This window comes from Haladaptatus marinus (genome assembly GCF_051194195.1).
In genome coordinates, this window is sequence record NZ_JBLZNK010000003.1 from 1251024 (window position 1) to 1306733 (window position 55710).

The 55710-nt window shown below is 58.4% G+C and carries 57 protein-coding genes (2 of these 57 running past the window's edge); 25 read left to right on the top strand and 32 right to left on the bottom strand.

Annotation, left to right across the window (positions count from 1 at the left end; genetic code table 11):
• Nucleotides 1-951, bottom strand: the 5' portion of a protein-coding gene (locus ACN2TU_RS12735) for a hemolysin family protein (protein ID WP_435155775.1). It extends 441 nt beyond the left edge of the window; the window shows 951 of its 1392 coding nt (coding positions 1-951); the start codon lies at nt 949-951; its stop codon lies beyond the left edge, outside the window.
• Nucleotides 952-1068: 117 nt separating this feature from the next.
• On the opposite strand from ACN2TU_RS12735, the gene ACN2TU_RS12740 reads away from it, so the two are divergent.
• The 4 genes from ACN2TU_RS12740 (at nt 1069) to ACN2TU_RS12755 (ending at nt 2831) form a co-directional block, all read left to right on the top strand.
• Entirely contained in the window at nt 1069-1338 is a 270-nt protein-coding gene (locus ACN2TU_RS12740; protein ID WP_435155776.1) for a glutathione S-transferase N-terminal domain-containing protein, read from the top strand.
• Nucleotides 1338-1850 (top strand): redoxin domain-containing protein, encoded by a 513-nt coding sequence (locus ACN2TU_RS12745; RefSeq protein ID WP_435155777.1) that lies wholly within the window; start codon nt 1338-1340, stop codon nt 1848-1850. The genes ACN2TU_RS12740 and ACN2TU_RS12745 overlap by 1 nt, the downstream gene beginning before the upstream one ends.
• A 58-nt stretch (nt 1851-1908) precedes the next feature.
• A complete protein-coding gene (locus tag ACN2TU_RS12750; protein ID WP_435155779.1) occupies nt 1909-2148 on the top strand; it encodes a M23 family metallopeptidase in 240 nt (79 codons plus the stop codon).
• A 92-nt stretch (nt 2149-2240) separates the two neighbouring features.
• Nucleotides 2241-2831, top strand: coding sequence for an L-threonylcarbamoyladenylate synthase (locus ACN2TU_RS12755; RefSeq protein ID WP_435155781.1), 591 nt, complete (start codon nt 2241-2243; stop codon nt 2829-2831).
• On the opposite strand, the gene ACN2TU_RS12760 is transcribed toward ACN2TU_RS12755, so the two are convergent.
• A complete protein-coding gene (locus ACN2TU_RS12760) occupies nt 2814-3464 on the bottom strand; it encodes a CRISPR-associated protein Cas4 (protein ID WP_435155783.1) in 651 nt (216 codons plus the stop codon). The genes ACN2TU_RS12755 and ACN2TU_RS12760 overlap by 18 nt on opposite strands.
• 116 nt (nt 3465-3580) lie before the next feature.
• On the opposite strand from ACN2TU_RS12760, the gene ACN2TU_RS12765 reads away from it, so the two are divergent.
• Together ACN2TU_RS12765 and ACN2TU_RS12770 are read left to right on the top strand one after the other, a co-directional pair.
• Entirely contained in the window at nt 3581-4198 is a 618-nt protein-coding gene (locus ACN2TU_RS12765) for an Sjogren's syndrome/scleroderma autoantigen 1 family protein (RefSeq protein ID WP_435155785.1), read from the top strand.
• Between the two features lie 85 nt (nt 4199-4283).
• The gene (locus tag ACN2TU_RS12770) at nt 4284-4676 is read left to right on the top strand and encodes a universal stress protein (RefSeq protein WP_435155786.1); all 393 of its coding nucleotides are present in this window, start codon (nt 4284-4286) and stop codon (nt 4674-4676) included.
• Here ACN2TU_RS12770 and ACN2TU_RS12775 read toward each other — a convergent pair.
• The 12 genes from ACN2TU_RS12775 to ACN2TU_RS12830 form a co-directional block, all read right to left on the bottom strand.
• A complete protein-coding gene (locus ACN2TU_RS12775) occupies nt 4663-4914 on the bottom strand; it encodes a hypothetical protein (RefSeq protein ID WP_435155788.1) in 252 nt (83 codons plus the stop codon). The two genes, ACN2TU_RS12770 and ACN2TU_RS12775, sit on opposite strands and share 14 nt — an antisense overlap.
• A 176-nt stretch (nt 4915-5090) precedes the next feature.
• Entirely contained in the window at nt 5091-7460 is a 2370-nt protein-coding gene (locus tag ACN2TU_RS12780; protein WP_435155790.1) for a DEAD/DEAH box helicase, read from the bottom strand.
• Nucleotides 7461-7582: 122 nt separating this feature from the next.
• Entirely contained in the window at nt 7583-8158 is a 576-nt protein-coding gene (locus ACN2TU_RS12785; RefSeq protein WP_435155791.1) for a dolichol kinase, read from the bottom strand.
• A 2-nt stretch (nt 8159-8160) separates the two neighbouring features.
• Nucleotides 8161-9891 (bottom strand): glycine--tRNA ligase, encoded by a 1731-nt coding sequence (gene glyS, locus ACN2TU_RS12790; protein WP_435155793.1) that lies wholly within the window; start codon nt 9889-9891, stop codon nt 8161-8163.
• Entirely contained in the window at nt 9888-10736 is an 849-nt protein-coding gene (locus ACN2TU_RS12795) for a CBS domain-containing protein (RefSeq protein ID WP_435155794.1), read from the bottom strand. Before ACN2TU_RS12795 ends, glyS begins: the two co-directional genes overlap by 4 nt.
• Before the next feature lie 136 nt (nt 10737-10872).
• The gene (locus ACN2TU_RS12800) at nt 10873-11448 is read right to left on the bottom strand and encodes a DUF7529 family protein (protein WP_435155795.1); all 576 of its coding nucleotides are present in this window, start codon (nt 11446-11448) and stop codon (nt 10873-10875) included.
• Nucleotides 11449-11506: 58 nt separating this feature from the next.
• Nucleotides 11507-11959: a DUF7555 family protein gene (locus ACN2TU_RS12805; RefSeq protein WP_435155797.1), complete on the bottom strand. Its 453-nt coding sequence runs from the start codon at nt 11957-11959 to the stop codon at nt 11507-11509.
• Complete coding sequence (locus ACN2TU_RS12810; protein WP_435155799.1) at nt 11959-13296, bottom strand: ABC transporter ATP-binding protein; 1338 nt, start codon at nt 13294-13296, stop codon at nt 11959-11961. The genes ACN2TU_RS12805 and ACN2TU_RS12810 overlap by 1 nt, the downstream gene beginning before the upstream one ends.
• Nucleotides 13293-14369 carry an ABC transporter ATP-binding protein gene (locus ACN2TU_RS12815; RefSeq protein WP_435155801.1) on the bottom strand — a complete coding sequence of 359 codons (1077 nt, stop codon included), beginning with the start codon at nt 14367-14369 and terminating at the stop codon, nt 13293-13295. The genes ACN2TU_RS12810 and ACN2TU_RS12815 overlap by 4 nt, the downstream gene beginning before the upstream one ends.
• Nucleotides 14369-15835, bottom strand: coding sequence for an ABC transporter permease (locus tag ACN2TU_RS12820; RefSeq protein ID WP_435155803.1), 1467 nt, complete (start codon nt 15833-15835; stop codon nt 14369-14371). Before ACN2TU_RS12820 ends, ACN2TU_RS12815 begins: the two co-directional genes overlap by 1 nt.
• Nucleotide 15836: 1 nt before the next feature.
• Nucleotides 15837-16853 (bottom strand): ABC transporter permease, encoded by a 1017-nt coding sequence (locus ACN2TU_RS12825; protein WP_435155805.1) that lies wholly within the window; start codon nt 16851-16853, stop codon nt 15837-15839.
• A 198-nt stretch (nt 16854-17051) separates the two neighbouring features.
• On the bottom strand, nt 17052-18893 hold the full coding sequence (locus ACN2TU_RS12830; protein ID WP_435155807.1) for an ABC transporter substrate-binding protein: 1842 nt from the start codon (nt 18891-18893) through the stop codon (nt 17052-17054).
• A gap of 319 nt (nt 18894-19212) precedes the next feature.
• On the opposite strand from ACN2TU_RS12830, the gene ACN2TU_RS12835 reads away from it, so the two are divergent.
• From ACN2TU_RS12835 to ACN2TU_RS12845, 3 genes are all read left to right on the top strand, one after another.
• A complete protein-coding gene (locus ACN2TU_RS12835; protein ID WP_435155809.1) occupies nt 19213-19386 on the top strand; it encodes a DUF7556 family protein in 174 nt (57 codons plus the stop codon).
• 203 nt (nt 19387-19589) lie between these two features.
• On the top strand, nt 19590-20009 hold the full coding sequence (locus tag ACN2TU_RS12840; protein WP_435155811.1) for a PPC domain-containing DNA-binding protein: 420 nt from the start codon (nt 19590-19592) through the stop codon (nt 20007-20009).
• 1 nt (nt 20010) lies between these two features.
• Entirely contained in the window at nt 20011-25014 is a 5004-nt protein-coding gene (locus ACN2TU_RS12845) for a DNA polymerase II large subunit (protein WP_435155812.1), read from the top strand.
• Nucleotides 25015-25059: 45 nt separating this feature from the next.
• Here the strand turns inward: ACN2TU_RS12845 and ACN2TU_RS12850 are convergent, their stop codons facing one another.
• Nucleotides 25060-26160 carry a DUF373 family protein gene (locus ACN2TU_RS12850; protein WP_435155813.1) on the bottom strand — a complete coding sequence of 367 codons (1101 nt, stop codon included), beginning with the start codon at nt 26158-26160 and terminating at the stop codon, nt 25060-25062.
• 259 nt (nt 26161-26419) lie between these two features.
• On the opposite strand from ACN2TU_RS12850, the gene ACN2TU_RS12855 reads away from it, so the two are divergent.
• The 6 genes from ACN2TU_RS12855 to ACN2TU_RS12880 all read left to right on the top strand — a co-directional run bounded on the left by ACN2TU_RS12855 (nt 26420) and on the right by ACN2TU_RS12880 (nt 31552).
• Nucleotides 26420-27280: an alpha/beta hydrolase gene (locus ACN2TU_RS12855; protein ID WP_435155814.1), complete on the top strand. Its 861-nt coding sequence runs from the start codon at nt 26420-26422 to the stop codon at nt 27278-27280.
• 48 nt (nt 27281-27328) lie between these two features.
• A complete protein-coding gene (locus tag ACN2TU_RS12860; protein WP_435155815.1) occupies nt 27329-28324 on the top strand; it encodes a radical SAM protein in 996 nt (331 codons plus the stop codon).
• 728 nt (nt 28325-29052) lie between these two features.
• Complete coding sequence (locus tag ACN2TU_RS12865) at nt 29053-29526, top strand: TRAM domain-containing protein (RefSeq protein WP_435155816.1); 474 nt, start codon at nt 29053-29055, stop codon at nt 29524-29526.
• A gap of 64 nt (nt 29527-29590) precedes the next feature.
• Complete coding sequence (locus ACN2TU_RS12870; RefSeq protein WP_435155817.1) at nt 29591-30067, top strand: Tfx family DNA-binding protein; 477 nt, start codon at nt 29591-29593, stop codon at nt 30065-30067.
• Between the two features lie 22 nt (nt 30068-30089).
• The gene (locus ACN2TU_RS12875) at nt 30090-30875 is read left to right on the top strand and encodes an SDR family oxidoreductase (RefSeq protein WP_435155818.1); all 786 of its coding nucleotides are present in this window, start codon (nt 30090-30092) and stop codon (nt 30873-30875) included.
• On the top strand, nt 30875-31552 hold the full coding sequence (locus tag ACN2TU_RS12880) for a Dph6-related ATP pyrophosphatase (RefSeq protein ID WP_435155819.1): 678 nt from the start codon (nt 30875-30877) through the stop codon (nt 31550-31552). The genes ACN2TU_RS12875 and ACN2TU_RS12880 overlap by 1 nt, the downstream gene beginning before the upstream one ends.
• Before the next feature lie 41 nt (nt 31553-31593).
• Here the strand turns inward: ACN2TU_RS12880 and ACN2TU_RS12885 are convergent, their stop codons facing one another.
• The 4 genes from ACN2TU_RS12885 to ACN2TU_RS12900 all read right to left on the bottom strand — a co-directional run bounded on the left by ACN2TU_RS12885 (nt 31594) and on the right by ACN2TU_RS12900 (nt 34208).
• Complete coding sequence (locus ACN2TU_RS12885) at nt 31594-31863, bottom strand: hypothetical protein (RefSeq protein ID WP_435155820.1); 270 nt, start codon at nt 31861-31863, stop codon at nt 31594-31596.
• Nucleotides 31864-31917: 54 nt separating this feature from the next.
• On the bottom strand, nt 31918-32907 hold the full coding sequence (locus tag ACN2TU_RS12890) for a mannose-1-phosphate guanylyltransferase (RefSeq protein ID WP_435155821.1): 990 nt from the start codon (nt 32905-32907) through the stop codon (nt 31918-31920).
• Nucleotides 32908-33013: 106 nt separating this feature from the next.
• Complete coding sequence (locus ACN2TU_RS12895) at nt 33014-33544, bottom strand: HdeD family acid-resistance protein (protein WP_435155822.1); 531 nt, start codon at nt 33542-33544, stop codon at nt 33014-33016.
• 352 nt (nt 33545-33896) lie between these two features.
• On the bottom strand, nt 33897-34208 hold the full coding sequence (locus tag ACN2TU_RS12900; RefSeq protein WP_435155823.1) for a DUF7091 family protein: 312 nt from the start codon (nt 34206-34208) through the stop codon (nt 33897-33899).
• Between the two features lie 219 nt (nt 34209-34427).
• Here ACN2TU_RS12900 and ACN2TU_RS12905 point away from each other — a divergent pair, with 219 nt between their 5' ends.
• From ACN2TU_RS12905 to ACN2TU_RS12915, 3 genes are all read left to right on the top strand, one after another.
• Nucleotides 34428-35357 carry a replication factor A gene (locus tag ACN2TU_RS12905; RefSeq protein WP_435155825.1) on the top strand — a complete coding sequence of 310 codons (930 nt, stop codon included), beginning with the start codon at nt 34428-34430 and terminating at the stop codon, nt 35355-35357.
• Between the two features lies 1 nt (nt 35358).
• On the top strand, nt 35359-36018 hold the full coding sequence (locus ACN2TU_RS12910) for an RPA family protein (protein WP_435155826.1): 660 nt from the start codon (nt 35359-35361) through the stop codon (nt 36016-36018).
• Nucleotides 36019-36134: 116 nt separating this feature from the next.
• Nucleotides 36135-36362 (top strand): hypothetical protein, encoded by a 228-nt coding sequence (locus ACN2TU_RS12915; protein WP_435155828.1) that lies wholly within the window; start codon nt 36135-36137, stop codon nt 36360-36362.
• Here ACN2TU_RS12915 and hutH read toward each other — a convergent pair.
• The 4 genes from hutH to hutU all read right to left on the bottom strand — a co-directional run bounded on the left by hutH (nt 36359) and on the right by hutU (nt 42392).
• On the bottom strand, nt 36359-37930 hold the full coding sequence (gene hutH, locus ACN2TU_RS12920) for a histidine ammonia-lyase (protein ID WP_435155830.1): 1572 nt from the start codon (nt 37928-37930) through the stop codon (nt 36359-36361). The genes ACN2TU_RS12915 and hutH overlap by 4 nt on opposite strands.
• Before the next feature lie 543 nt (nt 37931-38473).
• Entirely contained in the window at nt 38474-39709 is a 1236-nt protein-coding gene (gene hutI / locus ACN2TU_RS12925; protein ID WP_435155831.1) for an imidazolonepropionase, read from the bottom strand.
• Nucleotides 39706-40650, bottom strand: coding sequence for a formimidoylglutamase (gene hutG, locus ACN2TU_RS12930; protein ID WP_435155832.1), 945 nt, complete (start codon nt 40648-40650; stop codon nt 39706-39708). The genes hutI and hutG overlap by 4 nt, the downstream gene beginning before the upstream one ends.
• Nucleotides 40647-42392, bottom strand: a complete 1746-nt coding sequence (gene hutU, locus ACN2TU_RS12935; protein WP_435155834.1) for a urocanate hydratase — start codon at nt 42390-42392, stop codon at nt 40647-40649. The genes hutG and hutU overlap by 4 nt, the downstream gene beginning before the upstream one ends.
• An 86-nt stretch (nt 42393-42478) precedes the next feature.
• Between hutU and ACN2TU_RS12940 the strand changes: the two genes are divergently transcribed.
• The gene (locus ACN2TU_RS12940; protein WP_435155835.1) at nt 42479-43123 is read left to right on the top strand and encodes a helix-turn-helix domain-containing protein; all 645 of its coding nucleotides are present in this window, start codon (nt 42479-42481) and stop codon (nt 43121-43123) included.
• Here the strand turns inward: ACN2TU_RS12940 and ACN2TU_RS12945 are convergent.
• The gene (locus tag ACN2TU_RS12945) at nt 43120-44541 is read right to left on the bottom strand and encodes a YjiH family protein (RefSeq protein ID WP_435155836.1); all 1422 of its coding nucleotides are present in this window, start codon (nt 44539-44541) and stop codon (nt 43120-43122) included. The genes ACN2TU_RS12940 and ACN2TU_RS12945 overlap by 4 nt on opposite strands.
• A gap of 126 nt (nt 44542-44667) precedes the next feature.
• On the opposite strand from ACN2TU_RS12945, the gene ACN2TU_RS12950 reads away from it, so the two are divergent.
• Complete coding sequence (locus tag ACN2TU_RS12950; RefSeq protein ID WP_435155837.1) at nt 44668-45072, top strand: DUF8146 domain-containing protein; 405 nt, start codon at nt 44668-44670, stop codon at nt 45070-45072.
• A 24-nt stretch (nt 45073-45096) separates the two neighbouring features.
• On the opposite strand, the gene ACN2TU_RS12955 is transcribed toward ACN2TU_RS12950, so the two are convergent.
• From ACN2TU_RS12955 to ACN2TU_RS12985, 7 genes are all read right to left on the bottom strand, one after another.
• Nucleotides 45097-45552 carry a DUF5814 domain-containing protein gene (locus ACN2TU_RS12955; RefSeq protein ID WP_435155838.1) on the bottom strand — a complete coding sequence of 152 codons (456 nt, stop codon included), beginning with the start codon at nt 45550-45552 and terminating at the stop codon, nt 45097-45099.
• 73 nt (nt 45553-45625) lie between these two features.
• A complete protein-coding gene (locus ACN2TU_RS12960) occupies nt 45626-46189 on the bottom strand; it encodes a cupin domain-containing protein (RefSeq protein WP_435155839.1) in 564 nt (187 codons plus the stop codon).
• A gap of 134 nt (nt 46190-46323) precedes the next feature.
• Nucleotides 46324-47166 (bottom strand): polyprenyl synthetase family protein, encoded by an 843-nt coding sequence (locus tag ACN2TU_RS12965; protein ID WP_435155840.1) that lies wholly within the window; start codon nt 47164-47166, stop codon nt 46324-46326.
• Between the two features lie 42 nt (nt 47167-47208).
• Entirely contained in the window at nt 47209-47931 is a 723-nt protein-coding gene (locus ACN2TU_RS12970) for a class I SAM-dependent methyltransferase (protein WP_435155841.1), read from the bottom strand.
• An 86-nt stretch (nt 47932-48017) separates the two neighbouring features.
• A complete protein-coding gene (locus ACN2TU_RS12975; RefSeq protein ID WP_435155842.1) occupies nt 48018-48971 on the bottom strand; it encodes an electron transfer flavoprotein subunit alpha/FixB family protein in 954 nt (317 codons plus the stop codon).
• Nucleotides 48968-49759, bottom strand: a complete 792-nt coding sequence (locus tag ACN2TU_RS12980) for an electron transfer flavoprotein subunit beta/FixA family protein (protein ID WP_435155843.1) — start codon at nt 49757-49759, stop codon at nt 48968-48970. The genes ACN2TU_RS12975 and ACN2TU_RS12980 overlap by 4 nt, the downstream gene beginning before the upstream one ends.
• Before the next feature lie 93 nt (nt 49760-49852).
• Nucleotides 49853-50977, bottom strand: a complete 1125-nt coding sequence (locus ACN2TU_RS12985) for a helix-turn-helix transcriptional regulator (RefSeq protein WP_435155844.1) — start codon at nt 50975-50977, stop codon at nt 49853-49855.
• Between the two features lie 154 nt (nt 50978-51131).
• On the opposite strand from ACN2TU_RS12985, the gene ACN2TU_RS12990 reads away from it, so the two are divergent.
• Together ACN2TU_RS12990 and ACN2TU_RS12995 are read left to right on the top strand one after the other, a co-directional pair.
• On the top strand, nt 51132-52406 hold the full coding sequence (locus ACN2TU_RS12990) for a DUF7094 domain-containing protein (RefSeq protein ID WP_435155846.1): 1275 nt from the start codon (nt 51132-51134) through the stop codon (nt 52404-52406).
• A 19-nt stretch (nt 52407-52425) separates the two neighbouring features.
• Nucleotides 52426-52617 (top strand): archaellin/type IV pilin N-terminal domain-containing protein, encoded by a 192-nt coding sequence (locus ACN2TU_RS12995; RefSeq protein WP_435155847.1) that lies wholly within the window; start codon nt 52426-52428, stop codon nt 52615-52617.
• Nucleotides 52618-52891: 274 nt separating this feature from the next.
• Here the strand turns inward: ACN2TU_RS12995 and ACN2TU_RS13000 are convergent, their stop codons facing one another.
• Entirely contained in the window at nt 52892-53515 is a 624-nt protein-coding gene (locus tag ACN2TU_RS13000; protein ID WP_435155848.1) for a methyltransferase domain-containing protein, read from the bottom strand.
• 162 nt (nt 53516-53677) lie between these two features.
• Between ACN2TU_RS13000 and ahaH the strand changes: the two genes are divergently transcribed.
• The 3 genes from ahaH to ACN2TU_RS13015 form a co-directional block, all read left to right on the top strand.
• A complete protein-coding gene (ahaH, locus tag ACN2TU_RS13005; protein WP_435155850.1) occupies nt 53678-54010 on the top strand; it encodes an ATP synthase archaeal subunit H in 333 nt (110 codons plus the stop codon).
• A gap of 372 nt (nt 54011-54382) precedes the next feature.
• Complete coding sequence (locus tag ACN2TU_RS13010; RefSeq protein ID WP_435155852.1) at nt 54383-54964, top strand: V-type ATP synthase subunit E; 582 nt, start codon at nt 54383-54385, stop codon at nt 54962-54964.
• On the top strand, nt 54961-55710 hold the 5' portion of the coding sequence (locus tag ACN2TU_RS13015; protein ID WP_435155854.1) for a V-type ATP synthase subunit C. Its footprint extends 306 nt past the window's final position; only the first 750 of its 1056 coding nucleotides appear in the window; its start codon is at nt 54961-54963; the stop codon falls past the right edge of the window. The genes ACN2TU_RS13010 and ACN2TU_RS13015 overlap by 4 nt, the downstream gene beginning before the upstream one ends.

The following is a 55710-nucleotide window of genomic DNA, read 5'->3' on the forward strand; positions in this document are numbered from 1 at the left end:
TTCGTCCACGTTCTTGCTCTCGGGGACGTGAAGCGTCGGCTGAATCAGATTACTGAGTTTGAGGTTGTCGCCAGCCTCGCTGTAATCCTTCTCGCGCACGAGGTCACGAACCGTGACGATTCCGATGACGTTGTCCAAACTACCCTCGTACACCGGCACGCGCTCGTGACCTGCTTGAACGAGCGTCTCGATTGCCTCGTCGATTTCCGCGTCCTGTGGCACGGCAGTCATGTCCAGACGAGGGGTCATCACTTCCTTGGCGATGGTGTTGTTGAACCGGAAGATTCTGTCCAACATCTCGCGTTCGTCCTCCTCGATGACGCCTTCGCGCTCACCCGTTTGAATCATATCCTGGATTTCGTCGCGCGTGACGTACGACGTCTCGATTGCCGACCGTCCGCCGGTGACGCGGTTGATGGCCCGGGTGAGATAGTCGAACAGGACGACGAGCGGCAGGAGAAGATATTCGGAGTATTTGAGCGGTTTTGCGATTCTGAGCGCCCATGATTCAGTATTTTCGACCGCGTAGGATTTCGGCGCGCTCTCGCCGAACAGGAGCACGAGCGACGTGATGCCGAACGTCGAAACGAGGACGGCGATACCGGGATTGTCGAGGTACAGTCCGACGAGCGCCGTAGCGAGCGAGGACATCGCGATGTTGACGATGTTGTTTCCGACGAGAATCGTCACGAGCAGGCGGTGTGGGTCGTTCTTCAACGAATCGACCGTTTTCGCGCCATCCACACCGTCTTCCACGAGCGCTTCCACTCGATGCTTTGCGAGCGAAAACATCGCAATCTCCGACGAGGAGAAAAAGGCAGACAGGCCGAGTAGAACGATAATCGCGATGATTCCACCCCACTGGATGAACGCGTCGGAGATGATAATTCCAAACATACTATCGGGGGGAGCAGTCTGCGCAAGGATGACCAGTATCGGAGAGAGTGTCATTCAATAACCCACCTTGAGCGTCAGCGGGATTAACTCTTTATTCTTTTGCTGGGGGACATTACGGGTGAAACTGCCGCGAGCGAAGCCCTTACGGGAGTTTCGTTCCAATTCGTGTTCATGAGCACCGAGGCGACAGACCCGAACATCACGTTGTACCGATTGCAGGCGTGCCCATACTGCGAGCGCGTGGTTCGGAAATTACAGGAGTACGACCTCCCCTACCAGTCACGGTTCGTCGAACCGATGCACTCCGACCGGAACGTCGTCAAGCGTATCAGTGGAAAACGAACCGTCCCCGCCATCGTGGACGAGAATACGGGTGTGACGATGAGCGAGAGCGCGAACATCGTGGACTATCTCGAAGGAACATACGGGGAGGAAAGCTGATGGTCGATTTCGATGTCGTGGAACTCGGCGAGGCAGACAACCCGGAAGTTGGAGAGACGGCACCCGACTTCACGCGACCACTGGTCAACGAGGAGTTCTGGGAAAACGCATCCCTCTCGGACGTAACCGACGAGGGAGCAACTCTACTCGTCTTTTACACCATGGACGGTGGGTTCCCGGCGACTTATATCTGGAACGAACTGCGTGAGCGCGGGTGGGACGACGACAACGACCTGCGAATCGTCGGGCTGTCGATTTCGACGCCGTACGAACACAAAACACTCATCGAAGAGCGTGAGATGGCGTATCGACTCTTCAGCGACCCGGCAAACGAAGTGGCAGACGCGTACGGCATCAGCTACGACATGGATGGCATGGCCGGCATCAGCGAACCGCGGCCAGCCGTCTTCCTGCTGGACGAGGACAGAACCGTCGAATACGCGTGGGTAGCGACGGAGTGGCCCGACTTCCCAGAGTACGACGAAATCGAGCGCGCAATCGAAGAGCGATAGCTTTCAGATTGCGGCTTTTCGAAAGCGATTTTTCGTCATCGGCGACCAAGGCGAAGAAGTGTACACCACGTCCGGAGTGCCGAAAAGCGACAGCGAAATCCACGTCTCCGAGGGACAAAGCATCGGCCGTCACCAGCACATCGGCGACGTGGGCAGTACCGGCAGCTCGACCGGCCCATACGTCCACTTCACCGTCGAACAGAACGGTGCTCATCAGTACGTCGCCGGAGACCTCTACGATGAAATAGACGACAAGACGGGTATTGCGAAGAACTACAGCGGTATCGGAACGTTCTGACGCCGCGAGACGGCAGAATCACCGCTCCGCGTGTCGGCTTCCGAAAAGCCGACGACGCTACGCTTTTTTCGGACGGTATCCGAAAGATGAGCATGGACGACATAGAACAGGCAGTGAGTGCTGTTCGAGACGGAAGCCTTGTCGTGTACCCAACCGAGACGGTGTATGGTCTCGGCACAGATGCGCTCGACCCAGACGCTATCGAACGGGTGTTCGAGGCGAAAGGACGGGCACGCGAGAAACCGATTTCGCTCGCAGTGCCGGACGTAGACTCCGCACTGTCGTACGTTCGACCGACGAAGCGAGAACGGGAGTTCATGAACGAGTTTCTGCCCGGACCCGTGACCGTTCTCTGCGAAAAGCGTGACGTGGTTCCTGATGAACTTACCGCTGGTCGTTCCCGAGTCGGTGTCCGGATTCCTGACCACGAACTTGCCTTACAACTGCTTCGGCGCGTTGCACCGACACCGATTACGAGCACGAGCGCGAATGTGAGTGGACGAGCGAGCGTGATGCACGTAGACGACCTCGACACCGAAATCCGAGACGCCGCAGCAGTCGTCATCGACGGCGGTGAAACCGGCGGAACCGGGAGTACTGTCGTCAACGTCGAACGTGGTGAAATCATTCGCCGGGGCGAACTCGCCGACGATATCGAGGCGTGGCTAGCGGCCGAGGAGTGACCGAAGCGACCGGGTTTTGACGCCACATTCGGCACGATACTCGCATTCTTTGCATTTCGACTTGTTTTTCAATCGTGGCCGCGGTCCATCAATGGCACGAGCGGTGCGGAGTGCGCGGCGATAGGCGGCTTTGCGTCGGGTTCCGAGTCGGATCTCACGGACGATTCCATAGACAGGATATTCGACGAACGCGCGTTCGACCGTTCGTTCGTGTTCCCACGAGAGCGCCTTCGCCGCGGCGACGGCGCGCACGCTCTGTGGTTCCCAGACGCCGTGTTCGGGAGGTGTTCCGGTGAAGACCATCGATGGCACGGGAGTTCCCAAATCGAGGACTTTGTGAACGATGCCGCGGCAGTCCTTTCCGTCAGTCAGTCGGTTGTGGTCGGCAGGCGAGACGAGTACAGACCATGCATCGAAATCGGTCACACGTTCGAGATTTGAACGGAATTCAGCCGGAGAGATCGCAATAGGGCGGTTAGTCAGATCGGCATCGAGCAGTTCGTCGTACTCGAACGCGAGTTGTCGTCGTTCGACCACCAACTCCGGGATTTCGATGTCGTCCCGGCGTTGGTAGTAGAGTTTTCGCGGGCAGTACGCGGCAGTCGTGAGTTCGCTGAAAGGTACCTTCGACACGGCGGTTCTGGCCCCGGCTCCCCATATAAATTCCCGGGCACGGACGAATGAGACCGTGAGCGGGAGGAGCACTGCTGAGCAAAAGGGGCAAGAGTCTGGACAGTCTCTGTCCGCACATGAGCGACTTCGATAAGGAAGCTGAGCGGGAGAAACTCCGTCAACAGTATGAGGCCGAAAAGGAGGAGCGAAAATCGACACAACGAATGAGCGAACTGCTGTTGCAGGGCGCGACGATGACTGGAAAACACTGCGACACCTGTGGTGACCCCATCTTCCGTCAGAATGGAACCGAGTTCTGCCCGACCTGTCAGCAACAACAACCGGCCGGTGGAGCGCCTGCTGCGGAAGCATCGGCCGACGAAGCTGAAGAAACGACGGCTGAGCAATCAACCACGGAAGAAGCACTCGTCGAAGAGGCGACGAACATCGAAGTCGAAGAGACGGACAGTCAGCCGAGACGATCCAGCCAACCGCCGGAGTCACCGCGACAGCCCCGACAAGCGCCACCGAATCAGAGCGGTGGGTCGCATGGCCAAGGTACGGAATCGAGACCCACCGCGGGACAAAGCGGCGCAGAAGACCTCACCGACGCCCGAAATGCGCTGGTTCGAAAGCTGGCGCGACTTGCGACTGAGGCGGAGAAAACGAACGACGTTGGCCGTACCCGCGACTTACTGGCCGCGACGCGCGAAGCGGCGGAGGCACTGGCGGCGTTAGACCAGGTGACGCGGTAGGCTCGAATCGGGGAGATCGAACGAAGCGCACCAATCGGAGTAAGACTGGCCGAAGCGTTAAGCCGAAACCGGACAACGTTCGTTCATGGACGTACTCGTTCCCATCGACGGTTCCGAGAATAGTTTTCGCGCATTGGAGTTTGCCGTGCGGTTCGCCGACGGGTTCGACGCAACGCTCCACGTCGTCCATTTTTCGGACGAAGCGACGGAGGCAACCGACGAAATCCTCGCCCATGCTCGCGCTATGCTCGAAGAAGGTGGGGTCGAAACGGAGCCGGAGCTGGCGACGGATATCCAATTGGAGTTCCGACCGGCCGAGCGTGTCGGTGAAAACGTGCTCGAATTGGTGGAGGAAAACGGTTACGACCACGTCATCATGGGTCACCACGGGTCGGGAACCATCGAACGAGCCATCCTTGGAAGCGCGGCCGAAACCATCGTCAGAGCAGAAAAAGTGCCAGTAACTATCGTTCCATAGGGAACAACTCCCGACGAAGACGGAAAGCGGAATCTTGTGGGTAGTCGAACCAGTTCAGCGCGTTCCCAAAGTCGGGGTCGAAATCGGTCGGAAGGCGGTCGTCAGGAATGTCGTGCTGTGGTTCGCCGTACAGTTCCTGCTCGCTCGCTCGTCCGGACGTTTCGTGCTGTGGCTTACCGTATAGTTCCTCAGCAACCGACCCGTCGTCATCGTCCTGCATCGTGGGCCGAGGTAGCATGGTTTACTCTCGTCTGGGTAAATATACGTGGAGCCTTTAATGTGAATTGACCGTTCACGCCGTTTACGCGTGTTCATCCCACCCATTCTTCTGGGAACGCACCCGTTTTAGGCCGACTCAACCGAGTGTGCGGCAATGTCACACCGACATCGACGCCGCCCCCCAGTAAGCACCGCTTACGGGTCGTACTCCTCGGCGACGACTTCACGGATTCGGTCGGCGGTGACCTCACCGACCCCTTGTGCTTCCATAAGTTCGTCTTTCCCCGCCGTCATCACGGCTTGAACCGTTCCGAACGTCTCCAACAACGAGCGAGCGGTGACCGGACCGATGTCCGCGATGGAGCCGACAACGTACTCCTGTTGTTCGGAGAGCGTTTTCGCGTGTTTGTCGCCGTGAACCGAAACCTCGCGGTCGCTCATTTCCTGTTCCCGCGTGGCGATAACTTCGAGCAGGTCGGTCGTATCCTTCTCGTCTTCCGTTCGGAGAATGCTTGCCCCGAAATCAATCGCCAACGAGGACAGCGCGCCACGAATCGCGTTGGGGTGGACGTTTCGCTGTTCGTACAGGCCGTCGCCCTCGATGATGACGATGGGACGAGCGTAGTGGCGGTTCATATCGCCGACCTGCTCGAACACCGAGCGGTCGCCGCCGACCAGCGTGGCGAGGAAGTCGCTCACGGATTTTCGCTCCACGACGACCCGGTCGCTTAACACATAGTCGCCAACGGCGAGCGTTTCGAGACGAACGTCCACGCCCTCGCGGGCCGAGAGGTCGCGGGCGATGTTCGCGTCGAGTTCGCGCTGGTCGGCGACGATTTCGACGCTATCGCTGTTGTCGCGCTTGCGAGCAGTCGCCACGACGCCGTCCAGTTCGTCAGCGGTTTCCGTTTCGGTGTCCTCCGTTTTCGTGTCGAACTCCTGTAAACAGTGACTCACCTCGTCGGAGCCACCGGCATCGAAATCTCCAAGCGTTTGCTGTGATTTGTCGAGTTCCTCCTCGACTTCCATAGCCACACCCTTCAGTTTCCGCAGTTCTTCCTCCATCTCGTCCTCTCGACGCTTGGAAATCCAGAAATAGGCCTCATCACGGGTGTCTTCGGCGAGCAGAACCATGACCTGCCCTTGGGCCTGTCGCCCGGTTCGACCCTTGCGCTGAATGGAGCGAACCGCGGTCGGAACCGGTTCGTAAAACAGCACCAAATCGACCTCGGGCACGTCCAGTCCTTCCTCTGCGACAGAGGTAGAGACCAACACTTCGAACTCGCCAGCACGGAAGTTGTCGAGTGTTTCCTGCTGCTCTTTCTGCGTCATCCCGTCGCTTCCGTCCTTGTCGCCCTGCCCGACGAACCGTCGGGCGTCGAAATGCTGACCGAAGAACTCAGTCAGTGTTTCGGCGGTATCACGCGATTCGGTGAACACGATGATTCGCTCACCGCCGTCTACGAGCGTCTGTGCGACGTACGTGTGCGCCTTTCTGAATTTGGGATGACGGTCGTCGAACTGCACCGCCTTTCGCATCGCCTCCTGTACTTTCGGTTCCGAAACCATGCGCTGACTCGCCTTCGACGCCCCTGACGACCGGGCGGAGTTGCGCTGGCGCTCGAAATATCGCCGGAGGGACTCGACGCTCTGGGTTTCGGCGAGTTCGACCGCACGCCGGAGTTTCATCACCTCGGCGTGCGCGGACATACCCTTGTATCCCTCCGACTGGTCGTTGTCGATGAGTTTCTGTAACTGCCCCCGAACCTTGTTCAAATCCTTCTGAGAGATGTCCGGACGCGTCGTGTTGACGACGCCGAGTTGTTTCAGTCGCTCCAGTCGGTCGGAGATCACTTCGTTCAGCGCGTCCCGAATCTCCACGATTTCCTCGGGAAGTGACACCCGAACCCATTCGACTTCGGTGTCGTGGGTGTACGTCGAAACGTCGCTGTCCTCCTCGGTCATCACCTCTACTTCGTGGAGTCCGAGGTTTTCACACACCTCCAAAATCGATTCCTTATCGCCGCCCGGCGACGCACTCATCCCGGTGACGAGGGGGTCGTGGGCGTCCGTGTGGTAGCGCTCGGCGATGTAGTTGTATGCGTAGTCGCCGGTCGCTCGGTGGCACTCGTCGAAGGTGATGTGCGTCACCGGTCCGAGGTCGATACGCCCGCCGACCAGGTCGTTTTCTACGACCTGCGGCGTCGCGATAATGACAGTCGAAGACTCCCACAGTTTCGAGCGTTCGGCGGGTCGCACCTCACCAGTGAATACGACGATCTCCTCGTCCGGCACCGACAGTGCCTCCCGGTAGAAATCGGCGTGCTGGTTGACGAGCGGTTTCGTCGGCGCGAGAAGGAGCGATTTCCCGCCGACTTCGTTCAGTCGCTCCGCCGTGACGAGCAGACTGACCGTCGTCTTTCCCAGTCCCGTCGGGAGACAGACCAGCGTGTGGTCGTTGCGTGCGGTGCCCGCGAGTTGAATCTGGTAGAGTCGCCGCTCGATGAACTGTGGCGCGAGATAGGGGTGTTCCACGTAGTTCGTTTCAGCGTCCGTGGTCGCCATTCGTCGTATGGTTTCGTCGTCATTCGGTTAAAGGGTTCGTGTGGTGGAGTGAAAGTGAACGGCGAAGATTCAGGTAAACTGTCGGAACGAATTCCGGCAAATCGAGGGGCGAGGACTGACGTTCAGATCATTGTGGGGAGATACTGCAACCCCACAAAAATCGCCACCCCTGCACCGATTGGAATCGTGAGGTTGTCGTCGATGACGTAGCCCGCGATGACTGGTTTCACGCCGTCCGCGAGGGTTGCCGCGATTGCACCGAGGATTGCCGCCGGAACCGGAAGGCCGAAAATCGACGCGATGGCGAGACAGACGGCAAACGTCACGAGCAGGGTGTGAACCGCTTTGATACCCAGTTCGCCCGACCCGAGCAAGCCGCTGATGGGGTCGGCGATAGTCAGCATGAGCATCGCCGGAATAGCGATTTGCGGTTGGAACACCCACGCAGTGACGGTCATTCCGAAGAAGTAGAGGGCATACCCGGCGATGTTGTCCTGTTCGTACTCCCGCGTGAGTTCGTCGTAAATCCGCCAATCCAGCCCCACGAACAGGCGAATGATTTCGAGGACGAGCGCAACGAACGAGCCGAGGACGAGAAGCAAGCGCAACTCCTGCCACGTCACCAAGCCCAGCAGGTAGAGCGCCGGAAAACCGGTTCCGCTGACGTGCACCAGTCGGCGCTTGATTTCGCCCGACACGGTTACAAGTCGGTAAACGCGCGGTCGCCACTCCGAAGGTCGGCGAGGATATCGGCGAGGTCGGCAACGGCGACTCGAATCTGTTCGGTCGAATCCCGTTCACGGAGCGTCACGGTGTCGTCTTCGAGCCCTTCGTAGTCCACCGTTACACAGAACGGCGTACCGACTTCGTCCTGCCGTCGGTACCGCCGACCGATGTTGCCCGAATCGTCGTAGGTTACGTCGAAGCCTTCGGTGCGCAGGTCGGCAGCGACGTCGCGTGCCGTCTCACCCATGCCGTCTTTGTCCATCAGGGGGAAGACACCGACCGTGGTCGGCGCGAGTTCGGGTTCGAGCGCCAGTCGAGTTCGCGTCTCGCCTTCGACTTCGTCCCGTTCGTAGGAGTGGACGAGGACGGTGTACAGCGCGCGGCCGACACCCATGGAGGGTTCGATGACGTGCGGCATGATGTGTTCACCGGATTCTTTGATCTCTTCGACGGTGAAGCCGGTTTTCTCGACGGGAATCGTGTACGATTCGCCGTCCGCTTCGACGGTGACTTCGCCGCCGTCGAACGCCGAGCGGTCGCGTTCCGCGAGGGATTGCAGTGCATCGGCGATGTCACCTGCGGCACCGCCGAACTCCGGCCCGAGGTAGCTCATGTCGGGGTCGACGGTCGCACGTTCGACCACCTGTGGCTCGTCGTACTGCCGGAAGACGGTGAAATCCTCATCGGAGTACTCGTCGTGTTTCGAGAGGTCGTAATCGCTTCGGTCGGAAATACCGGCGAGTTCGATCCAGTCGCCGTCGATTTCGCCCTCGGCGTCCCAACAGTCGCTCGCGTAGTGCGAGCGCTCGCCTGCGAGGTGCTGGCGGAACCGGAACCGATCCATATCGATGCCGATTCGCTCGTACCACTCCTGGGCGACGCCGACGTAGTAGGCGACCCAGTCGCTGGCGATGATGCCCTCCTCGACGGCCTCGCCGACCGTCGTATCGAGGTATTCGCCTTCGTCGCCCTGTTGTTCGGGTGCGGAGTAGAGCCTCACTTCCACGTCCGCGACTCGTTCGAGCGGTGGTTCGTCCTCCTCGGGGTCGATGAAATGTTCCAGTTCGGCCTGCGTGAACTCGCGGACACGAACGATGGATTTCCGGGGGCTGATTTCGTTCCGGTACGCCTTGCCGATTTGCGTAATACCGAACGGCAGTTGGTTGCGGGCGTACTCTTTGAGCCGTGAAAACTCGACGAAGATTCCCTGTGCGGTCTCCGGGCGGAGATATCCGGATTGGCCGGAACCGGGACCGATGTCCGTCTGGAACATGAGGTTGAAATCCTCGACCGGTTCGCCCGCGAGCGCAGTATCGCAGGTCGGGCAGTGCAAGTCGTGCTCGGCGATAATATCGCCGACTTCGTCCAGCGGGAAGCTCTCGGCGTCTTCGATATCCGTATTGTCCTCGATGAGATGGTCAGCGCGGTGGCTTTCGCCGCATTCGGGGCATTCGACCAGCATGTCGTCGAACGTATCGAGGTGGCCGGATGCCTCGAAGACGGGTTCCGGCATGATAGTCGGAGCCTCGATTTCGCGGTGGCCTTCTTGGACTTGAAAGCGGTCGCGCCACGAATCTTCGATTTTTCGCTTCAGTGTCGCACCCTGCGGGCCGTAGACGTAGAAGCCCGAAACGCCACCGTACGGTTCCGCGGCTTGAAAGAAAAAGCCGCGTCGTTTGGCGAGTTCAACTAAATCCGTGCTCATTTGAGAGCCTCCAGCAGGTTTACGTCTCGGACGATGCCGACGAGTTGGTCGCCGCTAACGAGCGGGACTTGCTCGATATCGTTGTTGAGCATCATCTGTGCCACCTCGCGGGCGGTTTTTCGCTTCGTGACGTTCACGACGTTTTCGGTCATGAACTGCCAAACCGGCGCGGACGGAATCTCGACGTTTCGCGTCGGGATGTAGCTGTTGCCGACCGATTTGATGCCTTCCCACATCCACTCGTCGTCCTCGTTGGCGATGCTCCCTCCGGTGTCGTCTTCGCCTTCGACGACGCGAGCGACTTCGATGATGTCCACTTCGGTGAGGATACCGTCCATCTCACCCTCAGCATCGAGAACGACCGCGTAGGGGACGTTCGCGTAGAAAATCTCACGCTCGGCGACCGTCAGCGGCGAGTCAACGTAGCAAGTGTTGACATCCCTGTTGGCCAGCGTGCCGACTTCGGTATCGCCGTCGGCCTCGCCTTCGGCAATCGCTCGAACCACGTCAGTGACGGTGACGATTCCTTCCAGTTCGCCGTCAACGACCGGAACGCGGCGAATGCCTTCGTCCAACATCAGCGTCGCGACTTCCTCGACGGTGGTGTCCTGGGTCGTCGTCGCTACGTCGCGCATGAGGAGCGCGAGTTGGTCTTCATCGGGGTTCTCGATGAGGTCATCGCGGGAGATGAGACCACGGTACTGCTCGCCGTCGTCAGTCTGCTTGACGACCGGAACAGAAGAAAACGAGCGTTCCTGAAGGTATTCGAGTACGTCGTCGCGCGTACCCGGAAGCTCGACAGTAACAACGTCGGACCGGGGTGTCATCGCTTCGGCAACGTTCATACGCGCCGAATACGGTTTCACCCTTCTTGTACCCTGCGAAGCGTGCAGTTGTGCGGACGTCGTTATTTAAATAGTGATCGCGGAGACGAGCGGAGAGCGACCGGACGGTTGGCGAGGGTGGAACGAAACCGATCGGTTATTCTTCGTCGTCGTGATGGTCGCCGACTTTCGGTTCGACGACGTAGTTTTCGTACTTTTCGGGATTCGGGAAGAACTTGGTGTAGTCGTCGTGGCGGAACGACCCGAGAACCGTGCCGTCGATGGTCTGGACGTGACTGTACATCTCGTCCTCGCGCGTCGCCGCCTTCACGAGCGCCGGGGCGTGCATCATTTCGTACGTCCCGGCGATGAGAATCGCAGTATCGGTATCGGGGTTGAGATACTGCGTCAGCATGAACACTCGTGACGACATCTCTTGGCGGAACACCTGATACGATGGGAACGTGCCCGCCTCGACTGCCTCGCTGAACTCGTCGGCATAGTTGTCGGGAACGACGTACACGAAGCCAAATCGATCCGTTTCCCCCGCTTCCGGGTTCTCTGGAGCGGTGTGGCTGGCGGGAATCTGGATGACGTTCCACCCCTCGTCTTCGAGGTCGGCCGCCATCGCTTCCATATCGTCGAGCGTTCGCTGCCACGCGCCCTTCTCCACGTCCGCGTTGGCCGCGATACGCTCAGCATAGTCCGTATCCTCGTCACCGATTTCTGGCATACCGCGATGTCAGGTGTCGAAGCGGTAAAAACTGTTGCTACGGCCCGCTGTCGAACGGCTACATCCCAACGCCGAACATCGTCTCCATGATGAACGACGCGGCCAACACCGCCATGCTAGCGACGAACAGTTTCGTCGCGGGAGACAGTCGCTGCTCCGGCGGAATCGAATAGCTCGGGAGGGGTGGAATCCGTTGTACCGCGGCTTGGAATCGGGTTTCGTCGCGCGACCCGATTACCTCCCCTCGTTGCTTATTTTTGATGATTTCGATATCGCCATCGCCCGTCTTTTCAATGTCCCACGGTGGATCCGGGAGCATCAGAAACGTCGAGTAGCCAAAAAGCAACATCCCGACGAGAAAGAGGAAGTATTTGACGCCCACGAGGTTCGAGCCGAGCGAAAAGCTCACCACGATACCCAAGGCAAAAACGACACCAGCCACTGCCACTGCGTAGGCGAGTGCATCGAGCAGCTGTCGAGCACGCGGTGGGGACTGGGTCGGGTCAACCATTACCGCATCGTGTAGGGCGTGAACTCGTCCGGTTCCTCGTACTCGTCCAGATGTCGGTGACAGTGGCTGAACCGACCGGTGTCGCTCACCACGTTGTCGTCCGGACTTTCGGAATCACAAACGCTTCCGAACACGTCGCGGAGGTACTCGCGAGCCTGCTTGTCGTCGTTGCTCTCGATGTAGCCTGCGGCCTCGTCGATGTGTTTTTCGACCTCTCGCGGCACGTCGAACTCGTCGAACAGCTCCTGTCGAATCTCGCCGATGTCCGAAAAGCGCGTCTCCATACCGAGAATTTCTTTCAGTTGGTCAGTCATCGAACGATCGGCACGCGAGCGTTCGCGGACGACCTCGCGGAAGATTTCGACGGCAATCCAGAGGTCATCGTCGATACTTTGGAACTCCTCCGGACGAATCTTCATCGGACAGCGCGTGCTGAACGGACAGCCTTTCGGCGGGTCACGCGGACTCGGTGGGGTGCCACGGAGCGTGATTCGGTCGCCGCCCGCTGTTGGGTCCGGGTCGGGAATCGCCGACAGGAGTGAAATCGTGTACGGGTTTTTCGGATTTTCGAATAGCTCATCGGCCTGTCCGAGCTCCATGATGTGTCCGAGATACATCACCGCGACACGGTCACAGATGTGACGAACAACCGAGAGGTCATGGGCAATAAAGAGGTACGTCAGACCGAACTCTTCCTGCAAGTCTTCGAGCAGGTTGAGAATCTGAGCCTGTACGGACACGTCTAGCGCCGACACCGGTTCGTCCAGCACGATGAACTCGGGTTCGAGTGCGAGCGCACGGGCGATGCCGATGCGCTGGCGCTGGCCGCCGGAGAACTGGTGGGGATAGCGATAGTAGTGTTCGGGTTGCAGACCGACCACGTCCAGCAGTTCGCGGACGTGCTGTCTGCGCTCCCGTGGCGTCTTCCAGTCGTGAACGTCCAGCGGTTCCCGGATGATTTCACCGACGGTCATCCGGTCGTTGAGGCTGGATTCGGGGTCTTGGAACACCATCTGGCTGTTTCGCCGCCAGTTTTTGAGCTCCGAGCCGGAGAGTTCCGTGATATCCGTTCCGTCGAAGAGTACTTCCCCGTCGGTCGCGCTCTCCAACTGAATGAGCGTCCGACCGAGCGTCGATTTGCCACAACCGGACTCGCCGACCAATCCGAGCGTCTCACCGCGTTTGATTTCGAACGAAATACCGTCAACGGCTTTGACGGGGGTCGAATCGACGAGCCCGCCCTCGCCGTAGTAGGTCTTCAGGTTGTTGACCTCCACGAGCGTCTCGCCCTCTGCGACATCGACTGCTTCGGCTTCGGTTTGCTGTACTTTGCTCATAGTTCCTCCTCGCTGTCGGTTGCTGCGTCTCGATGCATATCGATAGCCTGTTTCTGTGATACGTTCTCGGGATACAGCAGACACGCCGCGGAGTGGTCGTCCACGTCGTCGTCAACTGCGAGCGGTACCGGGTGTACCTTGTCACACTCGTCGAACGCCTTAGGACACCGAGGCGCGAACCGGCAGTAGGTCGCCGGTTCGTTCGGCGTCGGCACGTCACCCTCGATGGTTTCGAGGCGGTCCGCATTCGGATTACTTCCGGGAATGCTTCGCAAGAGACCCTGCGTGTACGGGTGGCGTGGGTTCTCGAACAGTTCGACGACCGGTGCGCTTTCGACGATTTCGCCCGCGTACATCACGTTCACACGGTCTGCGATTTCGGCGATAACGCCCATGTCGTGCGTAATGAACATGATCGCGAGGTCGCGCTCTTCCTGTAGGTCATCCAAGAGCTCGAGGATTTGCGCCTGAATTGTCACGTCCAGCGCCGTCGTCGGTTCGTCACAGATGAGGAGTTCGGGGTCACACGCCAATGCCATCGCGATGACGGCACGCTGACGCATCCCACCGGAGAACTCGTGTGGGTACTCCTTCACTCGGCGAGAGGCGTCTGGAATACCGACCGCCTCGAGGAGGCTGATGGCCTCCTTGGTCGCCTCGGTTCCGCTGAGTCCCTGATGGAGTTTCAGCGACTCCTTGATCTGGTTTCCGACCGTGTAGACGGGGTTCAGACTCGTCAGCGGGTCTTGGAACACCATGGCGATGTCCCCGCCGCGAATCTCGCGATACTGTTTCTCCGACTTCGAGGTCAGTTCCTCACCGTCGAACCGGATGCTGCCGCCGAGAATGCGACCCGGTGACTTGATGAGCCCCATGATGGAGCGGGCGGTGACACTTTTTCCGGAACCGCTCTCGCCGACGATACCGACCGTCTCACCGCGCTCGATGCTGAACGAGACACCGTCGCAAGCGCGGATGACTTCCTTGTCGGTGAAGAACGCGGTCTGGAGGTTCTCGACCTGCAGTATCGCGTCCTCGCGAGTGTCCGCCGTGGAGTATTCGCTCGACGCCATTATGCACCACTCCCTCCGGCCGCGGCGACTTCAGCACCGCCGTCCTCACCGGAATCACTCTGTGGGTCGATGGCGTCTCGGATACCGTCCCCGAGCGCGTTGAACGCGGTGACGACGAGCACGATGAGCACACCCGGAATGAACGAGATGTGCCACGATTGGGTCGTCACGTAGTCCTGTCCAACGTCAACTGCGCGACCCCATTCGGGTGTCGGCGGACTGATTCCCAGTCCGAGGAACGACAGGCCTGCAACGGCGATGATGATTCCGCCGAGGGTCATCGAAGCGTACACGAGCAGATACCCGAGGATGTACGGAGCCATGTGTTTTTGCATCGTTACGCGGGGGGTTTGTCCGAAGCTTCTCGCCGCGTCGATCCACTCCTGTTCCGCCACTTGGAACGCGGGACCGCGTACGGCGCGCCAAAGGAACGGCCACCCAGTGGCGGCAAACAACAACGCTAGGAGTAAGCCACCGTTGTAGATGTTCGAAATCCACGTTTTTTGCAGGACGAAAGAGAGTAATATGAGGAACAACAACCTCGGAAGCGACATAATGGAGTCGCCCACGAGGACGACGGCGAGGTCGATGAGACCTTTGTAGTACGCCGTCACCAGGGCGAAACCAGCCGCGATGAGCCCGCTCAGTCCGATGGCGACGACACCGATGAACAGCGATACACGTGCGCCATGAACCATGAACGTAAACATGTCCTTCCCGGTCGGCATGGTGCCGAACGGGTGATATCGGTCGTACTTGTCGTACGTCATTGGACCGACGTTTCCACCGGAACCCTCCGAACGCGACCCGCTGTTCGCATCACCGATGAGGATTTTCTCGACCTCCTCCGTTTCCTGATTCAGGTACGAGGTCTCGTACGAGAACGGGTTGTCGATGGTTCGCTCGACCGTGGTCGGGCCGAGTGCTGGGGCGAAAATCGCCATCACAACGAACATGAAGACGACGACTAATCCGAACAGTCCCCAGGTGTGACCGCGGAACCGGTTGACCATGTCGTCGCGCGGCGTCCAGTTGGCATAGCGGTAGTGCTCGCGGAAGGTCAGATAGCCACGCCATATCCAGTAGAGGAATACCAGCGTGTAGGCGTAAACGAGCACAACGCGAAGTGCCCAGACGATTGCCGGGGACAGGCCGAGGAACGTTCCACCCCAGCCGCCACCGGGCTGTCGCCATCCGGAGTTGTCGAAGTTCTCCCTAGTGAGAAGCGTCGGCAGGTCGGCCAGCGCGTCACCGACGGCGGCGAGCGGTGCGCCGATGGGGTTGAGGAACGACAGTTTGTTCATCAGCAAGTCCCACGGCATCGCCATCACCGTACTCGCCAGCGCACCGAACTCGACCGCAACGAGGAGGGCGAAACCGGCGAACCAAAGCATGGCCGGGCGTGGGTTGTCTGCGATACGTTCTCGAAGGGGTTGTTCGCTTTCAGCGTCAGGAATACGACTCATCTCAGGCACCTCCATCGTAGCCGACACGGGGGTCAATGATCGTGTACAGGAAGTCCTGTAGGATGTTGATTATCACGACGAGCAGGATGAAGACGAACATCAACGAACCGACCAGGGGCAGGTCGCCCTGCATGACTGCTTTGAAGAACAGGTAGCCGAGTCCGTTGATGCTGAACACCGTCTCGACGAGCACGGAACCGCCGATCAGCAGATACGCTTCACCCGTGATGATCGGAACGAGCGGGATGAGCGCGTTCCGGAAGATGTGCTTCCAGACGAGCGAACGGGGTGGAACACCCTTCGCACGCGCCGTCTCGATGAAGTTGGAGTTCACAGTCTCCAACACTGCGGTTCGTCCAATACGCATCTCGTTCCCCATCGATGCGGAACCGAGGACGAGTGCCGCCGGTGCGATCTTCTTGATGGCGGCGAGCAGTATATCCGGATTGAACAGGTTAGTCAAGTCCGGTCGGCCGATAACGCCCACCGGCACGAGCCAGCTCTGCCAATCGAATCCGAAAAACAGCCCTTCTGAGTGTGACAATACCTGCGTCAGAATCACGGCCAACCAGAAGTTCGGCATCGCACGCCAGACGATACCGCCGAACGATGCGGTGTAATCGCTCCATGTGTTCGGGTTAAGCCCGGCGTAGAAGCCGAGTGGGATGCCGACGAAGATAGCGATGAGCACCGACCAGAAGCCCAACCAGATGGTGTACGGCGCGTATTCGGTGATGAGCGAATTCGCACTCACGTCGGGGCGAATAACCCACGAGTCACCCAGTTGAAGCGTGAGCATGCTGGTCATGTAGTCGATATACTGTTGCCATAACGGCTGGTTAAGGCCGAGTTGGTCTTCGATTCGATTGTACGACTGTGGATCGCCCGTTGGACCGAGAATCGCCGCGACGGGGTCGAGCGGCCCCATTCGGATGACGATGAACGTTATCGTCGCTCCGAACAATAAAACGGGAATCGACAGTAACAGACGACGAGCAAAGTAGCGCCAACGACTCATGGCGTTACTCTCACCACCTGTTCTCTCTCAAGCGTGTCATGCGGTAGGTTGCACCCAATGATAACCGCGTTCATGGCTGAATACACATCCGTATTTTGCGCTCCTCTCATTATGTCTTGCGATAACATCACCGTAATTGTGGACAGATACATCGCTATCGGCTTGTAAACGACAAAAATAAACGGCGAACAGCGATTACTATTTGCGTTCGCTAATCTTGACCTTGTTGTACATCTGGCGACTGTAACCGGCGCCACCGTACTTCGGCACGTCAACCCACTCGTAGGAGAATCGCTCGGAGAGGTTGTGGTACGTCGGGAGGAACGTAACGTCTTCCCAGTTGGCCTCTTCCATGGCGACGTAGGCCTGTTCGCGGGCCTTCTTCGCTTTGTCCGTTGGGCCGCGGTTCTTCTGGATCTTATCCCACGAACTGGTCGCTTGCTTTGCGGCTTCGGTGCCGGACCAGTTCGTGTACGCCTGCGGCGAGGACTTCGAGGTGTCCGTCAGCGGCGGGTACAGCAGTCCGAGGAAGTTGTCCGGCGCTGGCCAGTCCATGATCCATCCGAGCGAGTATGCTTCGAGGTTACCCTTGCGACCGCGCGAGAGGAGCGTGTTGAACGGCGCCGAGTTGACCTTCATGTCGATGTTGACCGACTTGAGTTGGTCTTGGAGGAGCTTCCCGACTGCCGGCCACGTCGTCGAGGATTGGTAGACGGTGAACTCGAAGCTGAAGCTCTTCTTGCCCGGGCCGTAGCCGGCCTCGTTCAGGACCTGCTTCGCTTTGTCACGCTTGACCTCGTTGAACCCGTACGGGTAGTTGTTCTTCGCGTGGGACATATACTGCTTCGCACCGCCGGGGTAAATCATCGGTGGCGTGAAGTGGTATGCAGGCTCACCACGGCTCTTGAACACGTCTTTGACCAGCGTTTCCTGGTTCATCAGGTACGCACAGGCCTGTCGGACCGCCTTCGGGACGGCCTGCGTGTTGAAGCCCATGTAGTAGGAGCTGATAGTCGAAACGCCGAGGTAGTCCATCGTCACGCCAGCATCGGTCGGACCGTACTTACCGACGATACGACCTTGGTCGTCCGTGCTGGTGTTTTTGACCTTGTCCGGGTTGTATTTGGACGTCGGGAGGCTGCTGCTGTAGATGATGTCGGAATTCTTGTTGACGATACCGTAGGTGTGGCGTGCGTTGGCTTCGGACGAAATCTTCCAGTGGACGCCATCGATTTTCGCCTTTTCGCCGTGGTAGTCCTCGTATTTCGTGACTTCCGCGGAGTCGTCGCTCGTCCACGACTTGAACTTGAACGGGCCGGCACCGACCGGTTCCTTCGTGGCGAACGTGCTGTGGTCTTTCTCGCCGTCGTACCCTTTGATGTCGCCGACGATTCCCTCCGGAATGACCGCGAAGGACGTGTACGCGAGCATCTCCAGCGTGGAGTGGAACGGCTCCTTCAGGGTCATTTCGAGCTCGTAGTCGCCCGTCGTCTTGAGGGCGAGCGAGTCCGGTTTTGCGACGGTCAGTTCGTGCTTCTCGCCGTCGCTGTCCTTGTACGTCTTCGTCGTGGATTTGTGTTTGACACCGATAGAGTCGAGGATGAAGTACGCACGTCGGGAGTTCGTCGATTCGGCGAGACGTCGCCACGAGTAGACGACGTCTTTTGCCGTAACTTCCTTACCGTTGTGGAATTTGACGCCCTCCTTGAGTTTGAAGGTGTACGTCTTCTTGTCGTCAGAGACTTCGTGACTCTTGACGAGCAGGTTTTCGACGGAAACTTGGCCGTTCGGGTAGTTCATCAGCGGATCGTAGATCTGCTGAATAACCGTCCCCGACGCCGTACCGGTCGCTTTGACCGGATCCAGCGTGGTCATCGTCGAGTTGATGAGTTGGAGTTTTTTGCCGCTGTTGTCGCCACCGTCACCGTCACCGTCACCGCTACCGCCACCGCCAGTACAGCCAGCGAGTGCGGCAGCAGTTGCCGCACCTCCGGTTGCTTTCAAAAACCGCCGACGGGTCAGGTTGTCAGTATCTGTCATCCACACTCGGCTTGTGTGTCATGGCGGATAAACTTACCGTTTAGGATTGGCACCCTTACGGCCTTAAACGACGTTTTAATTGCAGAATACGACGAGTTTAGGTATCTATTGATAACGAATTATTTCGGCATTCGTGGTGAAATCATTGTCCGGAGAAAAGAATCTCTGTAGAAACCAATACCGGAAAATGGTGCACTATTTTCAGGAAATGCACCGTTACCACAGTGTTTGTTCACTTTTGGAACGGTATACTATCAGTAGCTAGACCAAGTACCAGCGTTTCGGTGGCCTTATATTCCTTGGTACACATTCTCAAAGTATGACGCCGGATACGGCAGCAGTGTCGGTGTCGGTTGCAGATGACACTGAGGTCATGGCCTCGGTGGACGATGACGGGAACACGGAGCGGCTCGTCATTGCAGACATCTCACGCGAGGATGCATGGATCTCTATGCGCGTAACAGACGCTACCTCGCTACCGGACTGGCGATAGTCCCCAATAGCTCGTTTCGTTCCTCGAACAGCCCCCCACCACAGTTTTCCTTTCTTTCACACCTCAGAGTTACCGCGATAGTAGACAAGCATATGACATTAATGAGGAGCCATCGCACGGAAATACCACCGTACCGAATCCGTCGTTCCGAGAAACGAATCGATACTGAACCTTTTTTGTCCTCGGTGCGGTTCCATGCAGATATGGACTATCGGGAGGTCACAGGGAAACGGGAGTTCGTCGCTCGACTCGGACACGGCGCGGACTGGCGTTCTGAAATCGAATCGCTCGCCGAAGACGAAGGCGTAGAGTCGGCCTGGTTCGTCGCCATGGGTGCGGTACAGGATGCAGACGTATGGTTCTACGACCAAGACGAAAAGGAGTATCGAGAGGTGAGCTTCGACGAACCACTCGAAGTCGCTTCCTGCGTCGGCAACGTTTCGCTCCTCGACGGTGAGCCGTTCGCTCACACGCACGCTGTGTTGTCTCGCCAATCGGGACAGGCGCTCGCGGGACACCTCGATTCCGCGACCGTATTCGCCGGGGAGGTGTACATGCGAACCTTCGAGGAGCCATTGGTTCGTGAACACGACGAACCGACCGAGCTAGACCTCTGGCTATAACATGCGCGAGGAAGACAGGCAGTACTTCGAGCGACTGGAATCACAGTTGGACGAGGCGTTCGACGTTGCCGAAACCGCACGCGAAAACAGCGGCGACCCGCAACCCGAAGTCGAGATTCCGGTCGCCAAGGACATGGCCGACCGGGTCGAGAACATCCTCGGCATCGACGGCGTCGCGGAGCGCGTCCGCGAACTCGAAGGCCAGATGTCGCGTGAGGAGGCCGCCCTCGAACTGGCGAAGGATTTCGCGGACGGCAACGTCGGGGATTACGAAACACGGGACGGCAAGGTCGAAGGTGCAGTCCGAACCGCAGTCGCCCTGCTGACCGAAGGTGTGGTCGCGGCGCCCATCGAAGGAATCGACCGCGTGGAGATTCTGACGAACGACGACGGGACGGAGTTCGTCAACGTCTACTACGCCGGGCCGATTCGCTCCGCAGGAGGGACGGCGCAGGCACTGTCCGTACTCGTCGCCGACTACACACGTGCACTCATCGGGTTGGACGAGTACAAAGCCCGAGACGACGAAATCGAACGGTACGCCGAAGAAATCAACCTCTATGACTCCGAAACCGGTTTGCAGTACTCCCCGAAGGACAAGGAGTCGAAGTTCATCGCCGAAAACATGCCCGTCATGCTGGACGGCGAAGCGACGGGAGACGAGGAAGTGTCCGGATTTCGCGATTTGGAGCGCGTCGATACCAACAGCGCCCGCGGTGGAATGTGTCTCGTTCTCGCGGAGGGTATCGCGCTGAAGGCCCCCAAAATTCAGCGATACACGAGAAATCTGGACGAAATCGACTGGCCGTGGCTCCAAGACCTCATCGACGGAACCATCGGCAAGGACGACGGAAAAGAAGAATCGACAGCGGAAGACGACGTCGAAGAGAGCGACGAGGAAGCGGAATCGGAGGCGGAAACGGAGGACGAACCGACCGGGCCGAAACGCGTCGAACCCGCGACGAAGTTCCTCCGTGACCTCATCGCCGGACGACCCGTTTTCACTCATCCGAGCAAGCCCGGCGGGTTCCGCCTCAGATATGGACGGGCGCGGAATCACGGGTTCGCAACTGCGGGCGTCCATCCGGCGACGATGCACCTTGTGGACGACTTCCTCGCAACAGGGACGCAAATCAAAACTGAACGTCCCGGGAAAGCGGCGGGTGTCATCCCGGTAGACACCATCGAAGGACCGACGGTGCGACTCGCAAACGGCGACGTTCGCCGAATCGACGACATCGAAGAGGCCCTCGAGGTGAGAAACGGCGTCACAAAGATTCTCGACCTCGGTGAATACCTCGTCAACTACGGCGAGTTCGTGGAGAACAACCATCCGCTCGCACCCGCCTCCTACACCTTCGAATGGTGGGTTCAGGACTTCGAATACGCGGAGGCAGACGTGCAGGCCATGCGCGACAATCCACACATCGACCTCGAAGATCCGACCGCCGAGGAGGCGCTCGCTTGGGCAACCGAGTACGATGCACCACTGCATCCGAAGTTCACCCATCTCTGGCACGATATTTCCGTCACGGAGTTCGAACTGCTCGCCGACGCCGTGGAGGCGGGTGCGATTCGGGACGGACGCCTCGTTATCGAGAACTCGGACGACATTCGAGTCGCACTCGAACACCTTCTCGTCCAGCACTGGCAAGGCGAGCAAATCGAGATTTCGGAGTGGGAACTCTTCGTTCGCTCGCTCGGGGTCGACAGCGACCTGATTCGAACGTGGGATGAGCTTTCACAGAACGCCCGCGAGTGGGGTGAACACGAAGACGGTGATAACGCAATCAAGGCTGTCAACGAAGTCGCGCCGTTCCGCGTCAGGGAACGCGCACCGACGCGAATCGGGAACCGAATGGGTCGTCCGGAAAAGTCCGAAAAGCGTGAACTCAGCCCCGCGGTTCACACGCTCTTCCCACTCGGCGAAACAGGCGGTAATCAACGTGACGTGGCGAAAGCCGCCAAACATACCGAGGGAATGTCCGGCGTGCGCGGGGAAACTGAAGTGCAAATCGGTCGCCGGGAGTGCGAAACCTGTGGCAACCTCACGTTCAAATGTCGCTGTCCGGAGTGCGGTGACAACACCCACCCAGATTACGAGTGTCCCGACTGTGGGACGACGGTCGAACCCGACCAGTCCGGACGGGCGGAGTGTCCACGATGTGAGATACTCGCAACGAGCGTCGAACCACAGACGATCAATTTGAACGATGAGTTTCGAAACGCGCTCGAATCAGTGGGCGAACGCGAGAACGCCTTCGACGTGCTAAAAGGCGTCAAGGGGTTGACCTCGTCGCACAAGACCCCCGAACCCATCGAAAAGGGTGTCCTTCGCGCGAAACACGGCGTCAGCGCGTTCAAGGACGGAACGATTCGCTACGACATGACCGACCTGCCCGTGACGGCGGTTCGTCCGGCCGAATTGGACGTGAGTGCCGACCAACTTCGCGCGCTGGGGTACGACGAGGATATCCATGGCGAACCGCTCCGCCACGACGACCAACTCGTGGAACTCCGGGTACAGGACATCGTCCTCTCCGACGGTGCGGCGGAACACCTGCTGAAAACGGCCGATTTCGTGGACAACCTTCTCACCGATTACTACGGTCTCGACCCGTTCTACCAGATGGACGAACGCGAGGAGCTGGTGGGCGAACTCGTCTTCGGGATGGCCCCCCACACCTCCGCCGCAGTCGTCGGACGAATTATCGGCTTCACGAGTGCCGCGGTTGGGTATGCCCATCCTTATTTTCACGCGGCGAAGCGACGGAACTGTTTCCACCCGGAAACCAAGGTTTGGTACCGGGACGAGGATGAGACATGGCGATACGACGAGATTCAGCGGTTGGTTGAGGAACGACTGAAGAACCCGAAAGAGGATGATTTCGGTGCGTTGGTAGAAGAGTTGGACTGTGACGTTCTGGTTCCCTCGATAGATGAAACTGGCAATGTCGTTCGAAAGCCGATTGAAGCAGTTTCAAAGCATCCTGCACCGGAGCATTTAGTCGAAATTGAGACACGAAGTGGGCGAGAAATTACTGTGACACCCGACCACTCGATGAGACGGTGGACACCAGACGGGATAGAAGAGATAGAAGCGAGAAAAATCGAGACCGGCGACGAGATACCTGCGCCAAAAGAAATCGAGTTTGATGGAGAAATTGCAGAGTTTGACCTTCTGGAAGAGTTCCTATGGAACGATTCACTCGCCAATGATAAGTTGATGGTTCGTGGTCTGGGAACAGACCGAATCAAATCTCTCTTCGACTCAGCAACCAACCAGCAAGGATATCTGAAGCCAGTAGCTGAGAATCTTGGAAAAAGCAAATCATCAGTATACAACTGGGTGAATCGAGACAGTATTCCAGCATCCGTCTTGGTAGAGTTATTCGAAAAGGAGCAACTAATCCACCTCCTCCCGGACGATATTGCGCTTGGTATCTGTCGGGACACTGCATCGGTCAGTCGAAAACTAAAGGTCGATGAAGACGTGGCCCGAGTCCTCGGTTACTACACGGCAGAGGGCTTCACTCGCTTTGAAAAAGGAGAGTTCTATCAGACAACCATTTGTACTCCTGATGAGATTCCTCGACAGCACATTATCGAAACACTGGAGGATAAACTTTCAGTGACCCCGTATGAGGAAAGCGAGTGGAAAGTCACGATATCAAGTCGTCTTGTCACGCTCCTATTCAGTGAGATTCTACATGCTGGTTCGACTGCGGCAGAAAAAAGAGTTCCACAGTGTATCCTCAACTCACCGCAACAGATTCTTCGAGAATATCTCCGTGGATACTTCAGCGGAGACGGGAGTACCGCAAGTGACAGGGTCGAGATTCGATCGTATACGGTGAGTGACGACTTGAAAAATGACCTCGTCGCGGCGTTGAAGCGATTTGGAATTGCGAGTAAACTCTACACTGAACTTCGTCGGCCTTCGACGGGAACAGTTGCTGAGTTCTACGACGATGAACCAGTTCCCGAATTTGAATCGTGGGTTCTCAAAATAACGTCCGAAAACACAGTTCGGTTTGCGGATAAAATCGGGTTTGACCTCGATAGAAAAGCCGAAACATTAGAAAGCACACTTGATTCAATTCCCGTCCGAACTCAGCGTCTTTTCGGAGATGGTGGTGACCTTTGGCTTGATGAGGTAGAATCAGTAGAAATTGTCGAGAGCGATACTGAGCAAACGTACTGCGTAACGGTCTCGAACACCCACACACTCGTCGCAAACGACCTCTACGTTGGTCAGTGCGACGGGGACGAGGATTGCGTGATGCTCCTCATGGACGGCCTGCTCAACTTCTCGAAAGAGTTCCTACCGGACAAGCGTGGTGGGCAGATGGACGCCCCGCTGGTGATGTCCTCGCGCATAGACCCCTCAGAAATCGACGACGAGGCGCACAACATGGACATCGTCGAGCAGTATTCCCGTGATTTCTATGAGGCGACGCTGGAGATGGCCGACCCGGAGGACGTGGACATCACCATCGCGGAGGACTACCTCGGCACCGACGAGGAGTACACGAATTTCCGGCACACCCACGACACCTCGAACATCGCGTTGGGGCCGGATCTCTCGGCCTACAAAACGCTCGGGTCGATGATGGACAAGATGAACGCACAGTTGGAATTGGCTCGGAAGACACGGGCGGTAGACCAGACCGATGTGGCGGAACGCGTCATCGAAGGGCACTTTCTGCCCGACCTCATCGGAAACCTTCGCGCCTTCTCACGGCAGGAAACGCGCTGTCTGGACTGTGGCGTAAAATATCGTAGGATGCCTCTTTCCGGCGACTGCCGGGAGTGCGGCGGCCGGGTGAACCTGACGGTTCACCAAGGGTCGGTAAACAAGTACATGGACACCGCGATTCAGGTCGCCGACGAGTACGACTGCCGCGAGTACACGAAACAGCGGCTTCAGATTCTGGATCGGTCGTTAGAGAGCGTGTTCGAGAACGACAAGAACAAGCAATCCGGGATTGCGGACTTCATGTGAATCGCCACGAGCGAACGCAGTGAGCAAGCGAGAGGTTTTTCGGGTCTAGCTTATTCGCGCTTTCCCGGAACGGGAATACCGAGATTCGACGATGGCGAAGATGAGCGTACTGGTCAGTCCTAACAGGGTTCCTGCGGTCAGCATTCCGGCGAGGAACTCCAGCGAAACCCGACTCAGGAAGTAGGCGCTGACGGCGTACAGTACACCGCCGATGGAGATGACGTAAAACGGCGCGTTCAGGTAGCGCCACTCGAACTCATCGGCGAGATACTCGTCCGTAATCTGGCCGAGGCTGGAGGTGATGCCCGCCGCCGAAAACCACACGACGGCACCATACACCAGCGAGGCGAGCACTCGAACCGCGCCGAGGTCGGCACCGCCGCGTTCCGCGCGCACCATTTCGAGAGTTTCGACGCCGCTGACGCCGCCGACGATGAGCAGGGCTGCGGCGACGACGTAGGTGATGAGCGTCACCCGTCCGGAGTACAGACTGTTTCTGGCCTTTCCTGCGACACGGTCGACCGACCGTTCGAGTCCGAGTCCGCGGAACAGGACGTACAACCCGAGAAGCGCGGACGTACCGCCGAGGACGACGGCACCAGGCATCCCGTTCTTGTCCGCGACGAGGGCGAGCGGATAGATCAGCAGGAGGATGCCGAGGGGAACGAGAATCGTCCCACGTGTTTCGGGGTCGTTCAGCACCTGTTTGATGGTGTAATACATCGACTCCAAATCTTGTGCTTGGCGGACGACGACCCGGCGGACGCCATCGACGGGGATGCGGGAGCGAATGACCGGGACGACGCTCTCGTCCTGTGCACCATCCGTAACGATGACGGTCGTAATCTCCTCGCTCGTGCTGATGCTCGCCAGCACGGTGTCCACTTCCTCGCCGACTTCCCGGTTGGCGCTGATGTCACTCCCTTCGTTTCCGGTGACGACCGCGACTTCGACGCTCTCGTCGGCGTCGATTCGGTCGTACAGGTGGACGCCCTCGAACATGACGTTCACGTCGCTGTCCTCGGGGTCTGCGGTGGCGAGCGCGACAGCGGCGGCCTCGACTTCGTCTCGGCCGATAACCGGGGTTTCGAAGTCGGTTTTTCGGCCGAGGTCGTCGTCGAGGTCGACACACAGCACCAGCAGCATTGCCCGCTGTTACGCGGGGGATGTTTAACTGTTTTCGGGAGAAGCGAGGAATCCATGTTGCCTCGAAGGAACGGAGAAGGATGACCCGCGAAAAGCGAGGCGGCATCGTCGCCCCGAAATAGCGAGCGGGGAGGACTGACCTCCGAGCGAGCCAAAACGATCGTGAATGAAGCCAAAATGACGTAAACGATAGGAAGAGAGTTTCTCTCGCAACATTAGGTTGTCTATAATAATACACTCGTGTGCAAATCTCCCGACTATGACGAAAACATCGACACGACGCCGCATTCTCCGGACGGTCGGGGCGGCCACAGCGGTCAGCCTCGCTGGTTGCTCGTCCAGCGGTGACGAAACGACCACCGGAACGACGGGTGGAACGAAAAACGAAACCACGACAGCAGACGGTTCCACGGCAGGAACCGGGACGACGAGCGACGGAACGACGAGTGAAACGGGGACGACCGACGAAGCAACGACGGGTGAGGAGACGGATGGAACGACGACAGGGGGGACGGAACCGCCGAAAGGAGGCGGAGACGTGCGGTTCTCGACCAAATCGGGTGCGACGGTACAGGGGACACTCCTCGGCGATGGAACGTGTGGCGTCGTCTTCGCCCACGGGGTCGGTTTCGACCGAAGAAGTTGGCTTCCGCAAGCACGGAGCCTTGCCGAACAGGGGTACACCTGTCTCACAATCGATCTGATTCTGGACGACCGAACCACGACTGTAGGGTACGTCCTCGCGGCAATTCGGTACCTCCGCCAGCGTGTTGGGGTGAAAAACGTGGTGCTCATCGGTGCCAGCGCGGGTGCGAACGCGGTGGTTCGCGCCAATGCGCAAGCGAAAAGCGGGACGATAGATGGAACGCTCGCACTCTCGCCCGGAAAATCGGCGGACTCGGCGAGTGGAATGCAGGGGTGGAAACTGTTCGTTGTGAGCAAGGGCGACAAACAACGGTTCGTGCAGACGACAAAGCAGATGCACGAGAACGCCCCGAATCCGAAGCGCTACGAGGAGATTTCAGGCAGTGCACACGGCCAGCATGCCTTCGAGGAAAACGACTACGCGATGCAGTCGCTCATGAACGAACTTCTGAACACGGTCTGTGGCGGAGAGTAGCGTAATTCGCACGCTTTTTGAGTCTCCACGGGTAAAACGGACTAACGAATGATTTCCAAGGGCTGTGAACAGTGCGCCATGGGTGGCAAGATGGTGCTCTTCGTCTATGGGTACTGCGACCAGCGTGACTGCTTTTACTGCCCGCTCGGCGAGAACCGAAAAAACGTCACCGACGTGTACGCCAACGAGCGGAAAATCAAGAACGACGAGGACATCATCACCGAGGCAAAGCGAATGGCCGCCCTCGGAACGTCCATCACGGGTGGCGAACCGCAGGAGGCGATGAACAAGACGTGTCGCTACATCTCGATGCTGAAAGACGAGTTCGGTGACGACCACCACACGCACCTCTACACCGGAATCACGGGTGGGCGCGAGAACATGCGCCGACTCGCCGAGGCCGGACTGGACGAGATTCGCTTCCACCCGCCCTACGAACTCTGGGGCGAGATGCACGGGACGGAGTGGGAGGAAATATTGTACATTGCGCGTGAAGAAGGAATCACGCCGTCGTTCGAGATTCCAGGCATCCGTGCCGAAGAGGAGTTCCTCGAATTCCTGGACGAAGGCGCGGCGGAGTTCTGCAACGTCAACGAGTTCGAAATGAGCCAGGGTAACTACCGTCGGATGCAAGCCGAAGGGTACGAACTCCAGGAAGGCCACATGTCCGCGGTCGATGGCTCGAAAGAGCAGATTCTGGACGTGATGGGCGACCATCCGCGCGTCTACTTCTGTACCTCAGTGTTCAAGGACGCCGCTCAGCACCGGAACCGCCTGAAGCGCATGGCGCGCCAGATTCGCCGCGAGTTCGACGACGTAACCGACGACGGCACTCTCATCTACGGAAAGACGTGGACGACGGAAGAGCGGTTCGCGGAACTCGGCGTTCCCGAGGAGTTCTACACCGTCAAATCCGACCACATCGAAGTCGCCTGGTGGTTGCTGGAGGAGATGATAGACGAAGGCGATGTAGAGAAGGGCGAAATCGTGGAGCAGTATCCGACCTACGACGGCCAGGTCGTCGAGCGAACGCCGTTGGCCTGATTCGACGGGTTTCTACTTCGGGTGGTTCCGACAACGATTCGTTAGGCAGTGCTGGCGTTTTCGGCAATATGTCGTCTTCCGTGGTTCGGCGGAAGGTGTAGTGAACACCGAGCAGTGCGCCGAGCGTAACGACGATTCCCAGTCCGAGAGCCGGCATATACATGATGAAAAATGAGTAGAAAAACAGGAACGGAATGAGCAAACCGAGAAACGCGAGCGAGAGCTTCATCAGGTCGGACATCGGACGCGAGTCACTGCTGGCGTAGTATGCAACGGTGAGCGCAATGGTCGCATTCGCGGCGAAAAAGCCGAATCCGCCGCCAAACGAAAACTCACTGAGGATGGAGAAAAACCACGGTGGGATGCCGATTGCGAGTCCGAGGACGAGAACCTGATTCGGGGTTGGGCGATACATACAGTTCGAATTTCGGACAATAATAGAATAGTTTTCGATGTCAATGTGGAGAAACGAGAACTTGACTTTCGTGTAACACAGCCGCCGAGAATCTGCCAGAGACACAAACTATGGACTCAGCAATCAGCACAACCGCCGAGAACTAGCTTACTCACCGCGAGCGAGGAGCAAAAGCGATGAGTGAGCGGGCCGATGACTGGCCGAAGGGAGGAAGACTGCTTTTGAGCAACCTTTGCCAAGGGCGCGCCGGAGGCGCGCTCCCGCAGGAAAAGGTTGCGGAAGTGTTTAGGCGAGTGCCACAAAATTCTCACTCATGCCGGACTGTCCACTGGCAGATAGCTGCCCGAGTTTCGAAGAACGAATCAGCGGGATGGGCTGTCACCACTATGGCGACCGCGGTGGTGCGGAGTGGTGCAACCACTACAACCAGCCAATTCGCGAACTGAAGACCGCACCCGTCAAACCGGGCGAGGAGGTCATCGTGGAGATCGACGATATCCACGAGAGCGGTTCCGGCGTCGGTCGAACCGACGAAGGATTCATCGTGCTCGTGGACGGTATCCTTCCCGATGCTCGCGCCAAAGTGAAGATTACGAACGTAAAGGGCAATCACGCAACTGCCGACCCTGTCGAGCGACTGCCGATGGAATCGGAAGACGAGGACGAAGCCGTCGGCGAGGACGAAGCCGTCGGCGAGGACGAAGACGAAGAATCCAAGGCGACGGACAACAACAGGCGCGAGCGCCGCGAACGTCTCGGCAGTCGGGACAACTTCTGGGGCGGATAGCCCGCCAAGTGGACAGTCCTTTGCAGGTTGGGCATATACATCCAACCATGCTGGAGGCAGTGACATGAGCGACGAACCGGACGTGGACAACATTCTCCGCCGGGCAGGCTTTTCCGCAGAGACAAGCGTTCTCACCGAACGACAAGCGGAGGTGCTGGCACTCCGTGAGCGAGGGGTCGCACAAGCCGATATCGCCGACCGACTCGGCACCTCGCGTGCGAACGTCTCCAGCGTCGAAGCGAGCGCCCGCGAAAACGTCAGTAAGGCACGCGAGACGATTGCGTTCGCGGAAGCGCTGCGGGCACCGGTTCGAATCGAAGTCGAACCGAGTACCGACCTCTACGATGTGCCATCACGAGTATACGACGCGTGCGACAACGCGGGGGTGAAGGTGAATCACGCCGCCCCCGAACTGATGAAACGAATCAGCGACGAGGCGGGCGATGCCATCGAAGGACGGGCAGTCCGAACATCCCTGTTCATCGGCGTGACACAGGACGGCGAAGTGACGGTTCGTCAACCCACCCCCGAGGAGTTTTAGCGGTTGCCGCGGATTTCGGAGTATGAACCTCGATTTAGAGGGAAACACGGCGCTGGTAACGGCAAGTTCGAGCGGACTGGGATTGGCAAGCGCGAAAGCGTTGGCCAGAGAGGGAGCGAACGTCGTCATCTGTGCGCGCAGTGAGGACGGGTTAACCAACGCAGAACAGGAAATCGAGGAAATCGGCGACGGTGATATCCTCGCGGTGCCGACCGACATCACCGACCCGGACGAAATCGAAGCGCTGGTCGAGGCGACCGTCGAGGAGTTCGACGGACTCGACCACCTTGTCACGTCGGCGGGCGGACCACCCAGCGGGCCGTTCCTCGATACCACCGAGCGCGACTGGTACGCGGCCTACGATTTGCTCGTGATGAGTGCCGTCTGGCTAACGAAACGAGCGCACCCACATCTCGTGGAGAGCGACACTGGAACCGTCGTGAACATCACCTCGACCAGTGTTCGGGAGGCAATCGACGGACTCGTCCTCTCGAACGCGGTTCGACGGGGAGTTATCGGCCTGATGAAGACGCAAGCCCGCGAGTTCGCCCCCGACGTTCGAGTCAACGCGGTTTTGCCGGGCGCACACGAAACGCCGCGGATTCAAGAACTCGTGGAGGCGGCCCTCGAACGTGGCAAGTACGACAGCTACGAGGATGGACTCGCGGACTGGGCAAGCGATATCCCGATGAACCGGGTCGGCGACCCGATGGAACTCGGAGACACAGTCGCCTTCCTCTCCAGCGACCGGGCGAGTTTCATCAACGGTGTCGCGCTCCCGATAGACGGCGGGAGGCTGCGAAGCTGATGGGAGAGGATTCGATGGTCGGAGCAGCGACGGTTTTGTCGTGGAGCGGCGGGAAGGATGCCGCCTACGCCCTGTTTGAGTTGGGAACGAACGGCGTGACCGAACTACTCACGACGATTTCGGAAGACGGGCGAACCGGCATGCACCGTGTGCGTCGCGAGTTGTACGAGAAACAAGCCGACAGCATCGGTGTCCCGATTCGGTTCGTGGAAATCCCACAGGAATGTGTGAACGAGGTGTACGAATCGCGGATGGAGAGCGTGATGGCGGCGTACGAATCCCACGGAATAGAGCGCGTTGCATTCGCCGACCTCTATCTGGAGGACGTGAGAAACTATCGGGAAAACAGGCTCGCTGAAACGACTATCGAGGGATGGTGGCCACTCTGGAACCGAGACACTGACGAACAGATTCGGGCATTTCTCGACGCCGGATTTCGCGCGACAGTCGCGGCAGTCGATGGCTCAGTGCTCGATGCCTCGTTCGCGGGGCGGGAACTCGATTCGGCGTTTCTCGCGGATTTGCCGGATTCGATCGATCCGTGTGGCGAAAACGGGGAGTTCCACACGTTCGTCCGGGACGGCCCGATATTCGACTCACCGATTCCGGTCACGGTCGGAAAAACCGTCACACGCGAAGTCGGTGATGACGAGTTCCATTACTGCGATTTACAGTAGTGAATCGACGCGACCCGCGTCGATTCACCCGGTTTCGGCCTTTATGATTCTATTTTCTCGACGATTTCCTCGGCCTGCGCGCGGGCTTTGTCCTCCCCAACGGCTTTCTTGATGAGGACGCTCTGAACCTCCCAGTCGTCGGTACCCTTCCGTTTACCCGTGCGAACTTCTGCACCGTCCGAAACATCTTGGGCGGCGTTCGCGGCCCAGTCGGGCGTCCGAATCGCATCGAATTCGTCGGGGTCGCGGAATCGGACGTGAATGTATTCGTCTTCCGTTTCGACCGACTGGATGGCTGGTGTGTCGGTCATAGCGTTCGGGGTACGGTGGCGAATGTAAGAAAGGTAGTGGCTATTCAGAATTAGTCAGAATGCGTCTTCCTCGCGCAATCGTGCAACCACGTCACGCACGCGCTGGGCGTCCGACTTCGGAACGACGAGGACGCGGTCGTCGTATGAGACGACGACCAAATCATCGACCCCGACGAGGCTGACGTGTTTGTCGCTGGCGACGACGTTTCCGGTCGCATCGATCGTCAACGCATCGCCGAGAACGGTGTTTTCGCCGGAAACGAGTCGTTCCAAGGCGTCCCACGAACCCAAATCGTCCCACTCGAAATCGGCGGGGACGACGTATGCCTCGTCAGTTCTCTCCATCACTGCGTAATCGACGCTCACGGATTCGACCGCGTCGAATCCGCGTTCGGTGTTGCCTTCTTCGAGCGCCGTGACGAGCGGTTCGAGCGGGGAATCGCGGGCCTCTTGCAGAAACGCATCGGGCGTCCATGCGAACAGTCCGGCGTTCCAGTAGAAGCCATCCTTTACGAACCGCTCTGCTGTTTCAGCGTCGGGTTTTTCGCGAAACTGTAAAACGTCGAAGTACCCTTCGTGGACGGTTCCGGGTTCGATGTATCCGTATCCGGTTGCGGGACGGGTGGGTTCGATTCCGACGGTTACAACCCCCTCGGTTTCCACTGCAACCCTCACAGCGCGACGGGCAGTCGCCTCGAAATCACCCGCGATGTGGTGATCGCTCGGCAGGCAGAGGAGGACACAGTCACCGACCTGGTCGCGGATTCGGTGGGTGGCGTAGGTGAGCGCCGGGCCGGTATCTTTCGGGTTAGGTTCGACCAGCACGCCGATCTCGGGAACGTATTCTCGGACGAGGTCGGCATGTTCCTCCCCGGTGCAGACGAATATTTCGTCGGCGAAACCGGCGCGTTCGACGGTTTGGGCGAGCAGGGAGTTCTCTCCGAGGAGCGAGAGAAACTGCTTGGGGCGGTCGCTGCGGCTCGCGGGATACAATCGCGTCCCGGTTCCACCGGCCATGATGAGGGCAACGAGCGGGCGGGTCATGCAGTAGGCAACGATTGGCGATGTCAAAAATCGGTCTATCGGCTATCGGTTAGCGAAATCTCGGCCATCGCTAACCGACGGTGGAGTACAAAAAACGGTAGTCAGTTCACGCGCCGCGCGCTTCGGTTTCCGACCGGGCAGATTCGCGGGCCGCGTTCTTGCTCCCCTGTGCCATGAACATCATCGAGACGCCGCTGACGAGCAGGTTCACTCCGAAGAGGAGTCCAACCGCCCATAGCGCGCTGGACGGGAATCCAGCCCAGATGAGTCCGGCGATGACCAGCGCGAGAACGCCGCTCACGACGAGTGCGCTCCAGCCTTTCTCACCGCGGGCTTGGAATCCCATGACGATTTCGAGGATACCTTCCACGAACAGGAACGCCACCAGCAGGATGGTCAGCGTCGTCAGTCCGATGACTGGGTTCGACAGCAGTGCGATACCGGCGATGGCGTACACGACCGCGAGCAGTCCCTGGACGAAGAACCGCTTCCACCCGCCCGAAAAGGCACGTGCGACGTGAACGAGCGCCCCGACCACCAGTAGTGCACCGAGCAGAATCGATAACGACACTCCAGCCACGAACGGTGATAGAATGGCAAGAAGGCCGATTACTGCGATGATTGCTCCCGCTCCCATTGAAGCTCGCCACGATGATTTTTCAGTGCCAGCCACCATTTCAGCACTGCTCTCTGTTTTCATGCTCATTGTTACTTTCCCCGACTATTCTGTATGCTGGCAGAGATAATAAATTGTGTTCTTTATTTGAAAGAAGTTCCCGAGACCGAACCATTTTTCGGATTTCGTATGCTTTAGAGAGCCTCCGTCTATCGAAATTTGGATATGGAAATTTAGACAATACACACACATAACACTTATCACAAATGTATGTTTAATAGCCATTTGGCCGAGAGCAACGACGACGATAGTGAACAGCCGCTCGATTTTGATTGCAAAGAGAACAGTCAACGAACAGCCATTCGTTTCACGGTCACCACGTCTCAATTGCTCGCTTGCGAATATCCTCTACACAGCCCTCACAGGCGGGATGTTCCGCGTCGAAGCACGCTGGACGGCCCTCCTTGTCGAGTCCCACCGCCCGACGTTCGACGTGTCGGCGACAAACGATTTTCGCTCGACCGTGTTTGTCCTGCGGCAGATCCGCGAGCACTGTATCCTGGGCGTTTCGATAGGCTTCCTTCGCTTCCTCCATCTGTTGGTTTGCCGACTCCCGAGTTTCCGCATATTTTTTGCCCACTTCCCTGAGCTTGATACGGAGGAAGCGTTCGAGACGGTCGTCCATACGTCACGTTGGTGGTGAGGGAATGAAAGGTTTCCCCGGTCGGAGCCATTTCACCGATGAATCGTTCCATAGGTTCCATAGCATTCACTACCCGTATACAGGCCCGAAACAGCCCCCAACAGCAGTTTTCACTTCCGCTCACCTCGCGTAACCTTTTATACCATCGCGCACCAACACCGATACGTCTCCCATAGAAAACGAAGTGGAGACGGAGCAACCATGACCGATGTGCGACAGCACGCAGAGGAAATACACGAACAGTTCTCCGACCATCTCGACGTATCCGTAGACGACGTAGCCTCGCGTCTCGACAGCCTCGTCAACGAGTACAAAGTGCCGATGGAAGAGGCACGACGAAGCGTCACCAGCCATTATCTGGACGAGGCTGGACTCGAACGCGACGATATCCGAACCGGCGGCACCAGCGACGTACAGGTCGACGACATCGAAACCGACGAGCAGTGGGTAAACCTCACGGCCAAGGTCGTCGACCTCTGGGAACCGCGAAGCGATTCGGTCGGCCAAGTCGGCCTCCTCGGCGACGAGACAGGCACGATCAAGTTCACCAAGTGGGCCAAATCCGACCTGCCCGAACTCGAAGAAGGCACCGTCTACCGACTCGGCAACGTCGTCACCGACGAGTATCAGGGTCGATACTCGGTGAAACTCAACCGCACGACGACCGTCGAAGAACTCGACACCGACCTCGAAGTCGGCGACAACGCGACCGAAGTCGAAGGCGCACTGATCGACATTCAGTCCGGCAGTGGCCTCATCAAGCGCTGTCCGAAAAAAGACTGCACGCGCGTCCTGCAAAACGGCCGCTGTTCGGAACACGGCGAGCAGGACGGCGAGTTCGACCTCCGAATCAAGGGGGTCGTGGACGACGGAATGGACGTTCACGAAGTCATCTTCAATCAGGAAGCGACCGAGAACCTGACCGGCATCGAACTGGACGAAGCCAAGCAGATGGCGATGGACGCACTCGACACCACCGTCGTGGCTGACGAAATGCGCGAAAAGACGCTCGGCTACTACTACCGCGTGGCGGGCCCGACCATGGGTCGGTACGTTCTCGCAAACGATGTCGAACAGTTGTCCGGGCCGGTGGATGCGGAAGCGGCGCTTATCAAAGCGAGGTCGATGTAACATGAGTGGAGCACCTACCAGAGAAGTCGCACGAAGGACTTTCGCGGCGGAGTTCAACGACGCGAGTTACACGTTCAAGGAGTCGGATGACGAGCGCGCACCGGTCTACTTGCTCCTCCCCACGGGCGAGCGAGCGAACCGCGTTTTCATCGTCGGAACGCTGACCGAAAAGGAAGACGTTGGCGAGGATAGCGAATACTGGCGTGGCCGGGTGGTTGACCCGAACGGCGACACGTTCTTCGTCTATGCCGGACAGTATCAACCCGACGCGGCGGCCATGCTCCGCGAGCTCGAAGCTCCGAAGTACGTCGCCATCGCCGGAAAACCGCGAACCTACGAAATGGACGACGGAACCGTAAACGTCTCGCTCCGCCCCGAATCCATCACCGTCGTCAACGAAGCGACGCGCGACCGTTGGGTGGTCGAAACCGCCGAACGGACGCTCGAACGCATCGCGACGTTCGACGACGACTCGAATCGCTACGCGGCCATGGCGAAAGAGCAGTACGACCAACCAATCGGTTCGTACCGAGATGCCGCCATCCGAGCGCTCGAAAGCCTCGACACGGGCGGAGAGTCAAGCGATGGAACGAGCGAAGAACTGAGTGATGGCGGTGTAAGCGACGAAGCAGACGGGGAAAGCGAAACGCCGCTACAGTAGCGAGACGCCACATCTCTTTCGGGCGTAGTCGGACGACGAGTTTGTCGAATAGGGTACCGTCTACCGAACGGTATGGTAGTCGGCACTAGCGAACACGAGAAGCTCACGGGAAGAACATGCCTGACGAACGAACATCACCGAGCAGCGGTTGGCAGGATGTGTACGACGCGATGGCAGCGGACACGTCCGCCGAAGCACCCGCCAACCCCTGCCCCGACTGCGGGACGGAATCGAGGCGCATCTTCCGCCGCGTCTTCGAGTGCGACAACCATGGCGTGTGGGCACTCGACAGAACGGGAACGCCGCGAATGGGAACCGGCTCACGGAAAATAAAGTCCGACTAATCCAACGATTCGTCCAGTGCGTCTTCGACGCGTTCTTCGAGGAGACCGGACCAAACGAGCGTTTCGGCGGCGGAAATATCCTCGTGAATCGGCCGGTCGTCGGTCAACGGCGGGATGACCTCACGAACTGCATCGTATGCTGCACCAGTGCCGACACCGTGCGAGAGGTCGTCGGAAACGAATTCGCTGGCCTGCGCACCACAGGCGAGTTCGATACCGACGATAGCGAGGGTGTTTTCGACCGCCCGACGGGCGTTGTACGCGCTCTGGGCACTCATGCTCACGTGGTCCTCCTGGTTGCCGCTGACAGGGGTGTTATCCATCGAAGCGCGACCAATCGAACGGTTTTCGTTCAGCAGTGCCGCGGCGGTGTACTGCGCGATCATGTATCCGGATCGCAGACCGCTGTGTTCGGTGAGGAACGGTGGGAGATGCGGTTCCTGAATGTTCGGGTTGAGCATGCGGTCGACCCGACGCTCGGAGATGGCGGCGAGTTCCGTGATGGCGTTCGTCAGATAATCGAGCGGGAGCGCGAGTGGGTCGCCGTGGAAGTTTCCGCCCGAAAGAACCGCGGCATCACCCGCACCGCTGGCTCTGCTGTTCACCGAGTCGGCGGGGAAGATGAGCGGGTTGTCCGTCGCACTGTTGAGTTCGATTTCGACCGCTTCGCGGAGATGGGCGACTGCGTCCCGAACCGCGCCGTGAACCTGGGGCAGACAGCGAAGCGAATAGGCGTCCTGCACTCGGTCGCAGTTGCGATGCGATTCGACGATTTCAGAGTTTTCCGTGAGTCGCTTGACGTTTTGCGCACTCTTCGCGTGACCTTTGTGTGGGCGAATGTTAGCGATAACGGAGTCTGCGGAGGCGGTAGTTCCCATCGTCACTTCGGTCGTCAGTGCCCCAGCAACGTCCGCCGCCCGAATCGCCCGTTCCGCGTCTCGAACCGCGAGGGCCGCGAGTCCGACGGAGAGTTGGGTGCCGTTGATAAGCGCCAATCCTTCCTTCGCCGCGAGCGTCACCGGTTCGAGTCCGGCGGTTTCGAGGGCGTCCACGCCGTCCATTTTCGTTTCATCGACGGTGGCAGTTCCCTCACCCATCAGCACCAACGCGAGGTGTGCGAGGGGTGCGAGGTCGCCGCTCGCGCCGAGGCTACCGCGAGACTTGACGACGGGATGGACATCCTCGTTCAGCATCGTCACGAGTTGGTCGATGACGAGTTCGCGGATTCCGGAATAGCCTTTGACCAGCGCGTTGATTCGGCCAAGCATCATCGCGCGGACTTCCTCGCGAGTCAGTTCCCTGCCCGCTCCGGCGGCATGACTTCGAACGAGGTTGGTTTGGAGCGTTTCGATGTCTTCCGGCGGGATTCGCTCGTCCACGAGTTCGCCGAATCCGGTGTTGACACCGTACACGGCCTCGCCGCTTTCGACCACCTGTTCGACGCGTTTTCGGGCGTTTCTGACACGTTCTCGGGCGTCTTCGGGGACGAAAACGGTCGCGTCGTCACGTGCGACTCGTTCTACGTCCTTCGGTGTGAGCGATTCGCCGTCTACGCTGATTTCGGTCATAGAGAATTCACCTTGGTAGTAGAATGGTTGTCGGTCGTTGAGGAGTTGGAACTGTTTCGGTGATCGTAGCCACGAAAGCCCTCACGGGCTATGCTCGTGCGCCCCACGCTGCGCTCCTCGATTAGGCGCTTAGCGCCTGCCCTGCGGTGCTTACGGGGTCGTACTTCGCCTACCCTGCTCACGGCGTCCGCCGTTCGCAATCGAGGCGCGGAGCGCCTCGCACCACTTGCCCTTTCAATCCGCCAGGAGTGGCCCGGACGAGTTTGCGCGATTTCCGGTGCCCGACTGGTGTGGGCGTATTTTAGCTGGTCGGCCAACCGCGATGGCGCGCGAAGGCACACCCTGCGGGTATGCCCGCGCGAGGGACGACTGAACGAACGAAGTGAGTGAAGGAGTCGGGTGGGGAGGGTATGGCTGAGGCGGTGCGGTTGCGGTCGTTTGGAGTCGGCAATTGCCAACGGCAAATCGACTGACGAAGCATCAGCGACAGACAAACGAACCGACAGCGGACTGTTCTTACCCCCACAACCGACGATTTTGTTTTCACGCACGATGTACCACCTTGCCGTCTTTCAACACCGTCTCCACCGCGTTCACGCCGAAGTTGTACGGGACGTGGACGTAGCTCGGTGCGTCGAGAACGGCAATATCGCCCGGTGTCCCGGGCTGAAGGGTTCCCGAACCATCCGGCATGTCGAGCGCCATTCCGGCGTGTTTCGTCCCGGCAACCAGTGATTCCGCGGGTGTCATACCCATCTCGACGCAGGACAGGGACGTGGCAAAGCCCATGCTCTGTGAGTAACAGTTCGGGTTGAAATCCGTCGCGATGGCGACGGGGGCACCCGCATCCAAGAACGCCCGAGCGTCGGCGAACTCGGCACCGAGACCGAATGCGGTTCCCGGCAATAGAACGGGGACGACGCCTGATTCGACGACTACATCGATGTCCCCCTGCGTCGCGTGAAGCAGATGATCGGCGCTTGTCGCGCCGAGTTCCGCGGCGAGTTGTGTTCCACCGATGTGGGCGAGTTCCTCGGCGTGGACTTTCGGCGTCAAGCCGTATTCTTCGCCTGCCTCCAGCACGCGCCGGGACTGTTCGACCGAAAAGACGCCTTCCTCACAGAACACGTCGCAGAACTGCGCGATGCCCTGTTCCGCGATCGCAGGAATCTGTTTCTCGATGACTTCGTCCACGTAGTCGTCCGCGTCTCGACCTTCGGGAATGGCGTGTGCGCCCATGAACGTCGGAACTACATTGACTGCGTGCTGGTCGTCTGCGCGGTTGATAACGTCCAGCATCCGGAGTTCGGTTTCGGTGTCGAGTCCGTAGCCGGATTTGACTTCGACGGTGGTCGTTCCGTGAGCGAGCATCGTGTCGAGGTGCGAGAGCAGGTTCGACAGCAGTTCCTCGTCGCTTGCGTCTCGCACTGCGCGGACGGTACGGAGGATACCGCCGCCGTCCGCGAGAATCTCCTGATATGTCTTCCCCTGTAGTTTCGCTTCGAACTCGTCGGAGCGGTCGCCCGCGAACAGCGCATGGGTGTGCGGGTCGATGAACCCGGGAACCACGGCCTTGCCGCTGGCGTCGATTGCGTGGGTCGCATCCTCGGGCGAAAATTCGCGGGTTACGGGACCGGTCGCGCCGATTCGTTCGATTTTGCCATCGACCACGGCGATTGCGGCATCCTCGTAGATACCGAGCGATCCGTCCTCTTCGATGGTGACGATTTCGTTCGCGTCGTGGACGACAGCCGTGAGATCGGAGTTGTGGACGCTCATTTGTCACCTCCAAGCGTGGAAAGAAAATGCGCGATTGCCCGTGCACCCGCCTTCGCGGTCAGTCCGTTCTCGTCCAACGACGGCGCACACTCGACGACCTCGAAGCCAGCGACTCTGTCGTCACTTGCAGCGAGCCGCAGCATTCTGAACAGTTCCCGGGGGGAGATTCCGCCCGGTGTAGGGGCGCTAACTCCCGGTGCAAAGACGGCGTCTAGTACGTCCAAATCGACGCTGACGTAGAGTGCGTCCACGTCATCCATCGCATTCAGCGCAGTGTCGATTGCGGAAACGGAGTCCTCGCCGACTTCTTCCGCGGTCACTATTTCGCCGCCCTCTTCGCGGACGAACGCCGCGTAGTCGGTACTCGTCTCGAAATGGCGCGCGCCGACACAAGCGTAGGCGTCGAGGCCACCGCCGAGTTCCGAGTCGAACAGTTGGCGGTAGGGTGTTCCGCTGGTCGGAGAATCCCGAACCTCGCGCACGTCGAGATGGGCGTCGAAGTTGAGGACACCGAGCGACGATTCCTCCGAGAGCAGATGAACGGCGTTCGCGTAGGTGAGCGAATTGTCACCGCCAAGGAAGACGGGGAACGTAGATTCGTCGTGAACCATGCTGGCGGCAGTGTGTGCGAGCGATTGGGCTTCCTCGACCCACTCGGCGTCTTCGAGATTGACTACGTCGCCGAGATCGCCGAGCGATTCGATGGGCCCGGCGTCGAAATGATGTGTTTTGAGACCGGCGAGTACCTCACGGAGCGCGGACGGCCCTTCGCTTGCGCCTTTTCTGCCGATAACCGCGCCATCGTAGGGTTCACCGACGAGGACGGCGTCGAACTCATCGGCTGTGTCAATCGTTGCGGATTCGACTACGTCACCGAACTGTTCGTCGTTCGGGTCGGACGAAGTTCCTTCCCAGTGGAACGTGTGTATGAGCTCGCTCATTCGCTATCACGCATCGGAATCCGAACGTTGGATTTGTCTGCCTGTTCGAGCGCCACGTCATAGCCCGCATCGGCGTGCCGAATCACGCCCATGCCGGGGTCGGTGGTAAAGACGCGGCGGGCCTTTTCCGCCGCGAGGTCGGACCCGTCAAGGACGACGTGGTTGTTCGTGTGAAGCGCGTTGCCGATGCCGACGCCGCCGCCGTCGTGGACGGAGACGATATCCGCACCTGCCGCGCAGTTGAGCAGGGCGTTGAGAATCGGCCAGTCGGCGATCGCGTCCGAACCGTCGCGCATGGCCTCCGTCTCGCGGTTCGGACTGGCGACCGACCCCGCATCGAGGTGGTCACGGGTGACGACGACTGGAGCCTCGATTTCTCCCTCCGCAACGAGTTCGTTGATTCGGAGGGCGAACCGGGCGCGCTCCGTGAGACCGTCATCGTCGGTGTCGTATCCAAGCCAGCATACTCGGGACGGGAGCCCCTGAAATTCGACCTGCTCCTGTGCGAGGTCTATCCAGCGATGGAGTTGTTCCTTCTCGGGGAACAGTTCGACGACTGCCTCGTCGGTTCGGTGAATATCGTCCGAATTTCCGGAAAGCGCGGCCCAGCGGAACGGCCCTTTTCCTTGACAGAACAAGGGGCGAATATACGCTGGAACGAATCCGGGGAAGTCGAAAGCGTGTTCCATCTCCCGGTGGTCTTTCACCTGTCCGCGGATGTTGTTGCCGTACTCGAAGGCGATTGCGCCCGTGTCCTGGATGTCGAGGATACCCTGCACGTGGCGGGCCATGGTGTCCAGACTCTCCTCGACGTAGTTTTCCGGATTCTCATCGCGGAGTTGGTTAGCTTCCTCGACGGTGTATCCCGAGGGGTAGTAGCCCTCCAGTTCGTCGTGGGCGCTCGTTTGGTCGGTGATGACGTCCGGGACGAAATCGCGGTCGAGCATGCCCTCGAGCATGTCGGCAGCGTTGATGTGGACGCCGACCGAGTACGGTTCGCCCGCTTCTGCGGCCGCTTTCGCGTTTTCGATGGCCTCGTCCAAATCGTCGGTTTTCTCTATGCAGTAGCCCGTCTCGATTCGGCGGTCGATTCGGGATTCATCGACTTCCGCTGCGATACAGACGCCGTGGTTCATCGTCACGGAGAGGGGCTGGGCACCACCCATCCCGCCGAGCCCACCCGTGGCGACGATTTTTCCGCGCAGGTCGCCCGCAAAGTGTTCGTCCGCGAGCGCGGCCAGTGTTTCGTAGGTTCCCTGAATGATACCCTGCGTGCCGATGTACGCCCACGACCCGGCGGTCATCTGGCCGTACATGATGAGGCCTTTCGCTTCGAGTTCGTGGAAATGCTCCCAGTCGTCCCATTTCCCGACGAGATTCGAGTTGGCGATGAGTACTCGCGGAGCGCGTTCGTGCGTGGTGAACCGTCCTACGGGTTTGCCGGACTGAACCAGCAGCGTTTCGTCGTCGTCCAGTTCGCGCAATTCGGCCAAGATGGCGTCGTAAGCATCCCAACTACGGGCCGCCCGGCCGGTTCCACCATAGACCACGAGGTCTTCGGGGTTTTCGCCGACATCCGGGTCGAGGTTGTTGTTCAGCATCCGAAGGGCCGCTTCTTGTCGCCACCCCTTGCATTCGATGTCCGTTCCGGTCGACGCGCCCTGATATTCGCGCCACTGGGTACTCGGTTCACCCACACCCTGTGTTTCGGCTCGTTCGTTCGTTTCAGTCTGCTCACTCATTGTCTGTCATATGCGCGCGAACTGCAAATACCTCAGGCCCTGCGCATGGAGGGTTGTTTAAGTACTTGGCGGCGAAATCACGCACGATGTACGAGGTCGTACTGCGAATCGAGCAACCCAGTGCGTGTGCGAAAGCGACCTACGGAACCGAGACGACCATCGAACTGTGGTGTAACGACCACTGCGACCTCCTCCACGTCAGCGGGACGACGGGAGCGGAGGGATTAGGATACCTCGAAGAAATCGTCGGCGTACAGGAACTGCTGGTCGAAGGGGACGAGCGACTGGCGATGACCGAAACGTGCTTGAAAGACCGCGAGACGGATACCATCGAACCGTACCTCGCCCGACACAACTGTCTGTTGGTGCCTCCTCTCCGATACGCGAACGGTGAAAAGTGGTGCCGAGTGCTCGCACTCGATTCGAGCAACCTAACCGAACTGTACCGGGATTTGGTGGACGAATTTCCCGTAACCGTCGAATCGAAGCGCGAAATCGCTTCCGTACCCGGTGACAGACCGCTACTGACACCCGAAACGGCGATTGCGGAGCTCTCACCGCGTCAGCAAGAGGCGCTCGTCGTCGCGCACGAGATGGGGTATTATCGGATTCCGCGCGAAACGACGACGACCGAAATCGCCGACGAGATGGGAATCGAACGCCGGACGCTCGAAGAGCATCTTCGACGCGCAGAGAACAAATTGGTCGACGGAATCGTCGAATTCTACTAAAGCAAACCGAGTGCAGCGACGAGATGAGTCATCCCGGCAACGAGCGGGACGAGGATGGCCGTCCGAAGCGCGAAGAGGAAAACGAGGTCGCGGAAGCGAATCGGAACGTCACTGAACATATCCATGATCATCGGGCCGACGCTGGAGAAGAAGATGAGTTGCGAGACGGCGAGGACGGCGACGAAGAACTTCGCCATCGGGGCGGCGTCTTTCGCGATGAGAACCGGAACGTACATCTCCGTGATACCGACGATAGTGGCAGGTGCGACGACCTCAGCGTTGGGAATCCCGAGCAACGAAATCAGGGGAACGAGCGGCGAACCGAGTATCTCGAATGTCGGCGTGTATGCCGACAGCAGGACGGCCGCGAGGCCAACTGCGAGAATCGTTCCGAGGATAAGACTCGTCAGTTTCAATCCATCGACGAAGCCGCGTTTTGCGGCCTCAAAAATCGTCTCTCCCTTCTCCGCTTTGCCGACCGCTTCACTGACGGCAAATCTGGCGTACTCCGTTACCGAACCGTGAAACGGCATTTCGGGGTCGGGTTCGGCGATGTACTCGCTCGGCATGGTGCTGATAGGGGGAATCCGGACGAGAATGATGGCACAGAGCACGACGCAGACGAAGTACGCGAAGAAAATGACCGGAAAGAGCGAAAGCAAGCCGAGCGTGTCGGCGACGACGCCGACGAATCCGATGCTCACCGTCGAAAAACACGTCGCTATCGTGAACACGTCCCGTTTGTCGTATCCGCCGCGCTCGAAGACGTTCCGGGTGACGTATAGCCCGACGCTGTACGAACCGACCCACGAGGCTAAACTGTCGAGGGCGGCCCGTCCGGGAACCCGGAAAAGGGGTCGCATCAGCGGGCGAGACAACGTTCCAACGAACTCCAAGCCACCGAGTTCGACAAAGATGGTAATGAAGATTGCCCCGATGGGGATGATGACACCGACGCTGTACACGAGTGTTTCCCACATGAACCCGCCGGTTCCGGCGGTGTGAAGCCACTCCGGGCCGAGTTTGAAGAACATGACTGGTGCGAGAACCGCACCAACAATGCGAAGAAACCAAAAGACGAGCGAACTCTCGTAGGACGTGAGGTCGAGTGAACCGAGGCGTCGAACGTCGAACTGTGCCATCGTGGTGAGTATCCCGCCAGCAATGATGATAAGGAGAGAGTAGATGCCCACAGCAGTGGGGAAAGTGTCGGTGAGATAGCTCACAGCCACATCGAACGGGACGGTTATCTGTCCGTCCCACGGAATCGGAAGGAGAAAGAAGAACGCACCGACGGCGAATGCGAAAACGAACTTGGCAACCGGTCGGGCGTCGAACTCGTTGAGTTCGATATCGTCGATATCTCGAACGGTCGGTTCGGTATCCACGATCCATTTTGACTCATTTTCGGTAGACATTGACACACATATTGTTGCTAGGGTCGGTATAAACCACACCACCGTGTGCGGTGTCATTTAAATAGTGGTGACAATCTCCCGTCTGACGAAACCTTAAGTACTGTCAGGGTGCTAATGTACACAACAATGGGCAACAAAAACAAGACGATCTCCTTCCGTGTCAACGAGGACGCCTTCGAGACCTTGCGGGAGATTGCGGAGAAACGCGACATCTCGCTGTCGGCGGTGTTCCGCGATTACGTGGATATGCTGGTCGCCCACGACGGGAAGGTGCAAGTGGTTCCCGAGAATCGGATAGGGGAGACCGACGACACCTCGTTCCCACCGAAAATCGAGGTACCGAAGAGCTTCGTTCGTGAGCACGAACGACTCGAACTGGAGGCCGAACATCTCCGTGACCAACTCCAAGAACACAAGCAGTACGTCCGTCACCTCCAAACGAAAGTGGACGACGACACGGAAGAAGAAGTCATCCATCTGGAAGAGTTGGACGACGAACTGGAGAACGACGAACCGTTCCGGCTGGGCTGAATCGATAGTATCGTTAAAAAGCGGCTACCCCGACAACGAGCGTTTCTTGCGTCGTGCCTGCTCTTCCGCCTCGCGGTCGTTTTCGACGTTGGCGAGTTCCTCGACGGCTTCGAGCGTCCGCACCGAGTTGTCCAAAAAGGACAGAATATCGCCCGAGTAGGCGTACACCATGTAGTCGTCGCTCATCACGTCAACGATGGCGTCCGGGCCGAGACCGCCCTCCCGCAGTTCGAGCAGGTAGCGCATGAACTTCCGCTCCGGACAGCCACAGTAGGGATTGCTCTGACAGTCGCAGTCGAGAAAATCCTCGGCGAAATCGAGAACTCTGTCCCGCGTCGCGCCGTCCAGCTTTTGCATTCCGTCACCCTGAAACAAGATGTCCAATGTCGCACCCTTGAACGCCCCTTTCGGGATGTTCGTCTCCAACTGCGAGGAGATTTGGCGATGGTTTTTGACGTAGATTTTGTCCGTGATAGCCACGCGTATCGGTTTATATTCGATTCCGCCGGATAAGCGTGTCGTCGGAGGGTGAATCTTGAGCACTCATCGAAGCTTACCGAAGCGGTGGCGTACCGAATTCAGCACCACAGCCCTGACAGACGACGATCGTCCCGTCTCCCCCTCCAAGCGTGACACGCATGTCGTCGTGGTCACAGCCGGGACACGGTTGCGGAACATGTTCGGCATCGCACTCCGGACAGACGAAAATGAGCTCGTCATCGGTCATCCCGAACCGTATCTCATCGTTGCCACATGTGGGGCAGGGGAGGGGAAACCGCACATCGTCGGTATCGCGAGGTGCCCCCATCGCCAACACCACGAGCACGGTGTCGGATTGGTTTTTCCCCGATTGAAACTCACCCGGGGCGAATCGGATCGCTTCATCGCTCTCGACGGTAACCCTGCCGTCTATCGTCTCGAAGGTCGCTTCCCCGTCGAGGACGACGAAGACTTCCTCTTGGTCCAGATGGGCGTGAAGTCCACCGGGAAGTTCTTCACCAGGGGCGAGTCGATAGTGGTTGATCGCAACGTCGGTCGTTCCTAACGGTTCGGATAACTTTCGACGGTCGATGTCGGGGTCATCGGCATTCACACCGTCGATACTGATTTTCTTCATATCGATTAGTTGGGGAGTGACGACAAATGAGTTTGTGAGTCCGAAACTGCTTCGGACAAAAAAGCGCTGAAATCGTGCCTTTCGACCCAAAGCGATGTATCCAGAAAATTGTTATCGCCGTTCGAAAATCGAAATCAGTGTTCGCGCGTAACGACGAACTCCGCAAAATCGCGCAGATAGTCCAGCGCCGCTGACTCCGATGCATCGACGCGGTCGAGCGCGGCGAGGGCCGCGTCGGACTGCTTGTGAGCAAGTTCGTTCGCCTCGTCCGCGCTGAGGTTGGTGACCTGCACGATAGAGGGGCGGCCGATTTCCTCGTCCTGCCCCGTCGGTTTCCCGAGGTCGTCGGGGTCGGCGGTTGCATCCAACACGTCGTCTCGAATCTGGAACGCGACACCGACTCGTTCCGCGTATTCGCCGAACGCATCGACCGTCTCCGAGTCGGTACCCGCCGCCAGTGCACCGAGTTCGGCGGCGGCACGGAACAATGCGCCCGTTTTCCGCCGTGCGAGTTCCATATACTCCGACTGATTCGACGGCAGGTCGACGAGTTCCGACGCCTCGCCCATCCCGAGTTCGATCATCGATTCGGCGACGACTTCCATCGCACGGGGCTGTGACGAGAACAGTTCGAACGCCTCGCCGAGCATACTGTCGCTGGCGATGATGGCCGAACCGTATCCGTACTCCGCCCACGCGCTCGGCGTCCCTCGGCGCACGTCCGAGCGATCGATGATATCATCCACCACCAGCGACGCGTCGTGGACGAGTTCGATGCCGACCCCAAAATCCACCGCGTCCTTCGCATCGCCGCCAGCCGCTTCGCAAACCAACATGGCCACCGTCGGTCGAACACGCTTTCCCCCCGAAAGCGCCGTATGTGCCAATCGCTCCGACAGTTCGCGTGGCTCGACCCGCTCGACGACTTCCTCCAACCGGTCTTCGACGAGCGTCCTGCGGGCCATCAGGTACTCCATTCATCTGTGCTTCAGGACGGGGGACGCAAATACGTGACGGGTTCAGTCTGCTGTCATCACGGCGCGAATCGACAGAAACGTGGGCTCCCGTGACACGCGCTCGAACGTATCCGGATCTTTTTCCCGAAACGTCTCGGTCGGTCTGGTTTCCTCGATACGGTCAAGTCGAAACCCCGAACTGAGGATCGGATTCAGGATCGCTGCAAGCGGTCGTCGGTACGTCGGAACTTCGACAGGATCGCCGAAACCCTCCCAGACGGCGCTCATGACTTCGGTCTCGAAGTAGTTTTTCGGGTCGAAATGGAAGAAGTCCGCGATGGGGTGCCCGGATGAGAAGACGACAAGCCCAGCAGGACGAAGGATGCACGCCAATTCCGAAAAAAGCGAGTCCCAATCTTCAACGTAATCGAACGCGAGTGAGCTGTACACGAGGTCGAAGCGGTTCGATTCGAAGGGAAGTTCCTGGCCGAAGTCACAGCGTAGAAGTTCGGCGTCCGGCGCACGCTCACGGGCGTGAGAAAGCATCGATGGACTTGCATCGATTCCAGTCACGTCCGCACCTTCGTCCAGCAGATGTTCAGTCGTGATTCCCGGCCCGCACCCGGCATCCAGCACCTCCATTCCCGAAATATCTGGAAGCAGTCCCTGCGTCGTCGGGCGTTCGAGGTCGGCGTTGAACGGTTTCGTCGGCGCGCGTTCGGCATAGCTGTCGGCTAACCGTTCGTAGGCCGAGAGGGCCAGCGGTCGCTTTCGCTCGTCGGTCATAATCTGCACTCGGGGAGAACCGTGAAAAAGGTCGCTAGTCGAACTGCACTTGTCGTTTGAGTGAAAAATACGAACCGAAAAAGCGTCTAACTGAACTGCTCGATGAGCTCAGGGACGACTTCGAACAGGTCGCCCACGACACCGTAATCGGCGATGTCGAAGATGGGCGCGTTCGGGTCGGTGTTGACCGCGATGATGGTTTCCGCGCCTTTCATTCCGGCAACGTGCTGAACTGCACCGGAGATACCGATTGCGAGGTACACTTTCGGCGTGACCTGCGCTCCCGACTGGCCGACCTGTCGGTTCTTCGGAAGCCAGCCGTTGTCCACGATCGGGCGTGAGGATGCGAGGGTTGCGCCCGTCGCTTCCACGAGGTCTTCGATAAGCGGGAGGTTGTCCTCCTCCTCGATACCCCGGCCGATGCTGACGATGAATTCGGCTTCGCTGATGTCCACGTCGCCACTGCCGACTTCCTCGAAACCGGTGACGGTCGAGCGAACTGCGGATTCGTCAACGTCGAAGTCGAATGCAGAAACTTCGGCGTCACCGACGCCCTCTGCCTCGGGCCATTCCGCACCACGGGTCGTGACGGCGAACTGGTCGCCCTCGACTTCTACCGTCGTCTCAACTTTCGAACCGTACATTTCACGGGTCGTCGTGAGCGTGCCGTCGTACTCGAAGCCGATGGCGTCCGTCACGAGCGGCAGGTCAAGTCGGTTGGCAACTGCGGGCGCGTAGTCCAATCCGTTCACGCTGTTCGGTATGAGGAGGAACGTCGGTGCGAGGTCGTTGTACAGCGCCTCGATGGCCTGCACGTACACGTCGTGGTTGAACTCCTCGCCATTCTCGACGGTGTGGATAGCGTCCACACCCTCGCGGTTCAGGCTGTCCGCGAAGGAATCCACGTCACCGCTGATAACTGCGAGGTGAAGGTCGCCACCCGCGTCGTCGGCGAGTTCGCGTCCGGCAGAGATGATTTCGAAGCTCTCGTCGCGGAGTTCGCCGCGGCGGTGTTCCGTGATGGCAAGCACGTCGCTCATTCTGCCACCCCCTTCTCTCGAAGGACTTCAGCGAGTTTCCCGGCAGTCTCTTCGGCGCTTCCCTCGAAGATTTCTGCGTCACTTTCGCTTTCTGGTTCGTACATATCGGTCAGCGTCAGGTCGCTCCGTACCGAATCGGCGTCGAGACCGAGGTCGGCAAGCGTTTTGGGTGCGATTTCTTTGGATTGGGCCTGTCGGATGCCACGCAGACTGGCGTATCGAGGTTCGTTGATACCGGTCTGAATAGTGAGCACTGCGGGGAGTTCCACGTCGGTCAGTTCCTCGACACCGCCCTCCAGTTCGCGGTGAACGTGTGCGACACCGGCGTCGGCGTCCATATCGAGGTCGTTCACGACCGCTGCCCATTCGAAGTCGATGTCGTCGGCGAGCGCGACACCGGTCGAACCGAACGCGTCGTCGCCTGCCTGCACGCCGGTCAGCACGAGATCAGGTTCTTCTTCAGCGACGACCGCGGAGAGAATCTGAACCTTTGTTTCGGTGTCGAGCAGGTCAACGTCCTCGAACGACTCGTCCCAGACGCGAATCGAGCGGTCTGCACCTTTGGCGAGCGCCATCCGAATCGTCTCTTCCGCGCGCTCGGGACCGATGGTGACGGTAACGACTTCGTCAGCGACACCTGCCTCGTTCAGTTGGACTCCTTCTTCGACGGCGTAATCGTCCCACTCATTGAGGTCGTATTCGAGGTATCGGTCATCTACCTCGGTTCCCTCGACTTCGAAGTCATCCGCGAGTTCGGCGACTTCTTTTACGGTCACAAGAACCTTCATGGTCAATTCCTTTCCGGGTAGGGGGTAAACGTTTTCGAAACAGTCGACAATGCACAACCCGTACTAATCGGTTTCCTTACTCGTTTGGACTGCTCACTCGTTGTCGAAATCGGCGATATCCTCGTCAGGAAGCGTAATGAGATTCTCGCGCCCAATCCGGAGTTTATCGACGCGGTCGTCTTTGTCCATGGACGAGAGGAGTTGTGACACCTTCGCGTTCGACCAGTTCGTCTCCGTGACAATTTTTGCCTGTTTCATCCGACCGCCGTTCTGTTTCAACAGGTGTTCGACACGCTCCTCGTCGGACAGCAGTTCGACATCGAGTTCGTCGCTCTCCGATTCGGAACCGTGTTCAGGTTCGGAATCGTGTTCAGATTCTGGAGACGGTGCGGGAGGTGCGTCGGCAGGGTCATCCGCCGATTTGTTGTCCCGTCGTTGCATCAAAACGTACACCCCGACGGCGCCGGTACTGACGACGAGCAAAAGCAGGACGATGTTGGTCGTCGAAATAATGGGAATTGTACCACCGTCAATTTTCGTGTACGTCACGTCGATTTCCTTGTTTTCAGAGTTCAGTGACTTCGGGCCTTCCAGCATTATTGTCCCGTTGCTGTGGCCGAAGTTCGGCGAGTTCTGAATCCGATATCCGGGAGGCTCCTCGATGATGAGTCGCTGGTCGGCAGCGAGCGAACCGAGCCACGTCGATTCACCATCGTCGAGCAAAAATGCATCTCGCAGGATTATTCTGTCGCCCTCGACTCGCGTAAAATTCGTCCAGACGAACGTCAGCGACAGCGTGTGGGTCGTGTTGCTCGACGTATATTTTCGTTCTGGGTCGAGAATCTTCATGTCGCGGCCCGTCTCCGCTTCCATCTGCTGGACGATTCGAATGAACACGTCTTCCGACGGGCCAATCGTATCGTCGCCGTTTTTGAAATCATCGCCGAGTTCTTTGAACGCGGCTGTTTCGTTCTCGTTTTGCGCGACGAACTCCATCGAAACATTCCACCGGGCATCACCATCCGGCTGTGGGGTAATCCGAATCGTGGTTCCGTTCGCCGTCTCGTTGACCGCTGACTGACTCGCAACAGCACCATCGACACTCGCCGGAGCATCGAGGCTATCTGTGGCCACGTGCCGTGTATCGGCCCCAGAAACACCGGAACCCACGATGAGGAGGGTGAGGAGGACTACAAGGAGGGAGGAATGTGACCGCATACACTTGTGTGGTAAATCGGGCAAGAAAATACTTTCCATCCATGCGATAAAACATCAGCGAGCGATTTGAATGATTTCCGTCCTTCTCCGACGTTCAAACAACTGCCCTTAAATCCCGTACGTATTTTAATGGGGACGTACGTACATCATCCACATGGCCCGGGTTCTTCCCGTCGTATTAGCAGTGCTCCTTGCCCTCGCTCCGCCCGCGGTTGCATTCGAAGCTGGGTCCACGAATTCGATGTCCACGGAGACCGGTGTGAAAGAGATAGTGGAACCACCGGGATTCAACAGCACGACATCGCAGCTGAGTCTCGGAACACCAGACCGCGCTGAAACGGATGCACCATCGCTCAGTCTCAGCGCAACCCTAGAGATGGAGAAAAACGAGATAGAGGCACAGAAGCGGATATATATGCTCGACGAAAAGCTGTCGAGCGCGAAAACCAATCAAGTCAAAGAGCAAGCGCTCCTCCGGTATCGATACGAAATCGAATCGCAGCTTTCGTCGTTGAAAAACACGGAACGAACCACCCGAGAGAAGTTCAACAGCGGAGAGATATCCGGCGAAGAGTACGTGAGACGGCTTGCGGTGCTCCATGCGAGAGCGGGGAATATCGAACAGTCGATACAGCACATGAAAACTCGCGGAAAGGATGTTCCACGGTTTACGCCGGAAGTGTGGACGCTCCAAGGGAAACTGATCCCGCTACAAGGGGCGGTACGGCAGTATGCAGTCAATCAGTACCGAGGAAAGTCGGAACCACAGACGGTTTACGTGGAAACGACGGAAAGCGGCGTCGTTCTATCCGCCATTCACGGAAATCAGTACGTCCGGGAAGCATATCTCGTTGAAAACAGAAATCCGGACGGAACGAACCAGCTGCTGCTTAAGCAAGCCCAAAACATCACCGCAAAACAGTATCCGTGGGTGCGGAACAACAGCAGCGGTGAGTTAAGCACGAGCACCAGGTTCGGGACGGGTATCTTCCTGACGACCCTCCCACACGAACACGGGGTAATCAAAGCGGTTCTCGACGGAAGCACGGAGAAGATATTCCGAGAAACGCAGTATCAATCTCTCGCCAGCGCCAACCACATCCCCTACGGTCCACCCGTTCGAAACAACACCACGTATCTCGAACTCGCTGTCAACCAAACCTACGCCGGCGGGCCGCTTCGGATCAACGTGACCGATGGCGACGGCAAACCGGTCAATAGTCGTATCTCGGTTGGAGAAACCGAAGTCGAGAAAGCCGGAAGCGACGGAGTGGTATGGACGATCGCTCCAAGGCGGAAATTCACCGTCTCCGCCACGCACAATTCGAGGACGGTCAACGTAACCCTCTCTCCATACGGAACAGCCAACACGAACACGACGACCGGGCCACCGCAATCGATTCGTCCAATCCGAACGTTGAAATACTGAAACGAAACCAGTTCGGTTCGTGCCGAATCGCGCTCTTTCACCCGTCGTTGCAACGGTGCTTTTGATCGTCGTCACGCTCGTTCTCGCGGGAACGATCGGCGCTGTCACGGTGGAATCGACGACGCTTCGGGAGCCAACATACGTTGCAATCGACGTTTCAGCTGATGCCGCAACCGACCGCCTGACGTTCGTTCATCAGGCAGGCGATTAGCTCAGAGTCGAATCGCTGACTGTCACCGTTTTCGTAAACGGAACGCCACTCAACCACCAGCCACCGTTTCCGTTCTTTTCGGCGAAGGGGTACCAATCCGGTCCGACCGGGCCGTTCAACAGCGCAACGAACGAAACGTGGAGTGCGGGCGAAACGGCGAGTTTCGAAGTCGCAGGGACGAATGCACCGCTGTTCGAAATCGGAGACGGAATGGTTGTTCGAATTTCGGTGGGAAAAGCCCTCGTCGCGGAGCTAGAAACGACAGCCAGTTAGGTTAGTTGTCAGGTACGCGCGCAACCGTCGTAATAGCAATGTCTGGGTCGTACTGCGGTCCCATCTCGCGGTGACGGATGTCCTCGTAGCCCGCTTCGCGGAACATTCGGTCTGCCTCTTCGCGGTCGTAAAAGAGCATAATCGAGTCCGCGACTTTTTGCATAACGCCCGTTCTGGGGTAGTTCGGCCCGACGACGAGCACTTGCCCGCCCGGTTTCGTCACGCGGCGGATGTCCCGAAGCGTTTCGACCGGATCGGGCCAATACTCGATGGAGCCGGACGACCAGACAAGGTCGAAGGAGTTGTTTTTGAATGGCAGTCGCTCGGCGTCGCCGCGATAGAAACTGACGGGGTCGTACTTGCCGATTTTCGCCCACGCTTTCTGTAACTGGTGGACGCTCTGGTCGAGCCCGTGGACGTTGTCCGTGTGTTCGAGCAGTCCCTCGGTTCCGAAACCGGTTCCACAGCCGACGTCGAGCACTCGGTCGTCTTCGTCGATGTCGAGCATCGACAGCGCCTCTGTCCGCATCTCTTCGTTCCAGATGAACGGGTTGACCGTGTCGTACACCTTCGAGAGATACTTATAGAAGATTCGTGCTCGACGTTTGTTTTCGAGGATACCCATTATCGGGCGCTTAGAACCGGGTTGTCATGAATCCCCACCTTTCATACCCACCTTTTACAACGGTCGCGGGCGGAAACGGCGACAACTACCGTCGTAAAAGGTCGTGGCGGTTCCGCAAGTAGTTTATAGCCGCTCGCGCAACCATTCGCGTGATTACAATATATGCCGAGACCAGAGGTTCTCGAACGAATTACGGAGGCCGAAACGGAGGCTGACGACATCGTCGCGGAAGCCAAAGAAGACCGCGAACAGCGGATTTCCGAGGCTCGTAAGACCGCGGAAGAACTCCGCGAGGAAGCCGAAGAGGAAGCCAGAGAGCTGGAAGAAACACGAATAGCGGAGGCGCGCGAGGAGATCGAAGCCGAGCGTGAGGAAATTCTCGCCGAAGGTGAGAAAGAACGCGAACAGCTCGAATCACGCGCGGAGGAGAACGTCGATGACACCATAGAGTTCGTCCTCGACCAGTTCACCGAAGAAGTGCACGCTCAGACCTGAGCAAGCGAACAAGGTCTCGGTGACGGCGGTCGTCATACCCAAAGTCATCGAAACAGTTCACTAACTGAACCGCATTCGCCTGTCGAACGGCGATCGGTCGTGGCAGGGGTTCGATCCCGACGACCCAATCGGCGCTGATGAGAGTTCGGTGAATTCGTCACGGTTCGCCATCGGGAGCAATTTCAATGTGGGCGACAAAGACACAGGAATACGGCGAATTCGTCTCTAACGAAGCGCTTTGGGAAGTTTTAAGAATCCAGTAACTCGAACTACGACCTGTTAGGCTATAGAGCCACAGAGGACCAAACAAATGTTCAAATTCATACTCGCATTAGCCGAGTTCAATAGAACACTCCCTTACCCCCTTCATCAATGAGCCTGGAAACGGTAGTTGAGGATATTCGAAACGAAGCCCGCGAGCGCGCGGAAGAGATTCGTGCGGAAGGAGAATCCCGTGCGGACGAGATAATCGCCGAGGCGGAGTCGGATGCCGAGGAGATTCTCGCGGTGAAAGAGCGCGAAATCGAGAACCAAATCGAGCGAGAGCGAGAGCAAAAGCTCTCCAGCGCGAAGCTCGAAGCCAAGCAGAAGCGACTGGAAGCCCGTCGGGACGTTTTGCAAGACGTTCGTTCCGATGTGGAAGAGCGAATCGCCACCCTCGGTGGCGAGGAGCGCGAAGAACTGACACGCACACTGCTTGATGCGGCGGCAGAGGAGTTCGACTCGGGTGACACCGTCCAAGTGTACGGACGGGCCGACGACGAAGACTTGCTCACCGACGTTGTTGCGGACTACGATGGCTTCGAGTACGCGGGAGAATACGAATGCCTCGGCGGCGTCGTCGCCGAAAGCGAGGCATCCCGCGTTCGCGTGAACAACACGTTCGATTCGGTGCTTGAGGACGTGTGGGAGGATAACCTCCAAGAAATCAGTTCGCGACTGTTCGAGCAATGAGTTCAACAGACGGAACATCGAACTACGGATACGTCAACGCCCGCGCGAAAGCACGGCGAGCCGCGCTGTTCGATGACGAAGATTATCGGAAGCTCCTCCGAATGGGTACGGGCGAAATCGCCCGGTACATGGAGGAGTCCGAATACGAATCCGAGATCAACGCGCTCGGTTCACGCTATGACGGTGTCGACCTCATAGAGTACGCACTGAACCGCAACCTCGCGAAGCACTTCAACGACGTGTTGGACTGGACGGGTGGAAAGCTGTACACCCTTATCGCGCGATATCTGCGAAAGTTCGACGCGTGGAACGTCAAGACGGTTCTTCGCGGCATCTACGCCGACGCAGACAGCCAGTCGGTTCGCGACGACTTGATTCACGCAGGTGAGTTCGACCAGTCGTTCCTCGACCGTCTGACCGAAGCAGGAACTATCGAGGATGTCGTCGAGATGCTCAGCGGCACGATTTTCGGCGACCACCTCGAAGCCGCATACGAGGATTACGAATCCACCGGACTGCTGATTCCGCTGGAGAACGCGGTTGACCGCGCGTACTACGAGGGACTGATGGAAGGCGTTACGGAGTCCGAAAGCCGTCCAACTCAGTTGTACGTCGAATTCCTGCAAGCGGAAATCGACTTCCGTAACATCCGAAACGCCCTTCGAATCAGTCGTAGCGGCGCGGACATCGACCCCTCGGAGTATTTTATTTCGGGTGGGAAGTTGTTCAAACCCTCGGAACTGTCA

Excerpts from the sequence above, each read along its gene's own strand:
- ACN2TU_RS12980 (WP_435155843.1), bottom strand. The coding sequence starts at position 49,759 with ATGAAGGTTCTTGTGACCGTAAAAGAAGTCGCCGAACTCGCGGATGAC.
- ACN2TU_RS12970 (WP_435155841.1), bottom strand. The coding sequence starts at position 47,931 with ATGACCGACGAGCGAAAGCGACCGCTGGCCCTCTCGGCCTACGAACGG.
- ACN2TU_RS12895 (WP_435155822.1), bottom strand. The coding sequence starts at position 33,544 with ATGGGAGCGGGAGCAATCATCGCAGTAATCGGCCTTCTTGCCATTCTA.
- ACN2TU_RS12765 (WP_435155785.1), top strand. The coding sequence starts at position 3,581 with ATGAGCGACTTCGATAAGGAAGCTGAGCGGGAGAAACTCCGTCAACAG.
- ACN2TU_RS12975 (WP_435155842.1), bottom strand. The coding sequence starts at position 48,971 with ATGAGCGACGTGCTTGCCATCACGGAACACCGCCGCGGCGAACTCCGC.
- ACN2TU_RS12945 (WP_435155836.1), bottom strand. The coding sequence starts at position 44,541 with ATGTCTACCGAAAATGAGTCAAAATGGATCGTGGATACCGAACCGACC.
- ACN2TU_RS12865 (WP_435155816.1), top strand. The coding sequence starts at position 29,053 with ATGCCGGACTGTCCACTGGCAGATAGCTGCCCGAGTTTCGAAGAACGA.
- ACN2TU_RS12805 (WP_435155797.1), bottom strand. The coding sequence starts at position 11,959 with ATGGTTGACCCGACCCAGTCCCCACCGCGTGCTCGACAGCTGCTCGAT.
- ACN2TU_RS12745 (WP_435155777.1), top strand. The coding sequence starts at position 1,338 with ATGGTCGATTTCGATGTCGTGGAACTCGGCGAGGCAGACAACCCGGAA.
- hutG (WP_435155832.1), bottom strand. The coding sequence starts at position 40,650 with ATGAGCGAGCTCATACACACGTTCCACTGGGAAGGAACTTCGTCCGAC.
- ACN2TU_RS12850 (WP_435155813.1), bottom strand. The coding sequence starts at position 26,160 with ATGCTGCTGGTGCTGTGTGTCGACCTCGACGACGACCTCGGCCGAAAA.
- ACN2TU_RS12740 (WP_435155776.1), top strand. The coding sequence starts at position 1,069 with ATGAGCACCGAGGCGACAGACCCGAACATCACGTTGTACCGATTGCAG.
- ACN2TU_RS12990 (WP_435155846.1), top strand. The coding sequence starts at position 51,132 with ATGGCCCGGGTTCTTCCCGTCGTATTAGCAGTGCTCCTTGCCCTCGCT.
- ACN2TU_RS12775 (WP_435155788.1), bottom strand. The coding sequence starts at position 4,914 with ATGCTACCTCGGCCCACGATGCAGGACGATGACGACGGGTCGGTTGCT.
- ACN2TU_RS12885 (WP_435155820.1), bottom strand. The coding sequence starts at position 31,863 with ATGACCGACACACCAGCCATCCAGTCGGTCGAAACGGAAGACGAATAC.
- ACN2TU_RS13000 (WP_435155848.1), bottom strand. The coding sequence starts at position 53,515 with ATGGGTATCCTCGAAAACAAACGTCGAGCACGAATCTTCTATAAGTAT.
- ACN2TU_RS12800 (WP_435155795.1), bottom strand. The coding sequence starts at position 11,448 with ATGCCAGAAATCGGTGACGAGGATACGGACTATGCTGAGCGTATCGCG.
- ACN2TU_RS12985 (WP_435155844.1), bottom strand. The coding sequence starts at position 50,977 with ATGCGGTCACATTCCTCCCTCCTTGTAGTCCTCCTCACCCTCCTCATC.
- ACN2TU_RS12910 (WP_435155826.1), top strand. The coding sequence starts at position 35,359 with ATGAGTGGAGCACCTACCAGAGAAGTCGCACGAAGGACTTTCGCGGCG.
- ACN2TU_RS12780 (WP_435155790.1), bottom strand. The coding sequence starts at position 7,460 with ATGGCGACCACGGACGCTGAAACGAACTACGTGGAACACCCCTATCTC.
- ACN2TU_RS12815 (WP_435155801.1), bottom strand. The coding sequence starts at position 14,369 with ATGGCGTCGAGCGAATACTCCACGGCGGACACTCGCGAGGACGCGATA.
- ACN2TU_RS12880 (WP_435155819.1), top strand. The coding sequence starts at position 30,875 with ATGGGAGAGGATTCGATGGTCGGAGCAGCGACGGTTTTGTCGTGGAGC.
- ACN2TU_RS12950 (WP_435155837.1), top strand. The coding sequence starts at position 44,668 with ATGGGCAACAAAAACAAGACGATCTCCTTCCGTGTCAACGAGGACGCC.
- ahaH (WP_435155850.1), top strand. The coding sequence starts at position 53,678 with ATGCCGAGACCAGAGGTTCTCGAACGAATTACGGAGGCCGAAACGGAG.
- ACN2TU_RS12770 (WP_435155786.1), top strand. The coding sequence starts at position 4,284 with ATGGACGTACTCGTTCCCATCGACGGTTCCGAGAATAGTTTTCGCGCA.
- ACN2TU_RS12940 (WP_435155835.1), top strand. The coding sequence starts at position 42,479 with ATGTACGAGGTCGTACTGCGAATCGAGCAACCCAGTGCGTGTGCGAAA.
- ACN2TU_RS12840 (WP_435155811.1), top strand. The coding sequence starts at position 19,590 with ATGGACTATCGGGAGGTCACAGGGAAACGGGAGTTCGTCGCTCGACTC.
- ACN2TU_RS12915 (WP_435155828.1), top strand. The coding sequence starts at position 36,135 with ATGCCTGACGAACGAACATCACCGAGCAGCGGTTGGCAGGATGTGTAC.
- ACN2TU_RS12860 (WP_435155815.1), top strand. The coding sequence starts at position 27,329 with ATGATTTCCAAGGGCTGTGAACAGTGCGCCATGGGTGGCAAGATGGTG.
- ACN2TU_RS12960 (WP_435155839.1), bottom strand. The coding sequence starts at position 46,189 with ATGAAGAAAATCAGTATCGACGGTGTGAATGCCGATGACCCCGACATC.
- ACN2TU_RS12810 (WP_435155799.1), bottom strand. The coding sequence starts at position 13,296 with ATGAGCAAAGTACAGCAAACCGAAGCCGAAGCAGTCGATGTCGCAGAG.
- ACN2TU_RS12835 (WP_435155809.1), top strand. The coding sequence starts at position 19,213 with ATGACGCCGGATACGGCAGCAGTGTCGGTGTCGGTTGCAGATGACACT.
- ACN2TU_RS12795 (WP_435155794.1), bottom strand. The coding sequence starts at position 10,736 with ATGAACGTTGCCGAAGCGATGACACCCCGGTCCGACGTTGTTACTGTC.
- ACN2TU_RS12830 (WP_435155807.1), bottom strand. The coding sequence starts at position 18,893 with ATGACAGATACTGACAACCTGACCCGTCGGCGGTTTTTGAAAGCAACC.
- hutU (WP_435155834.1), bottom strand. The coding sequence starts at position 42,392 with ATGAGTGAGCAGACTGAAACGAACGAACGAGCCGAAACACAGGGTGTG.
- ACN2TU_RS12855 (WP_435155814.1), top strand. The coding sequence starts at position 26,420 with ATGACGAAAACATCGACACGACGCCGCATTCTCCGGACGGTCGGGGCG.
- ACN2TU_RS12890 (WP_435155821.1), bottom strand. The coding sequence starts at position 32,907 with ATGACCCGCCCGCTCGTTGCCCTCATCATGGCCGGTGGAACCGGGACG.
- ACN2TU_RS12845 (WP_435155812.1), top strand. The coding sequence starts at position 20,011 with ATGCGCGAGGAAGACAGGCAGTACTTCGAGCGACTGGAATCACAGTTG.
- ACN2TU_RS12755 (WP_435155781.1), top strand. The coding sequence starts at position 2,241 with ATGGACGACATAGAACAGGCAGTGAGTGCTGTTCGAGACGGAAGCCTT.
- ACN2TU_RS12905 (WP_435155825.1), top strand. The coding sequence starts at position 34,428 with ATGACCGATGTGCGACAGCACGCAGAGGAAATACACGAACAGTTCTCC.
- ACN2TU_RS12900 (WP_435155823.1), bottom strand. The coding sequence starts at position 34,208 with ATGGACGACCGTCTCGAACGCTTCCTCCGTATCAAGCTCAGGGAAGTG.
- hutI (WP_435155831.1), bottom strand. The coding sequence starts at position 39,709 with ATGAGCGTCCACAACTCCGATCTCACGGCTGTCGTCCACGACGCGAAC.
- glyS (WP_435155793.1), bottom strand. The coding sequence starts at position 9,891 with ATGAGCACGGATTTAGTTGAACTCGCCAAACGACGCGGCTTTTTCTTT.
- hutH (WP_435155830.1), bottom strand. The coding sequence starts at position 37,930 with ATGACCGAAATCAGCGTAGACGGCGAATCGCTCACACCGAAGGACGTA.
- ACN2TU_RS12875 (WP_435155818.1), top strand. The coding sequence starts at position 30,090 with ATGAACCTCGATTTAGAGGGAAACACGGCGCTGGTAACGGCAAGTTCG.
- ACN2TU_RS13010 (WP_435155852.1), top strand. The coding sequence starts at position 54,383 with ATGAGCCTGGAAACGGTAGTTGAGGATATTCGAAACGAAGCCCGCGAG.
- ACN2TU_RS12965 (WP_435155840.1), bottom strand. The coding sequence starts at position 47,166 with ATGGAGTACCTGATGGCCCGCAGGACGCTCGTCGAAGACCGGTTGGAG.
- ACN2TU_RS12870 (WP_435155817.1), top strand. The coding sequence starts at position 29,591 with ATGAGCGACGAACCGGACGTGGACAACATTCTCCGCCGGGCAGGCTTT.
- ACN2TU_RS12825 (WP_435155805.1), bottom strand. The coding sequence starts at position 16,853 with ATGAGTCGTTGGCGCTACTTTGCTCGTCGTCTGTTACTGTCGATTCCC.
- ACN2TU_RS12820 (WP_435155803.1), bottom strand. The coding sequence starts at position 15,835 with ATGAGTCGTATTCCTGACGCTGAAAGCGAACAACCCCTTCGAGAACGT.